Source organism: Streptomyces sp. NPDC007929 (assembly GCF_042959065.1).
GTDB lineage: Bacteria > Actinomycetota > Actinomycetes > Streptomycetales > Streptomycetaceae > Streptomyces.
This window is the reverse complement of the sequence record NZ_JBIBKD010000012.1, coordinates 171,244-218,189: the sequence shown is the minus strand read 5'-3', so window position 1 is coordinate 218,189 and position 46,946 is coordinate 171,244. Positions and strand designations below refer to the sequence as shown.

Here is a 46,946-nt window from a genome sequence, read left to right as displayed (position 1 = left end):
ACATCCACGAAGCCGTCGTCACCACCCACGAAAACACCGACGGCCACCGCCGACTCACCGCCTACACCGTCACCACCACCGACCTACCGACCACCCAACTCCGCACCCACCTGGCCCAAACACTCCCCGACTACATGATCCCCGCCACCTTCATCCCCCTCGACAAGCTCCCCCTCACCCCCAGCGGCAAAGTCGACCGCCGCGCACTCCCCCACCCCGGCACTCGGACCGAACAAGTCACCACCACCCCTTACGAGGCACCTCACGACAAGACCCAGGAGACCCTCGCCGCCATCTGGGCCGACGTCCTCGGCGTGGAGAAGGTCGGCATCCACGACAACTTCTTCGAGCTCGGCGGCGACTCCATCCTCTCCATCCAGGTCATCTCCCACGCCCGCCGGACCGGCCTCCACCTGACCTCCAAGCTGATGTTCGTCCACCAGACCATCGCCGAGCTGGCGTCCGCCGTGGAGCGGGCGGGAGCCGATGCCGCGGTCGCCGGGGAGGAGGCGCCCGAGAGGGCGGGCCGGGTCGAACTGACCCCCGTCCAGCGGTGGTTCCTGGCCGAGCACCCGTCGGCTCCCGACCACTACGCGATGTCCGTCCACCTGTCGCTGGCCCCGGGCACGGACCCCGTCCTGCTGGGGCGTGCCCTCGAAGCCGTGGTGGACCACCACGACGCCCTGCGCATGCGGTACACGGTGGACGACGCGGGCGGCTGGGTCCAGGAGTACGGCGAGCGCCCCGAAGGGCTGCTCGACGTCCGGGACCTGTCGGCCGCGGCCGACATCGAGCAGGCGCTGAACGACGCCGCGCTGGAGGCGCAGCACGCGCTGGACCTCCGTTCGGGCACCGTGGTGCGGGGTGTGTTCGCGCGCATGCCGGACGCGGCACCGCCCCGCCTGTTCCTGGCCGTGCACCACCTGGTGATGGACGGTGTGTCGTGGCGGATCGTCCTGGAGGACCTGGTCGCCGCGTACGAGGAGCTCGCCGCGGGTCGCCCGGCGGCGCTGGGCGCCAAGTCGAGCAGCTACCGGACGTGGTCGCGACGGCTGGCCGAACTGGTGCGCTCCGGCGGCCTCGACCACGAGACGGCGTACTGGCGCAAGGCCGTGTCCGCCTCCGTGGTGGTCCCGTGCGACGGGCCGGCGGTGAGCACGTACGGCGAGGTCGCCGTCGAGTCGTCGACGCTGGACCGGCCGGTGACCGAGGCACTGCTGCAGCGCGTGCCCGGCGCGTTCCGCACGCGGATCAACGACGTGCTGCTGACCGCGCTGGGCCGTGTTCTGCGGGACTGGGCCGGTGCGCCGGTGACGATCGCCCTCGAAGGTCACGGCCGCGAGGAGCTGTTCGACGATGTGGACCTGTCGCGTACGGTCGGCTGGTTCACCACCATCTATCCCGTCACCCTCGACGTGCCCGAGGGGCCGTGGGACACGGCGCTGAAGGCCGTCAAGAAGACCCTGCGCAGACTGCCCGGGCGGGGGCTCGGTTTCGGAGCCCTGCGCTACCTGGCACAACCGGGCAGTGCCGCGCACACCGCCCTGGCCGCCGCCCCGCACCCGCGGATCAGCTTCAACTATCTGGGCCAGTGGGACGGCACGGCCGACGGCGACGGGCTGATCCGGGGGCGGCTGGACGCACTCGGCGCCGACCAGGCACCCGGCGGGCAACGCCCGCACCTGATCGACATCGTCGCCGCCGTCAGCGACGGCGAACTGCGCGTCGACTGGCTGTACGCGCCGTCCGCGCACTCCCCCGCCACCGTCCGCGCGCTCGCGGACGACTTCGCCACCGCCCTGCGGCAGATCGCCGCCGCGGCCGGTAACTGACTACACACATCGGAGGCTTTGCTGTGGCTCGCTATGTCCTGAGCGACGACGAGAAGGACCAGGTGGCCGCGGTCGCGGACGAGTTCCTGGCCGACCGCCCCGTCTGGGCGCCGCTGGAGTACGCGGACCGGATCCGGGCCGAGGCGGAGCGGCTCCCCGTGGGGGTGCGCCGGTTCCTCGTCTCCTCCCGCGCCGCCGAGGACGCCGTGATCGTGCTGAGCAACCTGCCCCTGGCCGAGGACCTCGTCCCCACGCCACCCAGCTGGCAGGTAGCGGAGAAGGAGGAATCCGCGATCCGCGAGGAACTGGTGCTGATGCTCACCGGCTCGGTGCTCGGTGAGCCGTTCGGCTGGGTCAACCAGCAGAACGGACGCCTCGTCCATGACGTCTGCCCGTCCAGGGGGCAGGAGAACTCGCTGACGAGCGCGAGCAGCCGGCAGCAGCTCACCCTGCACACGGAGGACGTCTTCCACTCCTGCCGCGGTGACTACGTGGCGCTGATGTGTCTGCGCAACCCCGACGCGGTGGGCACGACGGTGGCGCTGGTGGAGTCGGTGAACTTCCCCGAGCCGGTGCGGCGGGTGCTGCACCAGGATCGCTTCCGGTTCTTCCCGGACGACTCCCACCACGTGGTGCCGCAGCACACCACGGAGAACCCATCGGCGCTCGAGGACCGGCCGCACGAGGTGGCGTCGGTGCTCTTCGGCCCCGAGGAGGCCCCGTACCTGCGGATCGACGCGGACTTCACCGAGGCGATGCCCGGCGACACGGAGGCCGAGACCGCCCTGGAGACGGCCGCCGAACTGCTCGCCGCCACCGCGGAGCGGGTCGTCCTGAACCCCGGCGACGCCGTGTTCGTCGACAACCACCGGGCTGTCCACGGCCGCGACACGTTCACCCCCCGCTACGACGGGACCGACCGCTGGCTCAAGCGCACGAGCCTCGTCCGCGATCTGCGGCGCACGTACGTGCGGACGAAGTCGCGTTCGCGTCTCCTCGGCTGATGAGGCCCGGGAAGTCGCGGCGGGGCGGCGGATTCACACTGCTGTGGGTGAGTTCGACGCTCGGCGAGTTCGCGTACAGCACGTCGCTGATCGTCCTGCCGCTGATCGTGCTGACGCTGACCGGTTCGCCCTCGCAGGCGGGCATCATCGGATTCGTCGACGCGGCGGCGATGCTCCTGGCGGGGCTGCCCGCCGGAGCCGTCGCCGACCGCTACGACCGCCGGAGCGTGATGCTGTGGTGCCAGGCGGCACTGGTCACCGTGTTCGGTGCGCTCGCCCTGCTGCTGTGGGCGGACGTCGTGTCGCTGCCGGCGCTGGTGCTCCTCGCGCTGGTCAACGGTGCGGCGACCGCACTGACGATGGCGGCCGGGGAGGCGATGATCCCGAGCCTGGTGGCGGAGGAACGGCTCTCGGACGCGGTGGCGATGAACGGGGCACGCACCTACGCCGGGCAGCTCGCCGGCACATCCGCCGGCGGGTTCCTGCTGACGGTGAAGAACGCCCTGCCGTTCGTCGCCGGCTGCCTGGCGCATCTCGTCGGACTGGTCCTGCTGCTGTTCCTGAAGCGGCCGCCCCGGGCCGCCCCCACCCCGGCCGACCCGCCGGTGATCGGCGGGCGGGGGCTGTGGGAGGGGGTCCGCTGGATCACGTCCCACCCGTTCCTGCGCGTGGGCCTGATCTGCGCTACGGCGACGAACTTCTTCTTCGGCACCATCTACTTCATCGTCATCGCCTCCGCGCAGACCAGCGGCATGGCCACCGGGCTGATCGGGGTGATGGCCGCGCTGCTCGGCGTCGGCGGCCTGCTGGGCGCCCTCGCCGCTCCCCTGCTTCAGCGCGCCCTGACCGGTGCCCGGCCCATCCATGTCGTGCTGTGGGCGTTCGTCGTGCTGACAGCGGGGATCGCGACCCTGCCGGGCAGTTGGACCCCGGGGGTGCTGCTGGGAGCGATCGCCTTCGCGGCACCGACGGCGAACGCGTACTTCACCACGTGGCAGCTGAAGCTCACACCGGACAGCCACCGCGGGCGGGTGGTGAGCGTCGCGGCCATCGCCAGTGGTGGCGGCGGCGCCGTCGCCCCACTGGCGGGCGGCGTCGTGCTGGACGTGGCGGGGCGGTTCGCCGGCCTGCTCGGCTGCGCCGTGGTGATGGCGGTCGTCGCCCTGCTGACCTCCCTGAACCCGGCGCTGCGCCACGAACCCGAGCCGCCGGCGGACGAGTCCGAACCGCCCGGCACCGACCCGGGCGACCCGGCCGACCCGGCCGACCCGGCCGACCCGGCCGACACCACCGACGCCGCATCGCCCGCCGCGGTTGCGGCCCGCGGCTCCTCCTTCCCCGTTCCATGACAGGCAGGCAGAGACATTCCCATGCCCCGTGATCTGGCCAACCCCGATCTCTACACCTCCGAGGCCCGCTTCGCCATGTGGCAGGAGTACGTCCAGGCGGACGCGAAGGTCTGGAGCGATCCGGGCCTCTCCCCGTCCGGCTTCTGGTCGGTCTTCTCCCACCGCGACGTCTCCACCGTCCTCTCCCCCAAGGCGCCCTTCACGTCCGAGCACGGCATGATGATCGGCTTCGACGCCGAACACCCCGACCACTCCGGCGGCAGAATGCTGGTGGTGAGCGAGGGCGACTGGCACACCACGCTGAAGCGGCTCATCGGGCCGTTCCTCTCGCGGCTGCGCGCCCCCGAACTCCAGTCCGTGCTGCACCGGGAGGTGCGGGACGTCATCGACCGGCTGCGCTCCGAGGCCTCCACCGACATCGCCGTGAGCGTCGGCCCGCGGCTCCCCGCCGCCATCGTCTGCGAGGTCATCGGAGTGCCGCTGAGCGAGCGGGAACATCTGATCGACCTGACCAACCACGCCTTCGGTGGCGAGGAGAGCAGCTTCGACAGGATGACACCGGCCGAGGCGCACACGGAGATCCTCTTCTACTTCCACGAACTGATCGAGCGGCGTCGAAGCCGGCCCGGTTCCGACCTGGTCAGCGCCCTGCTGGCGGACGGCCGGCTCAGTGTCGACGACGTGCTCGTCAACTGCGACAACGTGCTGATCGGCGGCAACGAGACGACGCGCCATTCGATCACCGGTGCCTTCCACGCCTTCCAGGCCTTCCCCGGCACTCTGGACGCGCTGCACGACGACCCGGACCTCGCCAAGCCCGCTGTGGAGGAGGTCGTCCGCTGGACGTCCCCGGCGGCGCACGTCCTGCGGGTGGCCACCGCGGACTGTGAGATCGGCGGCCAGGAGATCCGCAAGGGGCAGCCCGTGGTGGCGTGGCTGTCCGCCGCCAACCGCGACGAGCGGCTCTTCCCCGACCCGCACCGCTTCCTTCCCGACCGCGCGCCCAACCGGCACCTGGGGTTCGGCAACGGCCCCCACCACTGCCTCGGCGCCGCGCTGGCCCGTCTGGAACTGCACGCCCTGCTGCGGGAGTTGGCCACCGACGCGCGGGGAGTGGAACTGGCCGGTGAGGTGCGCTGGATGCGTTCCAACCTCGTACAGGGCTACAGCGGCCTTGAGGTGACCATGGACTGGCGCTGATCCCCGGACACCCCCTGCTGAAGATCGGAACCCCGCATGCCCCTGTCCCCGCCCTCGCCGTACCTGACCCGTCACACCCGGCCCGAACGCCCCGCACGCCGTCTGGTCTGTTTTCCCCACGCGGGCGGCGCGGCGAGCTTCTACCGCCCCTGGGCGCAGTACGTGGACCCCTCGGTGGAGCTGCTGGCCGTCCAGTACCCGGGCCGCGAGAACCGGTTCCGCGAGCCGCTGGTTCCGGCGATGGATCCGCTGGTGTCGGCAGTCGCCGGTGAACTGCTGGCCCTGCCGGCGCTGCCGACCGTGTTCTTCGGTCACAGCATGGGCGCGGCCGTCGCGTACGAGACGCTCCTGCGCCTGGAACAGGCGGGAGCCGAGCACGTCACCCGCTTGTGCGTCTCGGGCCGGTCCCCGGACGGTTCCGCTGGGCCTGCGGTGCGGACGGACGACGAGGTCGTCGCGGCGGTCAGGTCCCTGGGCGGCACGAACGCCGCCGTGTTCAGCGACCCCGACCTGCGGGAGCTGCTCCTGCCCGCCATCAGCAACGACTACCGCCTGATCGACGCCTACCGCCGCCGGACCGACGCGCCGGTGCTGCGGGCCGCCGTCCATGCCCTGACCGGTGACCGGGATCCGCAGGTCACCCCCGACGAGGCGGCAGGCTGGCGCGCGGTCACCTCGGGTTCCTTCAGCCTCACCGTTCTGCCGGGCGACCACTTCTACCTCGTACCGGCAGCCGAGGAGGTGGCCCGTATCGCCATGAAACCGGCACGGTCTCTTCCGGTTTAGTGGCATGCCCGAGGTCGGGACAGCGCGCACCGAAGTCGGGGGTGGGTCGGATGTCCTGAGGCCGGCCGGAAGCGGAACCTGGTCTCATGACGCGAAACCGGTCCGTACTCATCCTGCTGGTGGGGCTGCTGTTCTGCACGGGCATCGTGGGCTCCGGCACGCCGCCACCCCCCGTGACACGCGCGGTGGCGGCCGCGGAGCGCGGTGCCCACCCGTTGCGCACCACCGGCCCGCGCGGCGACCTGGGCGACCTGCGGCCCCTGGGGCGCATGGTGGGCGACGCGCGGGTGGTGGGGCTCGGCGAGGCGACGCACAGCTCGCACGAGTTCTTCACGCTCAAGCACCGCGTGCTGCGCTACCTGGTGGAGCACAAGGGCTTCCGCACCTTCGCGCTGGAGACGAGCTGGAGCACCGGCCTCCGGCTGGACGCGTACGTCCGGACCGGCGAGGGCGACCCGCGGCGCATCATGCGGGAGGAGTTCCAGGACACCTACGCGTGGTGGAACACCGACGAGTACCTGGCTCTCATCGAGTGGATGCGCGCGTACAACCTCCGGCATCCGCGGGACCAACTGCGTTTCATGGGCGACGACTTCGCTTACGCGGGCCCGGAACTGCACGACGAGGTGCTCCGGTACACGGCCCGGCACCTGCCCGGCCTGCTGCCGCGTGTCACCGCGCTGTACCGGGGACTGCGGCCCACGACGTCGGCGGGCACCTACATGAAGTCCTACCTGACCCGGCCCCTGGCCGAGCGCCGGGCGATGGCCGTCCGCGCGGAGACGGCGCTGTCCCTCCTCGCCCGCGGGCCGGTCCCCTCCACGACGACCCGGGAGGCCCACGCCTGGGCGGTCCAGCACGCGCGGGCGCTGGCGCAGACCGCGCGCGGCTACGCCTTCGACTTCGACGACCCCGGCCAGCTGAGGAAGTCCATGGGCTACCGGGACGGCTTGATGGCGGACAACGTCGCCTGGTGGGCCGCCCGGACGGGCCACAAGGTGCTGCTGTCCGCCCACAACAGCCACATCGCCTACCGCACCTCCGACCCGCGATATCCCCGCATGCAGGGCGCGTTCCTGCGGGACCGGCTCGGCAAGGACTACATCAGCGTCGCCACGACCTTCGGCGAGGGATCGTTCAACGCGACGGACCCCGACGGCACGGCTCGTGTCCACACCGTGGGGGCCCCGGCGCCGGGCAGCACGGAACGCTTCCTCAACCAGGTGCGCCCCGATGACTTCTTCCTGGACCTGCGCACCGCCCCCGCTCCGGCGCGCGCCTGGCTGAACACGCCCCGGCCCACCCGCAGCATCGGCACGTCCTACCCGGAACGCCCCCACCAAATCGCCCCCGCGGACTTCCACGACGTGCTCTTCCACCTGCGCCACGTCACGTCGGCCCGGCTGCTGTCACCTCCCCGCTGACGCTTCCGGGGCGGGCGAGCGTTCCCTCGCGCACGGTGCCACACTGGTTGGCGTGGCGGACACGGACCGGGAGCTCACCCAGCGGCTGGAGCGGGCCATCATGAGCCTGCTGGAGCGCCGTGCGACCACGTCCTCGATCTGTCCGTCCGACGCCGCCCGCGAGGCGTACGAGGGCGACGACGAGGGCTGGCGGGCCCTGATGGAACCGGCCCGCAGAGCGGCCTGGAGTCTGGCCGCGGCCGGCGAGGTCGAGGTGACCCGGGCCGGTCGCCCCGTCAAGGAGACCGAGGCCCACGGACCCCTCCGCATCCGTCGCGCGCGCTGACAGCCGGCTGCCCGTCAGGAGGCGTCACCTCCCTGAGCCGAGGACGGGTCCGGAGTTCCGCTCCGCCGCACGTGAGCGGGCGAGTGCCCGCCGCCCCATGGCCACTGCGGTCAGCCCCAACGGGATGGCCACAACGGCTCCCACCATCCCGTTGCCGGTGCCGGGGCCGCCACTGGAGGTGGCCAAGTGCAGCACCGCGAGGGCCGTACCGGCCAGGCCCACCGCCATGGCCGACAGGGCGCCGCTGCGCGCGTTGCCGGCACTGAAACGGCCGCTGACACGGGCGAGGGCCAGCCAGCCGATGATCACGCCGATCAGCCCCACCCCGAGGGCCAGGTTGGCCCCCGTACGCCCGTCGCCGATGACGCCGCCCTCGGCGGCCACCGTCAGAACGTCTGCCGCACTCATACCGCTCTCCTCACTCCGTCGCTCCGTCGTTCCGCGGGCGGCCGCGGTCGGCCGTGTTCCGCGCGTCCTTCTCGAGCGTGCCTTCCGGCCGCGGGCCCGGTCGTCCGGCAGGCGCGGTCTCTTCGGCCTGCCGTCGGCACGGCAGTCGGCTGCCACGGATGTGGCAGGCGGCGGGCTCCTACCGCGGGCGCGGTAGGAGCCCGCTCGTTCGCCGGTGGGACGCGCCCGCCCCGGCGTCCCGGCTAGGGTGCGCGCATGGACACAGGGCGTTTCCGTGTCCCGGCCGGTGCCATGGACGGGGTGATCGCCGTCGGTGTGGCGGCACTGCTGCTGGGCACCGGGTTGTCCGGGCCTCACCCGGCAGGAGAGCGCGCACTGCTCGGCTCCGTGCTGCTGGCGGCCGGCGGTCTGGCGCTGGTCGCGCGCCGCAGGGCCCCGATCGCCGTGCTGGCTGTCACCGGCCTGTGCGCGGTGGGGTACGAGGCAGCCGGATTCGACGCGCTCGCCGTGTCGTACCTGGTCGCGGTGTACGGGGCCGTGCGGGCCGGGCACCGGACCCTGACGGTGGTGGCGTCGGTGTCCCTGCTCCTCGTCCTCCCCCTCTCGGCCCTGGCCTTCGGCGAAGGGCCGGCGCGCGAGGCGTTCGCGCAGGCCCGGAACGTACTCGAGATCGCCTGGCTGATCGCCGCGTTCGCGGCCGGGGAGGCCCTGCGGCAGGCAGAGCGGCGGGCGGACGAGGCCGAACGCACCCGGGAGGAGACCGCGCGGCGCCGCGCCGACGAGGAGCGGCTGCACATCGCGCGGGAGCTGCACGACTCCCTCACCCACCAGATCTCGATCATCAAGGTGCAGTCCGAGGTCGCCGTCCACCTGGCCCGCAGGCGAGGCGAGCAGGTGCCCGGGACCCTGCTGGCGATCCAGGCGGCCGGGCGCGAGGCCACCCGGGAGCTGCGCGCGACCCTGGAGGCGCTGCGCGACGACGACACGAGACCGCCGCAGGGCCTCGATCACCTGCCCGAGCTGGTGGAGCGCGCCCGTGCGATGGGCCTGGAGGCCACGCTCACGGTCGAAGGGCACCGGCACGACGTACCGGCCGCGGTGGGACGGACCGCCTACCGCATCGTTCAGGAGGCGCTGACCAACACCGCCCGGCACGCCGCTGCCACCACCGCGGCGGTCCTGATCGCGTACGGTTCCGACACGCTGTCCGTGCAGGTCGACGACGACGGCAAGGCCACCCCCGACGACGCCCCGGCCCCCGGTCTCGGGCTGCTGGGCATGCGCGAACGCGTCACCGTCCTCGGCGGCCGGCTGCACGCCGGGCCCCGTGCCGGGCACGGCTTCACCGTCCAGGCGGAACTCCCCGTGGAGCGAGCGTCATGATCCGTGTCCTGCTGGCCGACGACCAGCCCCTCATCCGCAGCGGCTTCCGGGCGCTGCTCGATCTGGAGGACGACATCGAGGTGGTGGCCGAGGCCGCCGACGGCAGGCAGGCCGTGGCTCTCGTCGAGGAGTGGCTGCCCGACGTCGCGCTCGTCGACATCCAGATGCCGGTCATGGACGGCATCGAGGCGACCCGGCGCATCGCCTCCGACCCCGCCCTGACCGGCGTACACGTCGTCATGCTGACCAACTACGGCATGGACGAGTACGTCTTCGAGGCGCTGCGCGCCGGCGCCGCCGGGTTCCTGGTCAAGGACATCGTGCCGGAGGATCTCCTGCACGCCGTACGGGTCGCCGCTCGTGGCGACGCCCTGCTCGCCCCGTCCATCACCCGCAAGCTGATCCACCGGTACGTCGCCCAGCCCCCGTCCCCGCCCGCGGCCACCGGCGCCGCGCTCACGGAGCTGACCGGCCGCGAGCGCGAAGCGGTCGCCCTGGCCGCCCAGGGTCTGTCGAACGACCAGATCGCCGACCGCATGGTGATCAGCCCGATGACCGCGAAGACTCACATCAACCGGGCCATGACCAAGCTCCATGCCCGCGACCGGGCCCAACTCGTGGTCCTCGCCTACGAGTCCGGTCTGGTCACCCCGCGGGGTGGCTGACGTCGGGGGCGGTGGTGGTGATGTGCACGGACGGTGGACTCAGGCACGCCCGGAACGGGTCGATGGGGAGCGCATGCCATGGCGCAGCAACCCTGCCCACAGCCGGGCCCGGCCGGCCCGGTCCAGGGCCTCGTGGGCGGCCAGCAGGCCGCTGGTCACCGCGCCGAGGAAGCCGCCGGCCAGGCAGTCCTGGCCCGAGAGGTACAGGCCCTCGACGTCGGTTCGTGGGCGCAGCCAGTCCGCCAGGCCGGGGCGGTGGCCGTCGCCGAAGCCGGCCACGTCCTTGGCCAGCCCGTACAAGCTGCCACCGGGCCACCCGGCGAAGTGCTCGGCCGTCAGCGGGGTGCCGAGCTCGTGGTAGGCCACCCGGCCCGTGGTGCGGGGCAGATGGCGGTGGAGCCGGTCAAGGAGCTGTGCGGTGAGCTCGGCTTTCAGGGCCAGGTAGGCGGGGTCCCGGTGTCGCCGTCGTGACCCGTGGAACGGCTCGAACAGCTCTGGCCGTACGTAGGTCAGGATCTCTCCGGTCGACCGGCCGGGGTGGCGCGTGGTCCAGGTCGGGTCCTTGGCGCAGGAGAACGAGAAGAAGCAGCCGCTGGTCCGCGCGCCCGTGTCGTCGAAGAGGGCGTTGCAGTCCTCGTCGGTCACCATCAGGTTGTGCCGCGGCAGCCCGAGTTCCGCGGGGTCGCCGTCCAGTCCGAGGAAGAGCACCACGAACGGGAAGCCGCGCCGCATGCCGTCCAGCCGGTCCGCGCCGCGGTCGGGTCGGCGTGGCAGCAGGGTGCGGTACGTGTTCTGCGCGCCTGCCGCGCTCACCACCACCGGAGCCCGCACGCGGGTGCCGTTCGCCAGCACCACGCCCGTCGCGCGCGACCCGTCCAGCTCGATCCGGGCCACCGGCGCCCGCACGAAGACCTCGCCACCGGCGGCGCGGATCGGTTCCAGCATCGTGCGCGCGATCGCGGCACTGCCACCCACCGGGTACCAGGCGCCGGTCCGGAAGTGCTCGAACAGCACCGCGAGGAGGAAGAACGGCAGCCTTGCCGTGGAGTCGGCCAGCAGCAGCGCGCTGGGGGTGAGCACAGCCTGCCGCAGTCTCTCATCGCGCAGCAGCCCTTCCACCACCTCGCGGGCGGGCCGCAGCGCCTGAGGCGGAACGGCCGTCGCCCGCAGGACCCGGGCCAGCCGCCGCACCACCGGGCCTGTCAGCCGTCCCAGGGCAAGCGCGGGAAGAACGGTCCGGCATCGTCTGATCAGCCCGAACAGCGCCTCGATGCCCGCTCGTTCGGCCGGGAAGCGCGTGATCAGAGCGGACCGGTAGGCCGCGAAGCCGACCGGCGCCTGGTACACCTCCCCCGCCAGGCGGTACTCGTCGTACGGGTCCCCCAGCGGGGCCCATTGCAGCGTGCCGCCGGTCAGGTAGTCCGAGAGCACGCGGACCGGCTCCCGCTCCGCCAGTTGTCCCACGTAGTGTATTCCGACGTCCCACTCCCAGCCGCGCCGCCGGTAGGCGTGGGTGTAGCCGCCCGCGGTGTAGTGCTGCTCGAACACCGCCACCCGCCGGCCCTGGCGCGCCAGGCACACCGCGGTGGTCAGCCCACCGGCCCCGGACCCGACCACCACCGCGTCGTACTCGTCCGTCAGCCCGCCCGCCGCCAACGGCCGGCCCACCCACACGCGACCCGTCACAGCCACCACCTTCGCCGCGGTTCCACATGCCGACATACCGGTGTTCACGTCTCCCCTGCGTCGGCTCCACCTGCCGCTCGGGCGATCAGGGTGGGGTAGCAGACCTTCCCGCTGTGGGCCAGCGGCATCTCGTCCACCACCAGGAGACGTTCGGGGTGTTTCCGGCGGGCCAGGCCGCGGCCCTCCAGGTGGGTCGTGAGATCGGACAGCGTGGGAACGGGCGTGCCCGGGACCGGGCAGACGCAGGCGCACAGTCGTTCCCCGAGGTCTGGATCGGGCACCGGGACGCAGACCGCCTCGGTCACGGCTGGATGGGTGCCCAGTTCGCGTTCGACCTCGGCGAGACTGATGTTGAGACCGCCGCGCACGGCGATGCGTTTGAGCCGGCCCAGGACGTGCAGTCGTCCGCGCTCGTCCAGCCGACCGAGGTCGCCCGAGCGCACCCAGCCGTCGAAGGTGCGGTAACGGCTGTCCAGTTCGGGCGCGTTGACGTAGCACAGCGGGGTCATGGGGCCGAGGGCCTCGATCTGGCCGGTCCGCCCGGTGGGGAGCGGCGCGCCGTCGGGTCCGGTGATCCGGATGCGGGCCACCGCGGGGTCCGGGGTGCCGACGCTGTCGCCCGGCGGGTGGCGTTCTCCGGCCGTGTGGCAGTTCACGCCGTCCGACGAGCCGTACACGGTCACCACCGGACGGCCGAACCGTTCACGGCATGCCTGGGCGGTGGCTGCCGGCAGAGGGGCGCCGCTGGAGACGACAGCACGCAACGACGACGTGTCCTCGTCCGGCCGCGCCGGGAGGCCGGCGATGCGCCGGAGCATGGTGGGCACCGCGAAGAGGTGGGTGGGACGGTGCTCGGCGACCATCCGCAGCGCTCCGGCCGGGTCGAAGGCCGACTGCACGATGAGGGTGCCGCCGAGGGCGGCGAGGGTGACCGGGGTGCCCAGGGAACCGAAAGAGGAGGCAAGCGGGACGAGGACCAGGTGGCGGGGTGGCTCCGTGGTGCCGGGGTGCAGGCTCCCGACGTACCGGGTACGGCCACCGGCCAGGGCGTGATGGCTGTAGGCGACCATTTTCGGCTCGGCTTCGGAACCGGAGGACACCAGGATGCGGGCGGGTCCGTACGGGTCGGCCTGCCGCGGCTGCCAGGGCCGGGTCGGGGTCGGGGTCGGGGTCGGCAGGGGGTGCAGCCCGTGCGTGCGTCCGTCACCCGGGCCGGGGGCGAACACGGTGCGCAGATGCGGAAGATCCGCGACGGCCTGTGCCCGGCGGGCCGAGGTGACGACGGCGCCGCGGGCCCGCGAGCGGCCGAGCAGCGCCCGGACGTCCCGGTCGTCGCCGCCTGCGGGGATCGGGAGGGCCACCGAGCCGATCGCGTAGACAGCCAGTTCCGCGGCCACGGCGTCGCGTCCGTTGGGCAGCAGGAGCGCCACCACGTCCCCGGCTCCCAGGCCCTCCCGGACGAACAGGGCTGCGATACGGCGCACTTCGGCGCCCAGCGCCGCGTAGGTCAGCACTCCGGCGTCGTCCACCAGCGCCTGACGATCCGGATGTTCGCGGACCCGGCCGGTGAACAGGGCGTAGAGGTCGGTGTCCGGGCACAGGCCGGCGCTCACCCAGGCACGTCGTTGGGCGCGGGGCACCAGATCCGGGAAGCGCACTCCGGCGCGTGAGGTCCACACCGGCTGCGCGTCCCGGCTCGCGGACGGGGCCGTACGGTGCCGGGTCGCGGGGGCGGCTGTCATGCGAACTCCCAGGGAGCGTACGGGCGGGCGTGTCCGGTGGACGGGTCAGGGGGTGCGACGGCCGCCCGGAAGGCCGGGTCGCGGGCCAGCGCCGTCAGGTCGGTGAGGACGGGGGTCGCGGTCAGACCGGCCTCGGCCAGCCGTATCGTCCACTCCTGCGTGGTGCGGCGGGCGAAGCGGGCCGAGAGGCTCCCGGCGGCCATGGGGCCGGTGCCGTCCACCACGCGGAGTACCGCCTCGGGGCACGCCCGGGCCGCGGGGCCGAGGTACACATGGCCGTCCGCTGTGCGCAGCGGGCGGTCCAGCGCCGTCCAGCGGGGCCGGTGCGCGCGGCGGGGGACGAGAGCGGCCGCCGAGACCAGGGAGGAGTCGACGCGGCTGCCCCGGCCGGTCGCCTCCCGAGCGGCCAGCGCGGCCAGCACTCCCTGGGCGCACACGAGCCCGCCGAGCACGTCGGTGAGGGTCATCAGGGAGGGGGCCGGGGGCTGGTCCGCCGGCCGTACCGCCGCGGCGAGGCCGCTGTGCACCTGGGCGAGGTAGTCGGTGCCCAGGGGCGGCGGGCGGTCGCCGAAGGTGTCCCCGAAGCCGGATGCCCAGGCGTACACCAGGGTGGGGTGGCCGGGCAGCAGGTCGGAGGCGTCCAGGCCGAGGCGCGCGGCCTTTCCGGGGGCCCAGTTGTGCAGGAAGACGTCGGCAGCGGCGGCCAGCGCGCGAACCTCGTCCCGGCCCGGCGCGGTGGTGAGGTCGGCCTCGACCACCGGCTTGCCCGCGTTGAGGGCCGAGAACCGGGCCGAGCAGTCTCCCGCCAGCGGCGGGAGCCAGCGCATCGGATCACCGCCGGGCGGTTCGATCCGGACCACCTCGGCACCCAGCATCCGCAGTACGTGCCCGGCGAGCGGGCCCTGCACCCTGCGGGTGGACTCCACCACCCGCAGACCCGTCAGCGGCAGGACGGCACCGGAGAACGGGACGGCCGGGTATGGGCCTGGCGCAGCGGACAGCGGGACGGCCGGGTGTGGGCCGGGCACGGCGGTCGCCGGGTGCGCCCGGGCCGTGGGGACCGGTGCCGGTCCCGGAGTGAGGCACCAGGCGGCCGGGCGGACCGCGGGGGCCGGGTCGGAGCCGACGGTGAGGAGGCTGACGCCGCTCTGGTGCGCGGCGGCCCTCAGCTCCGCCAGTGTGCGGCGGCGGGCGGCCCGGCGCAGCTCGTCCGGCAGCGGGCAGACGGCGGTGGCGAACCGCTGCTGGAACGGCAGCCAGCCACGGCCGGCGAGCGCGGGCGCTGCGCCGAGCCGGGCCCAGAACTCCCGCCACGCCAGGGGGTCGAGGGTCTCGACCTCCACTCGGGCGTCGTCGGACGTCTCCAGGGTCGCCAGACCGCCCGTGGGCAGCGCGTCCGGTACGGCCGTCGACAGGGCCGGCGAATCCGGCTCGGGCGGACCCGAGTTGCCGCGGGCCGTTTCGGCGGCGAGGTACTGGCCGGCCGCCAGAAGCGCCCCCTGCGCCACGGAGGTCCGCACCTCGCGCAGGTCCAGCCCGCGAGCCCGCGCGACGCGGAGCGCGGTGGCGCCCTGGGCCGCGAGCACCCCCGCCACCACCGAGGCGTAGTCGACGGCCAGCGGGAGCGGCCCGCCCGTCGCCCGGCCGTGGACCTGCATGAGACCGCAGGCGGCCTGTACGGCGCGCTCGTCCGGCAGGTCCGCCCCGACCGGCCCCGCCCAGTCGACGCTGTACCGCGGCGTGTCCCGGCCTGGTCCGCTCGTCCCCGGCAGGTCCCGCGCGGCGTGCCGTAGCAGTCGGCGGGCGATCGCGGCAGCGACGTCCGGCCGGGTCGCGGCGCGCAGGCGTGGCGTCACGATCGCCCCTGGCCGGGACGGCGGCCCTGCACCGAGTACAGGACGCTGGATGCGGCACGGAAGGACGGGTCCCGCATCAGCCGTCCCACGCGGTCCAGGTCCTCCTGGGTCATGCCCTGTTCCGCCAGCCGGTCCCGAAGGTTGCGGGTGTGGTTCAACTGGAGTCCGAGGCCCGGGTCCTGGGCGTGCCGTACGCCGATGTGGAGGTGGACGTCGATGGCGGTCAGCCCCGCCGCCCGCAGTGCCGCCGGCACCTTGCGTCCCCAGTGCGGATCGCCGCCCGCGGCGCGCAGCGCGGCCGTCTTGGCCCGCAGGAACCGGACGTAGAGGGCCTCCGCCTGCGCGTCTGGGGTCAGCAGCGGTGGCTCGTACGAGGCGTCGAGCTCGTCGATCTGGAGCAGGCCGCCGGGCTTGAGTGCGCGCACCAGCCTGTGCAGGACGGCGTCCCGGGTGGGCAGGTGCTGGAGGACCAGGCGGGCCACCACCAGGTCGTAGGCCGCCTCCGGCAGCGGGTCGCGGGCCACGTCGAGGGCGGCGACCTCCAGGCACGGGCCGGGTCTCAGGTCGCGCGGGTCGAGGTCGGTGGCGAGCACCGAGCCGCCCGGTGCCACCCGGCCCGCAAGCCAGCGCGCGATGCTGCCGCCGCCGGCGCCGACCTCCAGGCAGTGCCAGCCCGGTCCGACACCGGCGGCCGCCAGGCGGGGCAGGGTCACCGGGTCGTAGGCGGCAGCCAGGCAGGAGTGCTGGTCGCGGCTGTGCGCGGTGCCGTTCGCGAAGACCGCGTGGGTGCCCTCCTGGACGGGAGCGGGCTGGGTCACGGTGTGACTCCTCTCGTGAGAACGCCGCCCGGTCAGGCCCGGCGTCGCCGGATGCGGCCCAGGCGGGGCCATGCGGCCGGCACCGGCGGGTGCGACACCGTCGGCACGCGCCCGGTGGGCGAACACCGGCCGGGGCGGGCGCCGGCCGCCGCGCCGGGCCCTGTCGTCGCGGCGGCCCGGACAGCCGCCGCCGGACAGCGGCCCCGGCAGTCCGGCGCCGTCGAACGGCCCGGGCCGGCCGACCGCGTCCACCGGCGCCCCGGTCATGTCCACCGGCCGGTGCCGGCAGGTGTGACGCCGGTGAGCTGCCGGGCCAGAGCCGCGCGGCGGACCTTGCCGGTCCCGGTGCGGGGCACCTCGTCCCAGGTGAGGACGGTCGGGTCGCGCAGCGCGGGCAGTCCGTGCGTGGCCTGTTTCCAGGCGTCCGGGTCCAGTCGGCCGTCGGCGGTGACCACGACGGGCAGCGGATCGCCGTCCGGGGGGCCGAGGATCACGCATTCCAGGGCCTGCGGCAGTCGCTGCTCCAGTACGTCCTCGGTCCGCAGGCAGCTCATACCGGGCAGGGTGTCGACGGCGCGGTCCAGGATGCTGACACTGCCGTCGCGGTGATGCACGCCCATGTCGCCCGTGGACCACCAGTCGCCGACGCGTTTGGCGTCCCAGCGGTCCTGTTCGCCGACGTATCCCGTAGCGAGGGCCGAGGTGCGGACGAGGAGCAGGCCGGGGCGGCCGCGCGGCACCGGGCGCAGCGTGTCCGGGTCCACCGCGCGCAGCCGGGTCCGGCCCGGTACGGGACGGCCGAGCCGGCGCGCCGTGGTCTCCGCGTCCGGGGCGAGCGCGGAACGCCGCGTGTGGAAGCGGAAGGTCAGCGGTCCGGTCTCGGTCTGGCCCCAGCCCTGCATCCACAGCGGGCGGGCGCGGTGGCTGGCGGTCAGATACGCGCGCAGGGCCGGGGGGTGCACTGCGTCGTAGGTGCTGATGTAGAGGCGGACGTGCCGGAAGGGGTTGTCCAGCCGGGTGGTGAGCGGCCGCAGCCGGATGTAGGAGGCGGGCAGGGCCTCGACGACGGTGGGCGGGTGGGCCCGCAGGAGCGGGTCGGCGGCCTCCGGGTCGTTTCCGGTGAGGATCAGGATGCCGGCGGGCGCGAGCGACACGACGACGGCCGTCCAGCAGAAGGTGCGTCCGTGTCCGTACGCGCTGGCGTTGGCCAGGACGTCGTCCGGGCGGATGCCGATGCCCGGGTAGCGCACCGCTTCGAAGCGGGCCAGCTTGTGCACGAGTGTCCGCGTGGAGTGGACCACCAGCTTGGGCACGCCGGTCGTCCCCGAGGTGTGATGGATGACCAGTGGTTCGTCGTCGTGGCGCCGCACCGGTTCGCCGGGGCGGGACGCGTCCAGCGCGGCCAGGTGGGCCGTGCCGGGGGCGGCGGCGTCGACGGTGACGACGATCGGGGCCGGTTCGCCGGGGGCGGTGTCCCGGCAACGGGCCAGCACCGCGGCGGTGGTGATCAGCGCGGCGGGCCGCAGCCGCTCCAGCAGGGTGACGAGGTTCGCGGTGTCGAGGCGGGCGGACAGCAGCGCCGGTACGGCCCCGAGGCGGATCGCGGCGCAGGCGAGCAGGTCGTAGTCCCAGTGGTTGTCCTTCACGATCGCCACGCGGTCCCCGGGCCCGACACCGGCGTCGGCGAGGCGGGCCGCGGTGGCGCGGACCAGGCCGGCGAGTTCGGTGACGGTCCACCGGGTGCCGGCGTGCGGGGCGATGTCGAAGGGCCGGTCCAGGTGGACCACGGTCCGGGCGCCGCCCGCCACCGCCTCGTCGAACAGGGTGCCCATGTCATGCGGTCGCAACGGTCTCCTCCGCTCGGTCGTGGCCGGCCGGGGTGTTCCGTCCGAGCCTGCTCAGGACGCGGGACGCGGCCAGCGCGCCCGCCCGGACGGCGCCTTCGGAGGCGGGCCGCAGCATGAGCCAGTCACCGGCGTACTCCACCGCGCGCACCGGCCGGGAGACGAAGCCGGCGCGTTCCCGCAGGGCCTGGGGGGTGGCTTCCGGCAGGCCGTGGCGGAAGGTGTGCACGAGGCGGTGGCGGCAGGCGTCGCCGATGCCCGGGACATAGCGTTCCGCCGCGCGGAGAAGGAGGTCGGCAGCCTCGTCGGGAGGGCCGTCCAGCAGCTCGGGGGCCCGGTGCGGACCGGCCACGAGGGTGATCAGGCCCCGGCCTGCGGGGGCCCGGCCGGGGTGCTTGGCGTGGTCGACGACGACGCCGGAGAGCGTGTCCTCCTCGGCGGCCGGGGTGAGCAGGATGTGCACCGGCCGCCGGGCGGCCGGTGCGAGGGGGCGGTCCAGCAGGCAGCTGACCTTCATCATGGGTGTGAAGGTGCAGGAGTTGAGGAACAGCTGCTCGTCGGCGGGGGCGTCCGGGCGGAGGGCCGCCGCGACGGGTGCCGGTACGGCGAGCACGGCGGCCCGCGCGGTGACCTGTCCGTCGTCGAACCGCAGTACGGCGTGTCCACCCGCGTCGGTGACCTCGCGTACCGCCCGGTGGGTGACGACGTCGGTGCCGGTGGCCAGGCGGCGGGCCAGGAAGTCCATTCCGTCGCGGTAGGTGCGCCAGGCGGCGGGGGAACCGGCCTCCAGCAGCAGGCTGACCATGGGGGCGGCCGTGGACCTGGCGGTGTCCCAGCCGAAGAAGCAGCCGGCGACCGGCTGGAAGAGGTAGTCGTGCAGGTCGCGGTGGTAGCGGGCGGACACCTCCCGCACGGTGGCGGCGCCCAGCGGGCTGCTCTCGGGACGGTCGCCGTCGAATCCGGCGCGGCGGCGGCCGGTCCGGGCGGAGAAGGCGGCCAGGTCGAGCCGCGCCCGGGGGGACAGGCCCGCTCCGGTGAGCATGGCCGTGCTCTCGCCGACGCCCAGGTGGGCGCGTCCGCCGCGCCAGACGGCCACCCCACCGCCGACCCGGGGCACGTCCGCGGGGGCGACGCGCAGCCGGCGCAGCAGCTCCCAGGTCGCGCGGTAGCCGCGGGAGGGGACCTGCTCGGCGCCCGTGTCCACCGTCCAGCCGTCCTGGCGGACGCTGCGCATCCGGCCGCCGACGTCCGGCAGTTGCTCGTACACCCGGACGGCCAGCCCGGCGCGGCGCAGTTCGTGGGCGGCGGTCAGGCCGGCGATGCCCGCGCCGACGACGGCGACGTCGAGTTCGGGCTTCATCGGGTGGCTCCCGTTCCGACGACGACGTTGGCCACGGTCATCAGCACCACGCTCAGCCGGTGCACCGCGAAGCCCGTCCGGCGGGCGGTCATGATGTCGCCGCGGACGAATCCGGTCAGGTACTGGCGGGCTCGCAACGCGGTCGCCGGCAGCATCAGCAGCACGAACCACCAGGGGGCCACTCCGGTGGCCGAGGCGATCGCGCCGATGAGGAACTCGGCGACCGACAGGGCTCCGATGAAGACGGCGTTGCCCCGCTCCGAGACCAGGGCGGCCACGGTCGGACGGCCCACGGCCCGGTCGCCTGCCACGTCGTTGGTGTTGGAGTAGACGCCGAACATCAGCGGCCCGAACCCGAACAGCACCGCCTGCACCATGAGGAAGCCGGAGAAGCCCCCCGTCACCAGGCCGTACGGAACGATCACCAGCACGGCGCCGAGGGCGACCAGGAACGCCTCCTGGAAACCGTGGTAACTGATCTTCAACCCGTAGGAGTACTGGAGCGACACCACGAACAGCGCGCCCGCCGTCACCAGCGCCCACAGCGGGTGGTGCGGCGCGAGCACGGCGGCGCCCGCCCACAGCACCGCCCCGGCCGCCGCGCAGGTCCAGGCGAAGCGCAGCGCCTGGGGCACCGTCAGCGCCCCGGCGACCAGGGGTTTGCGTGCCTTGTTGCGCAGTGGGTTGTCAGGGGCGTAGTTGGCGACGTCGCTGCCGTCCCGGAAGCCGGTGACGTCGTCCAGGGCGACCATCGCCATGAGGACCGCGACTTCACCGGCCAGGAACATCGCCATCACCAGTGCCTGTCGGGCGGTGAAGGCGCCGGCCGGGAACAGCGCGGCGGTCAGGGCGAGGAAGATGCCGAGGTAGTAGTCGTACACGTCCAGCTTGCCGAGCCGCGCGTACGTGCGCAGGCGACTGTGGCCGTGGGCGGTCGCGGCGGTACGGCCGGCCGCGATGCTGTCCGTCATGGGTGACCTCTTGGGGGTGTCTGCGTCCGGAGGGGGGTGCCGCTCGCCCGGGCAGCGGGATGGGCGAGGCGTGCGGTCGCGGGTCGACGGTGTCCGAGGCCGGAAGTCGCGTGTCAGCCGCGCTCGTCGGCGAAGGCGCACACGAGGTCGGCGACGTGCTCGACCTGTGCCTCGGTCAGCAGGTGGTGCACCGGCAGGGCGAGATGGCGGCGGGCGGCCTGTTCGGCGTGCGGCCAGCGGGCACCGGGTGGCGCGTAGGGGGCGAAGGCACGGTGGGCGGGCAGGGGGTGCGGATAGTAGACGTGCGTGGCCACGCCCGCCTCGGCCAGGTGGGCGCCGAGAGCGTCCCGGTCCTCGGCGAGGACCGTGTACACGTAGAAGCACCGGCCGTCCGGGCCGGGTGGCGGCGGTGCCACCCCACGGTCGGCCAGGGGCGTGAAGCGTTCGGTGTAGTACGCCGCGATCTCCGCCCGCCGCGCCAGCCGCGCCGGGAAACCGGGGTAGCGGTACGTCTGGAAGGCGGCCTGGATCTCGTCGAAGCGGCTGTTGAGTCCGACGGCGTGGTGGACGAACCGGCGACCGGCGTACTGGCCGTGGTTGCGCAGCATCCGCACCTTCTCGCCCAGGACCGGGTCCCGGGTGACGACCACGCCGCCCTCGCCGGGCATACCGCAGGTCTTGACCTGCACGAAGGAGTAGAGCCCCGCGTCGCCCCACAGTCCGGCCGGGACGCCCCGCAGGACGCCGCCCTGGGCGACCGCCGAGTCCTCCAGCAGGCGCAGTCCGTGCCGCCGGGCCAGTTCGGCGAAGCGTGGCATGTCGGCCATGACGGAGAACATGTGGGCCGGCATCACCGCCTTGGTCCGCTCGGTGACGAGCCGCTCCGCCTCGTCCGGGTCCATGGTCATGGTGTCCGGCCGGATGTCGGCGAAGACCGGTGTGGCCCCGACGCCGGCCACCGAGGCGGCGAGGGGCGCGCAGCCGAACGCCGGCACGATCACCTCGTCACCGGGGCCCACGTCCATGGCCCGCAGCACCAGCGAGAGCGCGGACGTGCCGCTGGAGCAGGCGACCACGTCGGCGGCCCCCAGATCCTCGCGCAGGAGGTCCTCGAAGGCGGCGGTGCGCCGGCCCAGGATGAACCGCTGCTCCGGGTCGAGGCCCACCTCGCGGACCAGCCCGATCAGTGCGGTGCGGTCGGCTTCGAAGAGGGCGGGCGGGAAGAACGGGACGGCGGGAGGGAGCGGTGTGCTCATGCGGTCGTCCTCGTTCCGGCGAGGAAGGAGCCGACGACGTCGCAGACGCGGTCCAGGTCGTCGGGTCCGAGATCGGGGTGGAAGGGCAGGGCGAGGGCGTGCCGGGCCGCCGCCTCGGCGTGGGGGAACTCGCCCTGCCGGTGGCCCAGGTGCGCGAGGGCGGGCTGGTGGGGCAGCGGTACCGGGTAGTAGACCTCGGTGCCGATGCCCTGCCGGTCGAGGTGGTCGACGAGGGCGTCCCGGTGCTCGGTCTCGATCAGGTAGACGTAGTACACGTCACGGTCGTCGGACACGTCACGGTCGTCCGGTGTTCCGGCGGTGGTCCGCGGCAGGCGGATGATCCCCGGCGTGTCCCGCAGACGGGCGGTGTAGGCGTCGGCCAGTTCGGCCCGGCGCGCGATGTGCTCCTCCAGCAGGGACAGCTTGGCGAGCAGGACGGCCGCCTGCATGTCGTCCATCTTGCTGTTCGCGCCGGGCAGGGCACTTTCGGTGGAGATGGCCGGGAAGTTGTTCAGCGTGCGGCCCGTCCTGCCGTGGTGGCGCAGCGCCACGACGGTGGCCGCCACCTCCGGGTCGCCGGTGAGCACGGCTCCCGCGTCGCCGAGCGCGCCGAGCGTCTTGGAGGGGAAGAAGGACAGGACGCCGCCGACCCCGTGCAGGCCCGCGTGAACTCCGCGCCGGCGCATGCCGATCGCCTCGGCGCTGTCCTCGACGACGGTCAGGCCGTGCTGCCGGGCCACGGCGGTGACGGCCGCCATGTCGGCCATCGTGTGGAACAGGTGCACCGGCATCACGAACCGGCTCCGCGGGGTGACGGCCGCCTCCAGCGCCGCGGGGTCCATCGCGTAGGTCTGCGGATCGATGTCGACGAACTGCGGTGTCCCGCCTGCCAGTACGACGGCCGAGGCGGTGGCGAAGAACGAGTACGCCGGCACCAGGACACCGTCGCCGGGGCGCACTCCGCAGGCGCGCAGCAGCAACACCAGCGCGTCGGTGCCGCTGTTGACGCCGATCACATGACGGGCTCCGGTGTAGTCCGCGAGCGCCGCTTCGAGTTGCCCGACCTGTTTTCCGTGGGAGAACTTGCCGCTGTGGAAAACGTCTTCCAACGCCTTTTCGATGGAAGGCCACAGTCGTTCGAAAGTCGCGGCCTGAGAGAAGAAGGGAATTCGATCGGCCGATCCTGGCGCAGTCGGTAATGCATTCCCGGCGCGCGCCGGAATCTGTCCACTGGAAGGCAATCTCTCACCTGTCTCCGTCGTGTCAGTGGAATGCCCACGCTAAGCGGACTTCCGGTCGGCAGAGAAAGGAAAGGATCATCTTCACACGTTCTGGGGAATGACGTTCCGGACGCCTTGACCATTTCCGCACGGGGCCGCAACAGTGGTGCGGCGCACCGGAGTTGTGCGCGGCGCAGCGAATCGAGCCCGCCCGTTTTCTTCCCGTTCCCCTCTCAGGAGGCCCTGTGCTGCAGCCCCTCGTGGTCGGGCTCGGCCGGTCCGGATCAGGACTGCATCTGAACACGCTCGTCCGTCTGGCCCGGCGGACCGCGGCCACGGGAGATCCGCTCGTCGCCCTGCCCGCGGTCGGCTGCGACCCGCGCGCCGGCGGTCCGCGGCCGCTGGCCGTGCCCGGCGAGGTCACGGCCGTCACCACACTGGAACAGGCCCTGCGGTACGTGGATCCCGCCACCGCGGTGGTCCACGTGTGCACACCGCCCCGGCTGCGCCACGACCTCCTCGTGGAACTGGCCGGACACGGCTTCCGCCGGATGATCGTGGAGAAACCCCTCGCCGTGTCCGCGGACGAGCTCAACGCCCTGATCCGGCTGCGTCAGGAGGCCGGGCTCGATCTCGTGGCCGTCGCCCACTGGATCACCTCCCGGCTCACCGACCGGTTGCGCCGGCTGGTGCGCGGTGGACGACTCGGCTCCCTGCGCCGTATCACCGTCGACCAGCACAAGCCCCGCTTCCTGCGGTCCCTGGCGACCGACGGACATCCGTCCGCCCTGGACGTGGAGATCCCCCATTCCCTGGCGCTCGCGCTCGATCTGGCCGGGCCGGCCGAGCTTCGCGCCGCACGCTGCTGGGACCTGCGCTGCGAGGACCGTGGACTGCCCCGTCTGGGCGGCGCGCACGTCGAACTGGAGCACCGTTCGGGCGTGGTGACGCTGCTGCGCTCCGACCTCGGTGCACCCGTCCGGCAACGCAGCGTCGTCTGCGAGTTCGAGGGCGGGACGGCCACGGCCCACTTCCCGCTCAGTGAGGACGACGACCACGCACAGTTGGTCATCGCCCCGTTCGACGGCGGTACGGCGGCTCCACCGGCCGGAATCCTCGACGCGGACGGAGTGCCCGGGGTCGGGCACCACGTCTTCCGGGACGACGCCCTGACCGACTTCTTGGACCGCGCCTACCGTGGCTTCGTCTCCGGCGCCGGGGGCGTCGGGAACTTCCCGCTCGCCTGCGCGACCGCCCGGCTGCTGTGCGCGGCCCGTGAACGCTGCTCCGTCACGTCGCCCGTCCGCGCCGGGAGCCGCTGACATGTCGCGGCACAGCACCGACGGATCCCGCTTCCGGGGGTTCGGGCCGCTCACCGGCATCGGCGACGAGGCGGCGCCCGGCATCGACGGGCAGCTTGCCGCCGTGCGGCGCCTGGGCTGGAACGCCATCGAACTGCGCACGGTCGACGGCACGGCCCTCGCCGACCTCCCCGAGGCCGCCTTCGGCACGCTGGCCGGGCGGCTTGCGGAGGCCGGCGTCAGCGTGACCGCCGTCGCGTCCCGGATCGGCAACTGGTCCCGTCCCGTCACCGGCGACCTCGGCCCGGACCTGGCGGAACTGGACGTCCTGGCCGAGCGGTGCGCCACCCTCGGCTGCCGTCTGGTGCGGATCATGTCGTACCCCAACGGCGGTCTGACGGAGACCGAGTGGGCCGACCGCGTTCTGGCCCGCACGGCCGTCCTGGCGGACCGCGCCGAGCGCGCCGGTCTGGTGCTGGCGCACGAGAACTGCGCGGGCTGGGCCGGGGACCGGGCCGACCGCGCGCTACGGCTGCTGCGCGCCGTGGACAGCCCCGCCCTGCGGCTGCTGTTCGACACCGGCAACGGCGTCCCCTACGGCTACATCGCCCTGGACATGCTCCGCGACCTCGCCCCGTACGTCGTCCACGTGCACATCAAGGACGCCGTGCGCACGCCGGACGGCGGCACCGCCTACACCCTGCCCGGCGAGGGCGAGGCCGGCGTGGCGGACTGCCTGGAGTTGCTGGCCGCCCACGGCTACACCGGAGCGCTCTCCCTGGAACCCCATCTCGCCGTGCGCCCCCACGAGGGGTTGGCCCGGGCCGGAGAGGACGCCGTCGACCTGTTCGTACGCGCCGGAGAGGCACTCGCCGAGCTGCTGGGCGCCGGACAGCCGGTCACCGGCCCGCTGGACGGCCAGGCGTGAGCGGACTGTTCACCGGCCGGCACCGCGAGTTGCTGATGGACCTGCTGCGCCTGCCGAGCGTCAACCCCCTGGAGGCCGGCCCGGACGATCCGCCGTCCCGGCTGCCCGAGGTCCTCCAGCGGTACGCGACGGCCGCCGCCGAAGCGGGATTCCACACCCTTCGCCTCGCCAGTCCGCCCGCCGTCTGCCTGGACCGTCCGGGCGTGCCGTCCACGGTCCGCGCCGCCGCCCGCGATCCGCGCTTCCTCGCCGACCAGCCCAGTCTGCTGCTGCGCCTGGGACCCGAGCGTTCCCGTGCGCGGACCGTGATGTTCAACCTCCATCTCGACACCGTCGCCGGACACACCCCGCCCGCCTTCGACGGTGTGCGGTTCACGGGCCGGGGCGCGGTCGACGCCAAGGGGCCCGCCGTGGCCCTCCTCGCCGGGCTGCGGGCCGCCGCGTCCCACCCCCGCGTCGGACGGGACGTCACCGTCCTGCTCCAGGCCGTCGCCGGGGAGGAGGGCGGCGCCCTGGGCACCTACGGCACCCGCCCGCTGCTGGAGGCCGGGCACCACGGCCGACTCAACGTGTTCTGCGAGCCGACCGGCCTGCGCGCGCTGCCCCGGGCCACCGCCGCGATGACCGCCCGGATCACCGTCGAGGGCGCGGACTCGGTGGACGACCATCCTGACGCCGGACACAACGCCACCGTGCTGCTGGGATTCCTGGCACAGCACCTCGCCGCCCGCCTGGACGGGGCCGTGCCCGGAACACGGGTGTGCGTCGCCGGACTGCACACCGGCCGCACGCACAACCGCGTGCACGGCACCGGCACGCTGCTGCTGAACCTGTCGTACCGCCGTACCGCCGACGGCGACCGCCTGAAGACCGAGGTCACCCGGCACGTCGCCGAAGGTGTGCGGCACTTCACCGAACTCTTCGCCGCCACACGGGAGTTCGCCCGCACGGCGCGGGAGGCGGATCGGATCACCCGGCTCGGCTGGGACAAACAGGGCCTGCCCGCGCTGGACAACTCCGATCCGTGGGCCGAGGAACTCCTGACCCGCGCGGGGGCCCGGCCTGCGGCCGAGGACCCCGGCTTCACGTGCGACGCCATCTGGGCGGCCGACCTGGACGACGCCTTCACCACCGTGCTCGGCCCCGGCTCGCTGGCCGCCAACCGCGCCCACGCACCGGGTGAGTTCATCGACCTCGCCGACCTGGAGGAGTTCGCCGGCGTGGTTCGCCGGCTCGTCACACTCTTCGCCGAGGCACTGCCGGCGGTGTCAGCGCGGCGACCTCCGTAGAGCACCACACCCCCGACCGAACGACTTACGAAGACAACCGGCACGCCCCGTAAGGAATCCCGCATGACGGCACCCACCGCCCCGCGAGCGGCGGTCGAGCGCACCACCGTCCTCGTCGACCACGCGGAGCTGACCGCCTCGCTCACCGGCCTCTTCACGGGCCACGGCATGCCCGACGCGCGGGCCCGGCTCGCCGCGGACGCGCTGTGTCACGGCGATCTGACCGGGCTCGACTCGCACGGCGTGTTCAACCTCACCCGGCTCTACCTGCCGTTGCTGGAGTCCGGCCGTTGCGACCCCCGCGCCGATCCAGAGGCCCTCACCGACCTGGGTGCCTGTGTGGTCGTCGACGCTCGGCGCGCCCTGGGCCTGTGGGCCGCGGCCGAGGCCATGGACGACGCCGTGGCACGGGCCGGACGGCACGGGGTCGGGCTGGTGTCGGTGCGTGGGGCGACCCACTTCGGGTGCGCCGGCTTCCACGCCGTACGCGCCGCGCACGCCGGGATGATCGGCGTGGTCGCCAGCAACTGCGGCGGCCAGCGCATCGCACGGCCCCCGGGCGGCGCGGTGGCGATGCTCGGCACCAACCCGCTGAGCGTCGCCGCGCCGGCCCTCGATGGACACCCCTTCCTGCTGGACATGAGCACCACCGTCGCACCCACCGGGCGCGTCCGCGTCGCCGCCCGCCGCGGCACCCCGGTGCCCGCCGGGTGGCTGGAGGACGCCGCGGGCGCCCCGGTGACCGACCCGTCCGCCTTCGACCGCGGCGAGGCCTTCCTGCGCTGGCTGGGCGGCACGGCCGAGACCGGCGCGCACAAGGGCTACGGGCTCGGCATCGCCGTGGAACTGCTGGCCGCCGTCGTCTCCGGCGCGGCCGTCGGGCCCGCGCCCGCAGCGCTGGAGGGGGACGGCCGGCCGCACGGCAGCGACGACGGCATCGGCTTCTTCCTCCTCGCGATCGCCCCGGAGATGCTGCGTCCCGGCGCGGACGTGGCGGCCGCGACCCGGTCCCTGTTCGGCACGCTCGCCGACTGCCCGCCGGTGCCGGGCGGCGAGCCGGTGCGCTATCCGGGCTGGCGGGAGGCGGAACTCGCCGTCGAACGCCGCCGCCACGGCATCCCGCTGCCCGCGCACCTCCACGCGGAGCTGACCGGCCTCGGTCTCCTCGGCGGTCCCGGGGCCCTGCGGTGACCGGGCCCCTGCGGCTCGGCGTCGTAGGTCTCGGCGCCATCTCCCCCTACTACCTGGCCGCCGCTGAGCGGCTGCCCGAGTGGCGGCTGACCGCGGTGTGCGACGCGCGGGCCGAGGCCCTGCAGCAGGTCCCCGGCCCGGTGGCACGCTTCAGCGACCACCGCACGCTGCTGGACCGGGCGCGACCGGATGCCCTCGTCGTGGCGGTGCCCAATGACGTCCACCTGCCCCTGTGCCGGGACGCCCTGGCCGCCGGCGTCCCCGTCTGTGTCGAGAAGCCCCTCGCCCTCACCGCGGCCGAGGGGTCCCTGCTGGTGGATCTGGCGCGGCGCCACGAAGTCCCGCTGATGACGGCGTTCCACCGCCGCTGCAACGACGCCGTCCGCGCCCTGGCGCGCCGGACGGCGGGCCGGGAGATCCGCTCCGTCCGGGTGCGCTATCTGGAGCGCATCGAGGAGCACCTCGGCGGCGAGGACTGGTACTTGGACCCGGCCCGCTGCGGCGGCGGCTGTGTGGCGGACAACGGCCCCAACGCCCTCGACCTGGTGCGGCTGCTGCTCGGTGAACTCTCCGTCACCGATTGCGAGATCCGCCGCGACGGCTCCGGCGTCGACCGTCAGGCGGTGATCCGCCTGCGTGGCCGTAAGGGAACCACGGCCTCGGTCGAGCTGGACTGGTCGTACCCGGGGGAACTCAAGGACATCGAGGTGGAGCTGGCCGGCGGAGAGGTCCTGCGCGCCGACATGCTGGCGGGACACACCGGCTTCAAGGCGTCGCTGTGGCACGAGTACGAGGCGATCCTCACCGAGTTCGCCTCGCTGGTCCGTATCGGTGCCCCGGCCGACGCGGGGGCGCACGGCGGCCTGGCCTCGCTGGAACTGGTGGAGGCGGCCTACCGCTGCGCCCGGTCCGGACGGGGTGCGACCGCGGTGGAGGCGGACCGGTGAACCCGGCGGAGGACGGCCAGAAGCGTGTGGTGCGCGGCTCACTGGTCAAGGTGCTCGTGCACCACCGCACGGACCGCGGCATGCGGTTGGAGGAGCACGCGGCACGCTGCGTACGCCGGGGCGAGGTGCATGAACTGGTCACCACCGACCAGTGGGACCCGCGCCCCGGCGCCCGGATCGACCGGGTCGGTTTCCTGGGCTTCGCCGAATTGCTGTGCGGCGGTGTGATCGACCGGGGTGATCTGGTCCGGATCGGGGACACGACGGTCGGCACGGTCCTCGGCTTCGACGCCTGCCACCTACCGAACCACTACAACATCCTGATCCACGCGGAGCGCCCGGTCAGCGGCCTGGACCTGGACCTGCGGCCGGAGACCTCCGTCGCCTTCGTGCAGGGCGGGGCCGGGGACCAGGGCAGGGTCGTGCAGGGCCGGGCCGGGGACCAGGGCACGGTGCCCGCGCCGCCCGGTGCCTGAAGGGCATCTGGTCGCGCACCGGATGGCCCCGGCCCGGTGAACGGGCGGCGCCATCCGGTGGCGGTGGACCCGGGTGGTCGCCCACCAGGGTCACAGCTGCCGCTCCGGCAGGTCAGCCGAGCAGGTCGACCTCCAGGCGACCGAAGTGGAAGTCACGTACGACCTGCAGCAGTTCGTCCTCGGAGAGCCTTCCGTCGCCGTTCGTGTCGACCATCTGGAACATCTCTTCGGCCTGGGCGGCCGGCACGCCGACGGCGGACAGCCACGCCTGGAACTCACGGGCGTCGATCTCACCGTCGTGGTTGTCGTCGCACAGGAGGACCAGCGCCTTCACGACGGGCGAGAGCGCACGGTTGAAGCTCGCCTCACCCTCCTTGAACAGCAACTCCCCCGTGGCGTCGAGGAACTGCTCCCGGCTGATGGCGCCACCGGCCGGGACGCCTGCCTTCTGGGCGAGGTGCTCGTACAGCCCCTGGAAGGCGCTGTGGAGCTTCTCCACCTCCGGAGAGTCGGCGCTCTTGCCGAGGTTCTGGGCGATCCGGGCGGCCTCGCCCTGGAAGTCGCTCGCCTCCAGGACGCCGTTGCCGTCGGTGTCCCACTTCTCGAAGCGCTTCACCAGGCGGTCGTTGGCGACAGCGGTGCTCATGTGTCTCTCCTAGTCTCGGACGGTGTCCGATGATGTCGAGTGATGTCAGGTGGTGTCGGGTGTTGGCGGGTGGTGTCGGGTGGATGACGGACCGCGGCACCTGGACAGGGCCGCAACCGCGCAGGGCGGTACCGCTGCGCGGGCTCTGGGGCCGGCCAAGGCCGGCGGGAGGAGATGCCGGCCAGCCGGCACGAAGAGGCACCGGCTCACGCCGGCGCGAGGGGATCAGAGAAGGGTGACCCGGCTGCCCACGGCCGTGCCGCGGGTGTCGAGCAGGGCGCAGCGAGCCTGGCCCAGTGCTTCCCCGGCGTAACAGGCGTGATCCTGCAACAGGATCGCCACATCGGCCTGGATCATGGCTTCCTGGAGGTTCCCGGCGCGCGGCAGAGGCCGGCCGCCGACAGTGAACTCGGCTATGTACGGGTCGTGGTAGTGCACCTCGGCACCGGCCGCGAGCAGTCCAGCCGCCACCGGGTGCGCCGGCGTCTCCCGGACGTCGGCCACATCCGCTTTGTAGGTGACTCCGAGGAGCAGGGCCCGTGCGCCCTCAGGGCGGCCCCGGGCATCGGTGAGCAGGGCCAGCGCCCGGTCCACGACATGGCTGGGCATGCGGCCGAGGACCTCGTGTGCGGCTGCCAGCGTGCGGAAGGCGAAGCCCTGGGATTCGGCCCGCGCGGTGAGATAGCGGGGGTCGACGGGAATGCAGTGCCCGCCGACGCCGGGTCCGGGTCTGAAGGGCGCGAAGCCGAACGGCTTGGACGCGGCACAGTGCAGCACGTCCCAGATGTCGATGCCGGTCTCGTGGCAGAACAGTGCCACTTCGTCGACCAGGGCCATGTTGACGTACCGGTAGGTGTTTTCGAGCAGCTTGGCCATCTCCGCTTCCCGCGTGCCGCGGGCGAGGACGAGGTGGTCCACGAACCGGGAGTAGAACGCGACGGCGTACTTGGCGCACAGAGAGCTGCAACCGCTCACGACCTTGGGCGTGTTGCGGATGGTCCAGGTCTCGTTGCCGGGGTCGATGCGCTGCGGCGAGTACGCCAGGTGGAAGTCCTCGCCCGCCTGCAGCCCGCTGCCGTGCTCCAGCAGCGGCCGCACGACGTCCTCCGTGGTGCCGGGATAGCTGGTGGACTCCAGGACGACGAGCATGCCGGGGCGCAGCCGGGCAGCGACGACCCGGGCCGCGTCCTCGACCGCGGACAGGTCGGGTAAGCCCTCCGGTGTGAGTCCGGTCGGCACACAGATCAGCACGGTCTGCGCGCCGTCCAGGACCGCTGGGTCGGTCGTGGCGTGAAAGCCCGCGTCCAGCATGACCGCGACCTCGGCGTCGAAGACTCCGCCGACGTGGGAACGGCCTGCGGCGAGTCCCGACACCACCGTGCCCGACACGTCGTACCCCATGGTCGCCAGGCCTGCCGAGAGCGCGGCTCTGCAGAGCGGCAGCCCGACATGCCCCAGCCCGATGACGACGAGATCGGCGGCCATGTGCGTACGGTCTCCTGAGGGTGGGGGGTGAACGGGGACAGCGGTGGCTCAGGCGGAGAAACTGCCGCTGCCTGGCGCGACGTGCGCGCCGTATCCCGGCTGCACGGTGAGGCCGGGGGTCAGACAGAACGGGTCGGCGTGGACGATGACCGGACGATCCGTGTGGTTCGTCAGCACATGCGCGTCGCCCGGAAGCTTCTGGCACCCGTGCGGATCGCGATAGACGGTCAGTGGCGTCACTTCCGTACGGAACACCACAACGTCGCCCTGCTCCGCCGCCACAGCGGTGCCGGTGGCAGCGCCCACCGCGAGCAGCGCACCGGCAGCGGCGAACATGAAGGCCGTGGCGCAGCGCATGAATTGGTCCTTCCGGCAGTTGTGTTGTCGGGAGGATTCTTTTCGGGAGAGGCACCCGCTAAGCACGGCCCCACCCTGATGCGTCCGAACCAGTGATGGAGTCAAATGAAATTGACGCCACCTCGTCGATCTGGAGATGGCGCACGTCGGTCACTTCAGGTAGTCCAGGATCTCCGCATCGCTGTCCATGAGCTCGGCCAGGACGTCATCGACCTTCAGTTCGGCCCGGTCCTGGGCGTCACGGACGGCCTCAATGGCAAGCTCCTGCTCACTGCGACCCTCCCGACGAGCCCGCTCGGTGAAATTCGCACGTTCAGGCCGCACCCGGCTCCGCGGAGCATGGGACCAGGCGGCTGTGCGCATCGCTAGGCGGAAGCCAAAGACTCCCATTTCGAGCGTCACCCGAGCGTCAAGAATCCCGCAAGAGCCACTTGAGGGCGTCGCCGATGCAAGCACCTCACCCACGAAACAAAATCGCAGGTCAGGCACCCTTGTCCGCTGGCTCCAGAATCGCCACGCACTCCACATGATGCGTCATCGGAAACAGATCGAACGCCCGCAGTGTCCGCACCCGGTACCCCCCGTCCCGGAAGTACCCCAAGTCCCGTGCCAGCGCGGCCGGATCGCAGGCCACGTACGCGATGCGCCGGGCGCCCAGCGATGAGAGGTGCTGCACCGTCTTGCGGCCCGCGCCCGCTCGCGGGGGGTCGAGGACGATCAGGTCGACCTCCTCGATGCCCGTGCGCGGCAGGACGCTTTCGACCTTGCCCTGTTCGATGCGGACGCGGTCGAACTCCGCGAGGTTGTGCCGCGCGTCCTCCACGGCCCGCTTGCCGGACTCGATGCCGAGGACCGCGCCCTGGTCGCCGACGCGGTCGGCGAGGGCTCCGGCGAAGAGGCCGACGCCGCAGTACAGGTCGAGGGCCATGTCGCCCTTGCGCGGGAGCAGGCCCTGCATGACCGCAGTCACCAGGGTGTCCGCCGCCTTCGGGTGGACCTGCCAGAAACCGCCGTTGCCGACGCGGTGCGTGCGGCCGTCGGCGCGTTCGCGGACGAAGGGGCGGCCGTGCACGCGGTGGACGCCGCCGGAGCGCTCGTCCACGCGCAGGACGGAGACGGGGCGGTCGAGTTCGACGAGCGGCAGACGCGCGCCCGGCTTCGGCGTGAGGATCACCTGGCGGTCCTGGGAGCCGGTCGCCGCGATCGCCTCGACGGAGTCCATGCCCGTCCAGGACCGCTTCTCGATGCCCAGCTCGCTGACGCCCTCCGCGGCGATCATGCAGTGGTCGATGGGCTCCACCTCGTGCGAGCGGTGCCGGCGCAGGCCCGCCCGGCCGTCGGCGGTGACGGCGTACTGGACGCGGGTGCGCCACGCGGGGACCTGGCCCGCGGGCACCTTGTCGCCCTCGGCCGGCAGCACCGTGCCGTCCCAGCCGGCCTCCTGCGGGGTGAGCCCGGCGAGGTGCTGGAGCTGTTCGGCGATGACGTCGGCCTTCAGACGCCGCTGCGCGCCCGGCTTGGCGTGCTGCCAGTCGCAGCCGCCGCAGCGCCCGGGCCCGGCGAACGGGCAGGGCTCGTCGATGCGGTCCTTGGAGGCGTCGAGCACGGTCACGGCGTCGGCGCGCAGGAACCGCGCGCCCTCCTCGCCCTCCGTCACCCGCGCCACGACCCGCTCGCCGGGCAGCGCGTGCCGGACGAACAGCACCTGGCCCTCGGACGTACGGGCGATGCAGTGACCGCCGTGGGCGACGGGGCCGACCTCGACCTCGTACTCCTCCCCCACCAGCGACTTCCTCGGTTCTGCCTGCATGGCGGGGTGACTCCAAAACGCGTGAGGGGGATGGCCGAACGGAAACGGCCGGACAACAGCCCACCAGTCTACGTGGCTGCCGCCCGGCCGTTTCACACGAGCCGTCGTCGCGAAAGAGGCGTCACGACTTGTGCTCGGAGGACTCCTTCGAGCGCACCTGCGCGGGACCGCGCCGCACCGACCCGGGCGCGTTCCAGTCCTGGCGCTTGCGGGCCCGCCGCTTGGCCGCCTCGGAGGACTGGAGCTGGTACGGCACCGAGGTCACCATGATCCCGGGCGTGAACAGCAGCCGGCCCTTGAGCCGCAGGGCGCTCTGGTTGTGCAGCAGGTGCTCGTACCAGTGGCCGACGACGTACTCGGGGATGATCACGGACACCGCGTCCCGCGGGGACTCCTTGCGCAGCCCCTTGACGTACTCGATGACCGGCCGCGTGATCTCGCGGTAGGGCGAGTCCAGGACCTTCAGCGGTACGTCGATGCCGCGCCGCTCCCATTCGTCGCGCAGGGCCTTGGTCTCGGCCGGGTCGACGTTGACGCTCAGCGCCTCCAGCGAGTCCGAGCGCATCAGCTTGGCGTAGGCCAGGGCGCGCAGCGTGGGGCGGTGGATCTTGGAGATCAGCACGACCGAGTGGACCCGCGAGGGCCGTACCAGGTCGTCGCTCGGGCCCTCGGGGGCGGCGATCTCGGCGGCGACGCGGTCGTAGTGCTTCCGGATGGCCGTCATCGTCGCGTAGAAGATCACCATGCCCAGCAGGGCGACCCAGGCGCCGTGGGTGAACTTGGTGAGCAGGACGACGACCAGCACCAGGCCGGTGAAGAAGGCGCCGAAGGCGTTGATGGCGCGGGAGCGGATCATGTGGCGGCGCTTGGCCTGGTCCTTCTCGGTGGCCAGGTGGCGGTTCCAGTGCCGGACCATGCCGGTCTGGCTGAGCGTGAAGGACACGAACACACCGACGATGTACAGCTGGATCAGCCGGGTGGAGTCGGCTCCGTAGATCCCGACCAGCAGTCCGGCGGCGCCGGCGAGGAGCACGATGCCGTTGGAGAAGGCCAGGCGGTCGCCGCGGGTGTGCAGCTGGCGCGGCAGGTAGCGGTCCTGGGCGAGGATCGAGCCGAGCAGCGGGAAACCGTTGTAGGCGGTGTTGGCCGCGAGGAACAGCACCAGGGCGGTGGCCGCGGCCAGGATGATGAACAGGACGCTGCCCTTGCCGAAGACGGCCTGCGCGACCTGGGAGATCACCGGGTTCTGGACGTAGTCCCCGCCGAGCGGGACGCCGTTGTGGAACAGGTCCTTGGCCGGGTTCTCGGCCATGCGGACGTCGGTGGCGGCGGCCAGCGCGATGATGCCGCAGAACATGGTGACGGCCAGCAGGCCCATCGCCGCGAGGGTGGTCGCGGCGTTCTTCGACTTGGGCTTGCGGAAGGCCGGGACGCCGTTGGAGATCGCCTCGACACCGGTGAGCGCGGCGCAGCCGGAGGAGAAGGCGCGCAGCAGCAGGAAGACCAGCGCGAAACCGGCCAGGCCCTGGTGCTCGGGCTTGATGACGTAGTCCGCCGTCGGTGCCCGCATGCTGTCGTCCAGGACCAGCCCGCGGAACGCGCCCCAGGCGATCATGGTGAAGACGCCCGCGACGAAGACGTACGTGGGGATCGCGAAGAGCGAGCCCGACTCCTTCACCCCGCGCAGGTTCATCAGTGTCAGCAGCACGATCACGCCGATCGCGCAGAGCACCTTGTGCTCGACGACGAACGGGATCGCGGAGCCCAGGTTCTCGATGCCGGAGGAGATCGACACCGCGACGGTGAGGACGTAGTCGACGAGCAGGGCGCTCGCGACCGTCAGGCCGGCCTTGGGGCCGAGGTTGGTGGTCGCCACCTCGTAGTCGCCGCCGCCGCTGGGGTAGGCGTGCACGTTCTGCCGGTACGACGCCACCACGGTGAACATGAGCACGACGACCGCGACGGCGATCCACGGGCTGAAGTGGTACGCCGTCACGCCCGCGATCGACAGGACCAGCAGCACCTCGCCGGGCGCGTACGCCACGGAGGACAGCGGGTCGGAGGCGAAGACGGGGAGTGCGATGCGCTTCGGCAGGAGCGTTTCGCCCAGCCGGTCGCTGCGCAGTGCGCGCCCGATCAGGATCCGTTTGGGCACGTCGGTCAGTTTGGACACAACAGAGGATCGTAGGCCTTCGATTGCGGGGTCGCCCACCCGCCACCCCTCATCGGTGTCCCGTCTGCTCTCCGAGTGAATTCACGGGCCCGTGCGGCTGCGGATTCCGCAGGTCACCCGCTTCGCATGCCTATATGACTAAGCCCCGTCCGTTTCCTGGCCGTTGCCGCCCCTGGAGGTCCCATGCACACCCCCGCCCAGCTGATCGGCGCCGCGGCCACTCTCGTCGCCCTCGGAATCCTGACGGTGGCCAGCGTGCGCAGCATCAGCCGCCGCAAGGACGTGTCGCAGGGGGTGCGCTAGGAGTCGCCGGGAGGGCCGGCACGCCGGGAGGCATCGGGAGTGGGGGCAGGGCCGGGCCGCTCCAGTTCAGCCACCCCCGCGCGGAGCTCCATGGGGCCGATGCCGGCGGCCCGGGTCGACGGGATCGTGCAGGCGTGGGCACCGGCCACGCTGCCGTGCAGGGCGCTGCGCCGGGGCGTGGCGCCGTCCAGCCAGGCGTGCAGGAACGCGGCGGCGAAGGCGTCGCCCGCGCCGTTGGAGTCGACGACCGGCGCCGGGGGCACGGCGGCGGGTACGTGGGTGAGCTCCCCGTCGGCCAGCAGGTACGCCCCGTCCGCCCCGGCGGTGGCGACGACGACGCGGGCACGGCCCCGCTCGGTGATCCGCCGCATGGTCCGCTCCGGGTCGGTCAGGGCGGCGGTGGACAGGAAGACCAGGTCGGCCTGGTGGGCGAAGGGCTCGTGGTAGGGGTTGGAGCCGTCCCAGTCGTGCAGGTCGGTGGAGATCGTCAGGCCCGCCTCGCGCAGGGCGGGCAGCGCCTGGGCGCACGGCTGGGTGATGACGACGTGGGCGTGCCGGCTCCGGGCGGCGAGGGTGCGGACGCTGTCGTCGGGCAGCCGGTCCGTGTCGGCGGCCCGTGTGGCGTCGTAGAGGGACGAGCGCCTGCCGTCGGGGCCGACGAGGTTGACCGCGCGTTTGGTGCCGCGCGGGTGCGGTACGGCGGTGAGCCCGATGCCGTGCTCCCGGTGCAGCGCGCGGACGAGGTCGCCCTCGGGGTCCTCGCCGAGGAGGTCGAGGTGGTGGGTGCGCAGGCCCAGCGCGGTGGTCCCGAGGGCCACGAAGTCGCCGCTCTGGCCCGCACGGGTCACGATGCCGGGCCGGATCATGTGGCTGTCGGCGAACGGCACGGGCAGTTCGGGCACGTGCACGATCGTGTCCACGCCCGCGCCGCCCAGCACGAGGACGTCGATGGTGTGACGCATGACGGGACCCTCCCTGATGTGAACGAACCTGATGTGAACGAACCTGATGTGACCGAACTGCCGGGACCGAACCGGACAGGACCGCACCGGACAAGACCGAACCGGACAAGACCGAACCGGACAGGACCGAACCGGACAGGACCGAACCTGGCAGGACCGAACCTGGCAGGACCGAACCTGGCAGGACCGCACCTGGCTCCGGGGCCGCGGGCGCCCCGGAGCCGGATGACCGGAGCGCCCTTTCCCCGTGCGCGGCCCGCGCGGACGGCGGGGCGCTCAGCCCCTGGTCCGCGCCTCGATTCCGTCGAGCAGCAGTTCCAGCCCGACCTTGAAACTGGTGTCCCAGTCGACGTCGGCGATGTAGTTGTTCGCCGCCACGGTCGGGTACTGCTCGCGCCGGTTCTCCAGATACTCCTGCCCCAGCCTGGCCTCCTCGGGGGACAGGTGCAGGCTGGACTGCGTGGCGGTGGCACCCATCACGTGGTTGTACAGCGCCCACGTGGCGGCGTTGAGCCGCTTGTCGGTCAGCCCGGCCCGCAGCAGAGCGGACTGCAGGAACTCCATCCACGCGAGGAAGTTCGGGCCCATCAGGGGGCGCTGCCGCGCGGGCAGGGTGGCCGCCCAGGGGTGCCGCAGCATGGCCTCGCGCCAGGTGTCGACCAGCGCCACGATGTCGTCCCGGGGGTTCTCGGAGCGCTGGTCCGGGAGCGAGGTCTCCCCGAAGATGGCGTCGACGGCCAGGTCGATGACGTCAGCCTTCGTGGCCACGTGCCAGTACAGGGTCGTGGCGCCCACCTGGAGCCGTTCGGCCAGGTGACGCATGGTGAGCCGGTCCATCCCCTCCTCGTCCAGCAGGGCGACGGCGGCCTGGACGATGCGTTCGCGCGTCAGCGGGGGTTCTCCCTTGTTCCCCCGCGGGGAGCGCAGCCAGACGTTGCCGATTCCCGCACCGTCCTGCCCCCTCGCGCGTTCCTTGCCCGCTATGACGTTCACCTCCGGATCCATGCGGCTCACCCCCGAGGGTGCACATCGCGTCACTGAGTGTTCGGGGCGAGTCTCGCACGTCCGGGCCCGCTCCCCGCGGCGAGCCCGGTGGCACTGTCACCGTGACCTCTCATCTTTTCTTCAACTCCCTTTCCTTATGGGCCATTTGAGGCCCTGGGGGCGGCCGTGCCGGACGCTTCCGTAATGGCACGGCTGCGCTGGGTTGTAGTAGGGTCCCCTCCACTAGACCAACGTTCGAGTCACCCGACCATAGTGCGAGTAGCCGTGACAGACATCCAGCAAGACGCTCCATCACCCCCTCGGTCCAGGAAACGCTGGTGGACCCTTCCGGTCGTGAGCCTTGCCCAGCTGATGGTCGTGCTCGACGCGACCATCGTGAACATCGCGCTCCCCTCGGCCCAGGACACCCTGGGCATGACCGACACCGACCGTCACTGGGTCATCACGGCCTACGCCCTCGCCTTCGGCGGCCTGCTGCTGGTGGGCGGACGGGTGTGCAGTGCGATCGGACACCGGCGGGCCTTCACCATCGGCCTGATCGGCTTCGCCCTGGCCTCGGCGCTCGGTGGTGCGGCGGGCGACGCCGCGACCCTCTTCGCGGCGCGTGCCGGGCAGGGCGTCTTCGCCGCGCTGCTGGCGCCGGCGGCGCTGTCGCTGCTCATCCTCACGTTCACCGACGGGCGTGAGCGCGGAAAGGCCTTCGGCGTCTTCGCCGGCGTCGGCGCGGGCGGCGCGGCCCTCGGCGTCGTGGCGGGCGGACTGCTCACCGAGTACGCCAACTGGCGCTGGTGCCTCTACATCAACATCCCCATGACCGCGATCGCCCTGCTCGGCGTCCCGCTCATCCTGCGGGACCGCCCGGGCGGCAGCCTGCGCCACCTGGACGTCCCCGGCGTGCTGCTCAGCGCCGCGGGCCTGGTGCTGCTCGTCTACGGCTTCACGCAGGCGGAGCCGCACGGCTGGGGCGACCCGGTGGTCCTCGCCCTGCTCGTCGGCGGCCTGCTCCTGCTGGCCCTGTTCGTGCTGGTGGAGGCCAGGACCCGGCATCCGCTGCTACCGCTGCGGATCCTGCTGCACCGGGTGCGCGGCACGGCGTTCGTCTCCGTGTGCCTGATGTTCGCCGCCATGTTCGGCTTCTACCTGTTCGTGAGCTACTACACGCAGACGATCCTCGGCTACTCACCGGTCAAGGCCGGTATGACGCTGCTGGTCAACGCCGTGAGCACCACCATCGGCGCGATGCTCGTCGCCGGCCGGCTGCAGCGCAGGGTCGGCCCCGACGTCCTCATCGCGGGCAGCCTGCTGTCGTCGGCCGCCGGAATGCTGATCCTCACGCAGCTCGAGGTGAACAGCTCGAACGTCTTCGCGGTGTACCTCACCCCGTCCATGGTCCTCACCGGAATCGGTCTCGGCTGTCTGCTCGCCACGGCGACGAACATGGCGACGGTCCAGCTGGACCCCGCCGAGGCGGGTGTCGCGTCGGCGGCCTACAACACCGTGCAGCAGGTGGGAGCCGCGTTCGGCACCGCACTGCTCAACTCCATCGCCACGAGTGTCACCGGGGCCTACCTCGACGACCACGGCAGGGGCGCGGACACCGTCACCACCGGGACGGTGCACGGCTACACCGTGGCGCTCTGGGTGGCCTTCGGCATCCTCGTGGCCGGCGCTCTCCTCGTCGGCCTCCTGTCCCGGGGCCGGCACCGAACCCCCCACCCGGAAACGGCGGCCGAAGCCACCGGCTGAGGACCAGCCGCCACGAAGGAGGAGAACAGTCATGCTCACCGCCAGTGCAACCGTCGCCACGGGATTCGTTCCCGTCATCGACCTGTCGTCCAGAGACACCGCCGAAGGACGCGCGGACCTCGCCAAGGCCATCGACGCCGCCTGCACGGGCTCGGGGTTCTTCGTCATCGTCGGTCACGGGATTCCCCAGTCCCTCATCGACCGCATGTTCCACACGACCTACGCGTTCTTCAGGCTGCCCGACGAGGAGAAGAAGGCGGTCGCGCACCGCCCGGGTGTCTCCGGCTACCGCAAGACCGGCGGGTCGACCGCGCACAGCCTCGACCAGCAGACGCCCCCGGATCTGTGCGAGGCCTTCTCCGTCCATGCGACGGGCGAACTGAGCGAGGAAGAGCGCCGCAAGCTCGGCAACGAGTGGGCGACCTGGACGCTGGCCAACGTCTGGCCGGAGAACCCGCCGGAGTTCCGGAAGGTCTGGCAGGAGTACATGACGGCCATGGGCGAACTGGCCGCCGACCTCATGCACCTCTTCGCCACCGCCCTCGACCTGGACGAGAAGTTCTTCGACGACAAGTTCGACCACCACGGCTCATCCATCGCCGTCAACTACTACCCACCCCAGCTCACCCCGCCCCTGCCCGGCCAATGGCGACGCGGCCCCCACACCGACTTCGGCAGCCTCACCATCCTCTACCAGGAGGACAACCGCGGCGGACTCCAAGTCCTCCAAGGCGAGAACGACTGGCGCGACGTCAGCGCCATCCCCGGCAGCTTCGTCGTCAACATCGGCGACCTCATGGCCCTGTGGACCGGCGGACGCTGGGTCTCCACCATGCACCGCGTCGCCACCCCCCACCCCGACGACACCAACTCCCGCCTCACCATCCCCTACTTCTACCTCCCCAACCACGACGCCCTCATCGAACCCATGCGGGGCGACGGAGGGTCGCCGGGAGCCGACGAAGGGTCCGGCAACGGTGTGATCGCCGGAGAGTGGATGTCGCGCAAGATAGAGAAACTGTTCACCGGCGCCGCCTCGTAGCGGGACGTCCGGGTTCCCGACCCGGCCGATCCACCGCCGGCGCGCCTCCCCTCGCCCGGCGCCCGACGGTGGATCGGCCGATCCTTGAGCGGGCCGCGCCCTACAGACGCCCCGGGTCCCGGGTCCCGGGTCCCGGAAAAGGGAAAGCCAAGCGATATGCGCTCGATTCGGTGAGTTGACAGATTCCGTCATGAAGCGTGGAAACCGGCCTTCCGGCACACCTAGTGTCGGGGCGAGACGCCGCTGAACAGGACGAATTATCGGCGGACACTCACCGCCCAGCAGATCCTCGAAGGACTTCGGGGAGAGAGGGAAAGCCGTGAGCAGCGATCAGCCCACCGTCATGGTGACCGATGACTATGTTCCGGTCATCGATCTTTCCGCCCGAAAAGACCCGGGAAAGCGCGCAGAAATCGCCAAGGCAATCGGAACAGCTTTGGGCAGGTCCGGTTTCTTCATCATCGTCGGCCATGAAGTGCCGAAAGACCTCACGGACCGCATGTTCACGGTGACCAACGGGTTCTTCAAACTGCCGGAACCGGAAAAGGACCTCGTCGCGTCCCGTCCGGGTGTGTCCGGGTACCGCAGGGCGGGCGGCACCCTCGCCCGCAGTCTCGACCAGAAGACTCCCCCGGACCTGTGCGAGACGTTCGCCGCCCATGTGACGGGCGAGCTGGCGGACGAGGAGCGCCACAAGCTGGGCAACGAGTGGGCCAGCTGGACCCACAAGAACATCTGGCCGGAGAACCCGCCGGAGTTCCGGAAGGTCTGGCAGGAGTACATGACGGCCATGGGCGAACTGGCCGCCGACCTCATGCACCTCTTCGCCACCGCCCTCGACCTGGACGAGAAGTTCTTCGACGACAAGTTCGACCACCACGGCTCATCCATCGCCGTCAACTACTACCCACCCCAGCTCACCCCGCCCCTGCCCGGCCAATGGCGACGCGGCCCCCACACCGACTTCGGCAGCCTCACCATCCTCTACCAGGAGGACAACCGCGGCGGACTCCAAGTCCTCCAAGGCGAGAACGACTGGCGCGACGTCAGCGCCATCCCCGGCAGCTTCGTCGTCAACATCGGCGACCTCATGGCCCTGTGGACCGGCGGACGCTGGGTCTCCACCATGCACCGCGTCGCCACCCCCCGCCCCGACGACACCAACTCCCGCCTCACCATCCCCTACTTCTACCTCCCCAACCACGACGCCCTCATCGAACCCATGCGCCCGTTCACCGACTCCCCCAGCGTGGAACGGTTCGACTCCGTGACGGTCAGCGACTGGGTGTCGCGCAAGGTGCAGAAGATTTTCAGCTGAGTCCGTCCTGCTCCGGAAAGGCAGTGGATCATGCAGAAGAGCGTCCATCACGACAGGATCAGTGAGCAGTACCAGGCCTCCAGCACCCAGTACGACAACGTGAAGAACCTCCCCTACGCGTTCGTCGAGCGCGAGACCCTGCTCTCCGGGATGCCCGACCTCACCGGGAAGCGGGTCCTGGACGTGGCCTGCGGCACCGGCTTCTACTCGCGCATCTTCAAGCGCCTGGGCGCGGAGAGTGTCGTCGGCATCGACATCGAGGCGAGCATGGTGGAGGTGGCCCGCGGGATAGAGGCGGAGCAGCCGCTCGGCATCACCTACGAGGTGGGGGACGCGGCCGAGCTGCCGGTGCTCGGGGAGTTCGACGTGGTGGCCCCCATCTGGGCGTTCGTGCACGCCAAGGACACCGCCGAGTACCACGAGATGGTGGCGCGCTGTGCCGCCAACCTGGTCTCCGGCGGCACCATGGTGGCCCTGTGCTCCAACCCGGACATCGACCTCGACGGGATGTCCGTCTATCCGCGCTACGGCCTGTCCATCACGCCCAAGGAGAAGCACGGCGAGCGCCAGGTGATCCACATCGAGATGGACGTCGACCCGCACGTCGGCTTCGACGGCTTCTTCTGGCCGGCCGGCACCACGGAGGCGGCGATGGAGAAGGCCGGTCTCACCGATGTGCGCCGTCTGCCGAACCGCGCCCCCGGGCACGTGGCCGGCCTGTCGGAGAAGGGCTACTGGGCGGACTTCGTGGCGAACCCGCCGTTCGCCCTCTACACGGCGACGAAGCCGTGACCGTGTCCGACCCGGACAGCATGGCGGCAACTGTCGAGACGGAGAAGTCCATTGAAGCTGGCTGTGTTCGGAGCGAACAGTTCGACCGGGCGGCACCTCACTGAACAGGCGCTCGCCGCGGGCCACACGGTGACCGCCGTGGTGCGGCGGCCCGGGGAGTTCCCCCTCACCGATCCGCGTCTGGACGTCTGCGGCGCGGACGTGACCGACCGGCAGGCGGTCGAGCGGGCGGTCGCGGGGCAGGACGCGGTCGTGTCCATCCTGGGCGTGCCGTACGGGCGCCGGCCGGTGACGGTGCTCTCGCGGGGCATCACCCACATCACCGACGCCATGGCCCAGCACGGTGTCAAGCGCCTGGTCACGGTGACATCGCGGCTGCTGGCCGTGCATGCCGGCCGGGCGGCCGGGGAGGAGCCGCTGCGGGAGCGGTTCATGTACCGCAGGGTGATGTACCCGTTCCTCACCACCCTGGGGCGGACGCTGTACGACGACATGGTGCGCATGGAGCAGATCGTGCGCGCGACGGATCTCGACTGGACGATCGTCCGGCCCTCCGCTCTCTTCAACACCGACACGGTGAGCCCTTATCACTTCGGCCCGCCGCAGTCTCCGGGGCTTTATACCTCGCGTATCGATCTGGCCCATTCCCTGCTGACGGAAGTGACCGGAAACGAGCATGTCCGCTCGGTCGTCGCCGTCTTCACCACGCAGGGAGTGCCGACCTTTGGTGATGTGCTGAAGAAGGAGGTCATGCGCATCGGCTCCTGGGATCACAAGTAGCGGCCAGGCCGCCTCGAATGGCGGCACCACCCGATAGGGGTGGTGCCGCCATCGACGCGTTTCCGTATGCATTCACAGAACCCGCACATCTACGATCGTCTAAATCTGGACCACTCAGCTTTGCATGGTGGAAATACCGCAACAGGTGTGACAATCTGAAATAGGTAAGACACCTACCCTGACACCCGAAGGGGAGCTTCAAGGGGGAGATGTACCCGTGCACAAGGGTTCACAGCTCGCAGTATTCCTCGAGAGCCTGAATTGGTCGCCCGAACGGCTGGCCCGTGAAATCAATCGGAGATACGGCGAGGGCACGGTCAGTCTGAAAGCTCCGTACGGCTGGACGAAGGGGGCATATCCACGCGGTAAGGTGCCCGGTTTCGTCGCCGCCATCCTCTCCGACCAACTGGGCAGACCGATCGATATAGGCCAGATATGGCCGGAGCGCTCGGCGGGCCCCGACCACCGCGCCGACCGTCCGGCCACCGGCGTCCCCTGGTCCGAGGAACACATCGACCGCGCCCTGCAACTCCTTCTCGACCAGGAGGAGAACGGCGCCGGGGGGAATCCGCGGTACGGCGAACCGGTGTCCGGGCTCGAACTGGTCTCCCTGACCGTCGACTGGCTCACGGCCGACACCAGGCTGGCCTCGGCGCACTCGGGCGGCCCCGAACTCTCCGCCGACATGATCGAGGTGCTGGCCGGCCGGATCACGCGGCTGCGCGGGCTGAGCGCCCCGCACAACAGCGCGCTGATCGGCAGATGGGTCGTGCACGAGCTGCACTGGGCCCGCGACCTGGCCAGGAACACCTCCTACGACGCCCCCACCGGCAGACGGCTGTACGGCGCGATCGCGGAGCTGGCCCAGCTCGCCGGCTGGACCGCGGAGGAGAAGGGCCACTACGCCCAGGGCCAGCAGTACCTCCTGGTCGCCCTGCACGCGTCCGGTCTCGCGGGCGATCGCAATCTGGGCGCGTACATTCTGTCCTGCCTCAGCTACCACCTCACCAAGTGCGGCAACGGACGGGACGCGCTGCGGCTGATCAAGCTCGCCGACATCGGCATCGAGGACGCCGTCCCCGGCGTACTGCGCTCGCTCGAAGCGTCCCTGGAGGCGGCATCACTGGAGGCGTGTCCGCGCGCTGATTCCGCGGAGGAGTCGCGCCGGACGGACACCACGGAGCCGGACGACGACATGGTCCACCTCCTCGGGCTGGAGGAACGTATCGCCGCGGCCCTGCTGAGCCGGGAGGACGACACCGCCCCGCGACCACCGGAGCACCCCCGCCCCAGGTCGGCTCCACGCGGGGCGGCGGCACGCGCCGAACTGACCTGCTGCGGCGGCCCGGCGGGGGTTCGGGGGGCGGCCCTGGGCGACTGACAGCACGGCGAAACGGTGCCCTGAGCGGCCGACGCGGGCGCCGGGGCCATGACCGGTACGCCCCGGAGGCGGACCCGAGCGACCGACGCCTGTGCCGAGGCCCTCCCCGAGGCGCCCGGAGGGGCGCGGGCGCCTCGGGGAAAGGCGGCCCGGGCACGGTGTCGTGGCCGGGCCCCGTCAGCGGGGCCGGTCGGGCGGGGCCAGGTAGCCGCCCAGGGTGTAAGCCCCCTGCGCCGCGACGCGGCCCGGGTCCTCGCCGTCGCCGGCGTCCAGCACGCCGGCCAGGGTGTACGTGTCCTCCCGCGCGAGGCGCGGCGCCGGGGCGGAATCCGGCGCCGCGAAGTCCCGCGCACCGTGCAGCCAGGCCAGACGGTCGTGGAGGTCGGTCGCAGACATGGCGGACAGTGCCTTGTTGCGGGCGTCGGCCGCCCCGCCCGCGGCGTGCCAGAGGCCGATGCTGTCCCGGGCCAGCCGGTGGACCCTCGAAGTGCGTTCCCGGCGCGCGGCGTTGTAGCGCCGCAGCCGAGCGGGGAACTCGGCGGACGTGCAGTCCAGCAGGTCCCCGAGTACCACCGCGTCCTCCAGCGCCATGCAGGCGCCCTGGGCCGCGTAGTGCAGCATCGGGTGGGCCGCGTCGCCGAGCAGGGCGACCCGGTCGTCGGTCCAGACGTCCACGGGGGCGCGGTCGACCAGGACCCATGCCTTCCACTCCGTGGCCAGCGCGAGGAGCCGCCTCGCGGCGTCGCAGAGCGCGGAGAACTGCTCTCGGACCCGAGGGGCGGGCACCGACACTCCGGAGAAGGTCTCGGCCGGCTGGTTCTCGGCGCTGGGGGCGAGGTTGAGGCTGCGGCCGCCGGCGATGGGATAGTGCACGAAGTGCCGGCCGGGCCCCGCCCACCATGTCACCGACGGGTGTCTCAGGTCGGCGGGCACCCGCTCCATGGGCACGATCGACCGGTACACGGTGATGCCCGCGTTGCGCGGCTCGCCGTCACCGACGAGCCGGTCCCGCACGGCGGAGTGCAGCCCGTCGGCGCCGATCAGGGCGTCGGCGGTCAGCGTCCGGCCTCCCGCGAGCAGCACGCGTACGGCCTGCCCGGTGTGTTCGTAGCCGACGACCTGGCCGGCGGGCCGCAGCTCGATCCGGTCACTGTCCTCGCACGCCCGCAGCAGCAGCCGGTGGAGCTCGCCGCGGTGCACCACGACGTAGGCGTTGCGGAAGCGGGCCCGGTAGCGCTCTTCCAGGGACATGCTCACGACGTGCTCGCCGGAGACGCCGTCCATGAAGCGCAGTTCGCGGACCGGCACGGCGATCTTGCGCACCGCCTCGGCGACCCCGAGCCGGTCCAGGGCGTGCATGCCGTTCGGGGCGAGCTGGATCCCCGCTCCGAGTTCGGCGAACTCGCTGTTGCGCTCGCACACCACCACGCGGTGGCCCCGGGCGGAGACGCTCAGCGCCGCGGCGAGTCCGCCGATGCCGCCGCCGGCGATGACGACCCTCGTCATGCCGGCGCTCCCGTCCGGCCCTGGTCGGGGTGTTCTTCCCGGGTCAGCAGGCGGGCGAGTTCCAGCCGTTTGATCTTGGCGGTGGCGGTCTGGGGCAGATCCGCTTGGCTCCACTGCACCGGCTCCGCCATGTCCGGCAGGTCCGCCACGGCCGTCCGCCACGCCTTCGGATCGAGCGGGCGGTCGTCCCTGGTGCAGATCACCGGGCGGGGAAGCCCGTCGTGCGAGGGGACGATCACGACCTCGGTGACGTCGGGGAGGCGCGAGAACAGCCGGTCCTCCACCTCCAGGGTGCTGCCGAAGCCGGGGATCTCGTCCACTTCCCGGTCCATCAGGTGCAGGCATCCCCAGCGCGTGCGGTAGCCCAGGTCCCCCATGC

The 46,946-nt window shown here is 72.3% G+C and carries 41 protein-coding genes and 1 pseudogene (1 of these 42 running past the window's edge); 21 read left to right on the top strand and 21 right to left on the bottom strand.

What is annotated here, in order from left to right:
* From ACFZDE_RS33790 to ACFZDE_RS33760, 7 genes are all read left to right on the top strand, one after another.
* Window positions 1-1,832: condensation domain-containing protein (locus tag ACFZDE_RS33790; protein WP_391206639.1), on the top strand; the 1,832-nt coding region annotated here is incomplete at its 5' end.
* 23 nt (window positions 1,833-1,855) lie between these two features.
* Entirely contained in the window at window positions 1,856-2,836 is a 981-nt protein-coding gene (locus tag ACFZDE_RS33785) for a TauD/TfdA family dioxygenase (RefSeq protein ID WP_391206636.1), read from the top strand.
* Window positions 2,836-4,185, top strand: coding sequence for an MFS transporter (locus tag ACFZDE_RS33780; protein WP_391206633.1), 1,350 nt, complete (start codon window positions 2,836-2,838; stop codon window positions 4,183-4,185). The genes ACFZDE_RS33785 and ACFZDE_RS33780 overlap by 1 nt, the downstream gene beginning before the upstream one ends.
* Window positions 4,186-4,206: 21 nt before the next feature.
* Window positions 4,207-5,385, top strand: coding sequence for a cytochrome P450 (locus tag ACFZDE_RS33775; RefSeq protein ID WP_391206630.1), 1,179 nt, complete (start codon window positions 4,207-4,209; stop codon window positions 5,383-5,385).
* Between the two features lie 36 nt (window positions 5,386-5,421).
* Window positions 5,422-6,171, top strand: coding sequence for an alpha/beta fold hydrolase (locus ACFZDE_RS33770; RefSeq protein WP_391206609.1), 750 nt, complete (start codon window positions 5,422-5,424; stop codon window positions 6,169-6,171).
* An 86-nt stretch (window positions 6,172-6,257) separates the two neighbouring features.
* Window positions 6,258-7,595, top strand: a complete 1,338-nt coding sequence (locus ACFZDE_RS33765; protein WP_391206606.1) for an erythromycin esterase family protein — start codon at window positions 6,258-6,260, stop codon at window positions 7,593-7,595.
* A gap of 52 nt (window positions 7,596-7,647) precedes the next feature.
* Complete coding sequence (locus ACFZDE_RS33760; protein WP_391206602.1) at window positions 7,648-7,920, top strand: DUF3253 domain-containing protein; 273 nt, start codon at window positions 7,648-7,650, stop codon at window positions 7,918-7,920.
* 24 nt (window positions 7,921-7,944) lie between these two features.
* Here the strand turns inward: ACFZDE_RS33760 and ACFZDE_RS33755 are convergent, their stop codons facing one another.
* Window positions 7,945-8,328: a DUF6223 family protein gene (locus ACFZDE_RS33755; RefSeq protein WP_391206598.1), complete on the bottom strand. Its 384-nt coding sequence runs from the start codon at window positions 8,326-8,328 to the stop codon at window positions 7,945-7,947.
* A 255-nt stretch (window positions 8,329-8,583) separates the two neighbouring features.
* On the opposite strand from ACFZDE_RS33755, the gene ACFZDE_RS33750 reads away from it, so the two are divergent.
* Window positions 8,584-9,711, top strand: a complete 1,128-nt coding sequence (locus ACFZDE_RS33750) for a histidine kinase (protein ID WP_391206595.1) — start codon at window positions 8,584-8,586, stop codon at window positions 9,709-9,711.
* Window positions 9,708-10,376 carry a response regulator gene (locus tag ACFZDE_RS33745; protein WP_391206592.1) on the top strand — a complete coding sequence of 223 codons (669 nt, stop codon included), beginning with the start codon at window positions 9,708-9,710 and terminating at the stop codon, window positions 10,374-10,376. Before ACFZDE_RS33750 ends, ACFZDE_RS33745 begins: the two co-directional genes overlap by 4 nt.
* Before the next feature lie 39 nt (window positions 10,377-10,415).
* Here the strand turns inward: ACFZDE_RS33745 and ACFZDE_RS33740 are convergent, their stop codons facing one another.
* The 9 genes from ACFZDE_RS33740 to ACFZDE_RS33700 all read right to left on the bottom strand — a co-directional run bounded on the left by ACFZDE_RS33740 (window position 10,416) and on the right by ACFZDE_RS33700 (window position 23,018).
* Window positions 10,416-12,062 (bottom strand): FAD-dependent oxidoreductase, encoded by a 1,647-nt coding sequence (locus tag ACFZDE_RS33740; RefSeq protein ID WP_391206586.1) that lies wholly within the window; start codon window positions 12,060-12,062, stop codon window positions 10,416-10,418.
* A gap of 44 nt (window positions 12,063-12,106) precedes the next feature.
* Window positions 12,107-13,804 carry an AMP-binding protein gene (locus ACFZDE_RS33735; protein WP_391206583.1) on the bottom strand — a complete coding sequence of 566 codons (1,698 nt, stop codon included), beginning with the start codon at window positions 13,802-13,804 and terminating at the stop codon, window positions 12,107-12,109.
* Window positions 13,801-15,660: a CoA transferase gene (locus ACFZDE_RS33730; protein ID WP_391206580.1), complete on the bottom strand. Its 1,860-nt coding sequence runs from the start codon at window positions 15,658-15,660 to the stop codon at window positions 13,801-13,803. Before ACFZDE_RS33730 ends, ACFZDE_RS33735 begins: the two co-directional genes overlap by 4 nt.
* A complete protein-coding gene (locus ACFZDE_RS33725) occupies window positions 15,657-16,478 on the bottom strand; it encodes a methyltransferase (RefSeq protein ID WP_391206577.1) in 822 nt (273 codons plus the stop codon). The genes ACFZDE_RS33730 and ACFZDE_RS33725 overlap by 4 nt, the downstream gene beginning before the upstream one ends.
* A gap of 263 nt (window positions 16,479-16,741) precedes the next feature.
* The gene (locus ACFZDE_RS33720) at window positions 16,742-18,325 is read right to left on the bottom strand and encodes an AMP-binding protein (protein WP_391206574.1); all 1,584 of its coding nucleotides are present in this window, start codon (window positions 18,323-18,325) and stop codon (window positions 16,742-16,744) included.
* Window positions 18,312-19,682: an FAD-dependent oxidoreductase gene (locus ACFZDE_RS33715; protein WP_391206570.1), complete on the bottom strand. Its 1,371-nt coding sequence runs from the start codon at window positions 19,680-19,682 to the stop codon at window positions 18,312-18,314. Before ACFZDE_RS33715 ends, ACFZDE_RS33720 begins: the two co-directional genes overlap by 14 nt.
* Entirely contained in the window at window positions 19,679-20,653 is a 975-nt protein-coding gene (locus ACFZDE_RS33710; protein ID WP_391206567.1) for a UbiA family prenyltransferase, read from the bottom strand. Before ACFZDE_RS33710 ends, ACFZDE_RS33715 begins: the two co-directional genes overlap by 4 nt.
* A gap of 113 nt (window positions 20,654-20,766) precedes the next feature.
* Complete coding sequence (locus ACFZDE_RS33705; RefSeq protein WP_391206562.1) at window positions 20,767-21,909, bottom strand: aminotransferase class I/II-fold pyridoxal phosphate-dependent enzyme; 1,143 nt, start codon at window positions 21,907-21,909, stop codon at window positions 20,767-20,769.
* Entirely contained in the window at window positions 21,906-23,018 is a 1,113-nt protein-coding gene (locus ACFZDE_RS33700) for an aminotransferase class I/II-fold pyridoxal phosphate-dependent enzyme (protein ID WP_391206554.1), read from the bottom strand. Before ACFZDE_RS33700 ends, ACFZDE_RS33705 begins: the two co-directional genes overlap by 4 nt.
* A 356-nt stretch (window positions 23,019-23,374) precedes the next feature.
* Here ACFZDE_RS33700 and ACFZDE_RS33695 point away from each other — a divergent pair, with 356 nt between their 5' ends.
* The 6 genes from ACFZDE_RS33695 (at window position 23,375) to ACFZDE_RS33670 (ending at window position 29,261) form a co-directional block, all read left to right on the top strand.
* A complete protein-coding gene (locus tag ACFZDE_RS33695) occupies window positions 23,375-24,451 on the top strand; it encodes a Gfo/Idh/MocA family oxidoreductase (RefSeq protein WP_391206550.1) in 1,077 nt (358 codons plus the stop codon).
* A 1-nt stretch (window position 24,452) separates the two neighbouring features.
* The gene (locus ACFZDE_RS33690; protein ID WP_391206547.1) at window positions 24,453-25,358 is read left to right on the top strand and encodes a TIM barrel protein; all 906 of its coding nucleotides are present in this window, start codon (window positions 24,453-24,455) and stop codon (window positions 25,356-25,358) included.
* Window positions 25,355-26,647, top strand: a complete 1,293-nt coding sequence (locus ACFZDE_RS33685; RefSeq protein ID WP_391206542.1) for a M20/M25/M40 family metallo-hydrolase — start codon at window positions 25,355-25,357, stop codon at window positions 26,645-26,647. The genes ACFZDE_RS33690 and ACFZDE_RS33685 overlap by 4 nt, the downstream gene beginning before the upstream one ends.
* Before the next feature lie 63 nt (window positions 26,648-26,710).
* A complete protein-coding gene (locus ACFZDE_RS33680) occupies window positions 26,711-27,838 on the top strand; it encodes an Ldh family oxidoreductase (protein WP_391206540.1) in 1,128 nt (375 codons plus the stop codon).
* The gene (locus ACFZDE_RS33675; protein WP_391206537.1) at window positions 27,835-28,785 is read left to right on the top strand and encodes a Gfo/Idh/MocA family oxidoreductase; all 951 of its coding nucleotides are present in this window, start codon (window positions 27,835-27,837) and stop codon (window positions 28,783-28,785) included. The genes ACFZDE_RS33680 and ACFZDE_RS33675 overlap by 4 nt, the downstream gene beginning before the upstream one ends.
* Entirely contained in the window at window positions 28,782-29,261 is a 480-nt protein-coding gene (locus ACFZDE_RS33670) for a DUF6917 domain-containing protein (RefSeq protein ID WP_391206534.1), read from the top strand. The genes ACFZDE_RS33675 and ACFZDE_RS33670 overlap by 4 nt, the downstream gene beginning before the upstream one ends.
* A 112-nt stretch (window positions 29,262-29,373) precedes the next feature.
* On the opposite strand, the gene ACFZDE_RS33665 is transcribed toward ACFZDE_RS33670, so the two are convergent.
* From ACFZDE_RS33665 to ACFZDE_RS33625, 9 genes and pseudogenes are all read right to left on the bottom strand, one after another.
* A complete protein-coding gene (locus tag ACFZDE_RS33665; RefSeq protein ID WP_390994534.1) occupies window positions 29,374-29,907 on the bottom strand; it encodes an EF-hand domain-containing protein in 534 nt (177 codons plus the stop codon).
* 225 nt (window positions 29,908-30,132) lie between these two features.
* A complete protein-coding gene (locus tag ACFZDE_RS33660) occupies window positions 30,133-31,392 on the bottom strand; it encodes a nucleotide sugar dehydrogenase (protein WP_391206529.1) in 1,260 nt (419 codons plus the stop codon).
* Window positions 31,393-31,440: 48 nt separating this feature from the next.
* Entirely contained in the window at window positions 31,441-31,749 is a 309-nt protein-coding gene (locus tag ACFZDE_RS33655) for a hypothetical protein (protein WP_391206526.1), read from the bottom strand.
* Between the two features lie 150 nt (window positions 31,750-31,899).
* Window positions 31,900-32,112, bottom strand: coding sequence for a hypothetical protein (locus tag ACFZDE_RS33650; RefSeq protein ID WP_391206653.1), 213 nt, complete (start codon window positions 32,110-32,112; stop codon window positions 31,900-31,902).
* A gap of 118 nt (window positions 32,113-32,230) precedes the next feature.
* Window positions 32,231-33,559 carry a TRAM domain-containing protein gene (locus ACFZDE_RS33645; RefSeq protein ID WP_391206523.1) on the bottom strand — a complete coding sequence of 443 codons (1,329 nt, stop codon included), beginning with the start codon at window positions 33,557-33,559 and terminating at the stop codon, window positions 32,231-32,233.
* 121 nt (window positions 33,560-33,680) lie between these two features.
* Window positions 33,681-35,732: an amino acid permease gene (locus ACFZDE_RS33640; protein ID WP_390994590.1), complete on the bottom strand. Its 2,052-nt coding sequence runs from the start codon at window positions 35,730-35,732 to the stop codon at window positions 33,681-33,683.
* Between the two features lie 299 nt (window positions 35,733-36,031).
* Complete coding sequence (locus tag ACFZDE_RS33635; protein WP_391206520.1) at window positions 36,032-36,997, bottom strand: PfkB family carbohydrate kinase; 966 nt, start codon at window positions 36,995-36,997, stop codon at window positions 36,032-36,034.
* An 82-nt stretch (window positions 36,998-37,079) separates the two neighbouring features.
* A pseudogene (locus ACFZDE_RS33630) lies at window positions 37,080-37,151 on the bottom strand (hypothetical protein); the annotation flags it as partial.
* 122 nt (window positions 37,152-37,273) lie between these two features.
* Entirely contained in the window at window positions 37,274-38,002 is a 729-nt protein-coding gene (locus tag ACFZDE_RS33625; RefSeq protein ID WP_391206517.1) for a TetR/AcrR family transcriptional regulator C-terminal domain-containing protein, read from the bottom strand.
* A 252-nt stretch (window positions 38,003-38,254) separates the two neighbouring features.
* Between ACFZDE_RS33625 and ACFZDE_RS33620 the strand changes: the two genes are divergently transcribed.
* The 6 genes from ACFZDE_RS33620 (at window position 38,255) to ACFZDE_RS33595 (ending at window position 45,061) form a co-directional block, all read left to right on the top strand.
* A complete protein-coding gene (locus ACFZDE_RS33620; protein ID WP_391206511.1) occupies window positions 38,255-39,748 on the top strand; it encodes an MFS transporter in 1,494 nt (497 codons plus the stop codon).
* A gap of 31 nt (window positions 39,749-39,779) precedes the next feature.
* Window positions 39,780-40,790 carry a 2-oxoglutarate and iron-dependent oxygenase domain-containing protein gene (locus tag ACFZDE_RS33615; RefSeq protein ID WP_391206508.1) on the top strand — a complete coding sequence of 337 codons (1,011 nt, stop codon included), beginning with the start codon at window positions 39,780-39,782 and terminating at the stop codon, window positions 40,788-40,790.
* A 343-nt stretch (window positions 40,791-41,133) separates the two neighbouring features.
* Window positions 41,134-42,108: a 2OG-Fe(II) oxygenase family protein gene (locus tag ACFZDE_RS33610; protein WP_391206650.1), complete on the top strand. Its 975-nt coding sequence runs from the start codon at window positions 41,134-41,136 to the stop codon at window positions 42,106-42,108.
* Between the two features lie 30 nt (window positions 42,109-42,138).
* Complete coding sequence (locus ACFZDE_RS33605) at window positions 42,139-42,900, top strand: methyltransferase domain-containing protein (RefSeq protein WP_391206505.1); 762 nt, start codon at window positions 42,139-42,141, stop codon at window positions 42,898-42,900.
* Window positions 42,901-42,951: 51 nt separating this feature from the next.
* Entirely contained in the window at window positions 42,952-43,680 is a 729-nt protein-coding gene (locus tag ACFZDE_RS33600; protein ID WP_390994603.1) for an NAD(P)H-binding protein, read from the top strand.
* Between the two features lie 370 nt (window positions 43,681-44,050).
* On the top strand, window positions 44,051-45,061 hold the full coding sequence (locus tag ACFZDE_RS33595) for a hypothetical protein (protein ID WP_391206502.1): 1,011 nt from the start codon (window positions 44,051-44,053) through the stop codon (window positions 45,059-45,061).
* Window positions 45,062-45,238: 177 nt separating this feature from the next.
* On the opposite strand, the gene ACFZDE_RS33590 is transcribed toward ACFZDE_RS33595, so the two are convergent.
* Window positions 45,239-46,567, bottom strand: a complete 1,329-nt coding sequence (locus ACFZDE_RS33590) for an FAD-dependent monooxygenase (protein WP_391206499.1) — start codon at window positions 46,565-46,567, stop codon at window positions 45,239-45,241.
* On the bottom strand, window positions 46,564-46,946 hold the final stretch of the coding sequence (locus ACFZDE_RS33585) for an AMP-binding protein (protein WP_391206496.1). 1,210 nt of this gene lie beyond the right edge of the window; 383 of the gene's 1,593 nt are visible here — the last part of the coding sequence; its start codon lies beyond the right edge, outside the window; the stop codon is at window positions 46,564-46,566. The genes ACFZDE_RS33590 and ACFZDE_RS33585 overlap by 4 nt, the downstream gene beginning before the upstream one ends.

Bases quoted from the DNA above. Each gene is read 5' to 3' on its own strand.
- ACFZDE_RS33780 (WP_391206633.1), top strand. From the start codon at position 2,836: ATGAGGCCCGGGAAGTCGCGGCGGGGCGGCGGATTCACACTGCTGTGG.
- ACFZDE_RS33775 (WP_391206630.1), top strand. From the start codon at position 4,207: ATGCCCCGTGATCTGGCCAACCCCGATCTCTACACCTCCGAGGCCCGC.
- ACFZDE_RS33770 (WP_391206609.1), top strand. From the start codon at position 5,422: ATGCCCCTGTCCCCGCCCTCGCCGTACCTGACCCGTCACACCCGGCCC.
- ACFZDE_RS33765 (WP_391206606.1), top strand. From the start codon at position 6,258: ATGACGCGAAACCGGTCCGTACTCATCCTGCTGGTGGGGCTGCTGTTC.
- ACFZDE_RS33755 (WP_391206598.1), bottom strand. From the start codon at position 8,328: ATGAGTGCGGCAGACGTTCTGACGGTGGCCGCCGAGGGCGGCGTCATC.
- ACFZDE_RS33750 (WP_391206595.1), top strand. From the start codon at position 8,584: ATGGACACAGGGCGTTTCCGTGTCCCGGCCGGTGCCATGGACGGGGTG.
- ACFZDE_RS33745 (WP_391206592.1), top strand. From the start codon at position 9,708: ATGATCCGTGTCCTGCTGGCCGACGACCAGCCCCTCATCCGCAGCGGC.
- ACFZDE_RS33735 (WP_391206583.1), bottom strand. From the start codon at position 13,804: ATGACAGCCGCCCCCGCGACCCGGCACCGTACGGCCCCGTCCGCGAGC.
- ACFZDE_RS33715 (WP_391206570.1), bottom strand. From the start codon at position 19,682: ATGAAGCCCGAACTCGACGTCGCCGTCGTCGGCGCGGGCATCGCCGGC.
- ACFZDE_RS33710 (WP_391206567.1), bottom strand. From the start codon at position 20,653: ATGACGGACAGCATCGCGGCCGGCCGTACCGCCGCGACCGCCCACGGC.
- ACFZDE_RS33705 (WP_391206562.1), bottom strand. From the start codon at position 21,909: ATGAGCACACCGCTCCCTCCCGCCGTCCCGTTCTTCCCGCCCGCCCTC.
- ACFZDE_RS33690 (WP_391206547.1), top strand. From the start codon at position 24,453: ATGTCGCGGCACAGCACCGACGGATCCCGCTTCCGGGGGTTCGGGCCG.
- ACFZDE_RS33680 (WP_391206540.1), top strand. From the start codon at position 26,711: ATGACGGCACCCACCGCCCCGCGAGCGGCGGTCGAGCGCACCACCGTC.
- ACFZDE_RS33665 (WP_390994534.1), bottom strand. From the start codon at position 29,907: ATGAGCACCGCTGTCGCCAACGACCGCCTGGTGAAGCGCTTCGAGAAG.
- ACFZDE_RS33660 (WP_391206529.1), bottom strand. From the start codon at position 31,392: ATGGCCGCCGATCTCGTCGTCATCGGGCTGGGGCATGTCGGGCTGCCG.
- ACFZDE_RS33655 (WP_391206526.1), bottom strand. From the start codon at position 31,749: ATGCGCTGCGCCACGGCCTTCATGTTCGCCGCTGCCGGTGCGCTGCTC.
- ACFZDE_RS33650 (WP_391206653.1), bottom strand. From the start codon at position 32,112: ATGCGCACAGCCGCCTGGTCCCATGCTCCGCGGAGCCGGGTGCGGCCT.
- ACFZDE_RS33645 (WP_391206523.1), bottom strand. From the start codon at position 33,559: ATGCAGGCAGAACCGAGGAAGTCGCTGGTGGGGGAGGAGTACGAGGTC.
- ACFZDE_RS33635 (WP_391206520.1), bottom strand. From the start codon at position 36,997: ATGCGTCACACCATCGACGTCCTCGTGCTGGGCGGCGCGGGCGTGGAC.
- ACFZDE_RS33625 (WP_391206517.1), bottom strand. From the start codon at position 38,002: ATGGATCCGGAGGTGAACGTCATAGCGGGCAAGGAACGCGCGAGGGGG.
- ACFZDE_RS33615 (WP_391206508.1), top strand. From the start codon at position 39,780: ATGCTCACCGCCAGTGCAACCGTCGCCACGGGATTCGTTCCCGTCATC.
- ACFZDE_RS33610 (WP_391206650.1), top strand. From the start codon at position 41,134: ATGGTGACCGATGACTATGTTCCGGTCATCGATCTTTCCGCCCGAAAA.
- ACFZDE_RS33605 (WP_391206505.1), top strand. From the start codon at position 42,139: ATGCAGAAGAGCGTCCATCACGACAGGATCAGTGAGCAGTACCAGGCC.
- ACFZDE_RS33590 (WP_391206499.1), bottom strand. From the start codon at position 46,567: ATGACGAGGGTCGTCATCGCCGGCGGCGGCATCGGCGGACTCGCCGCG.